55 protein-coding genes and 1 tRNA gene are annotated in these 41,971 nt (G+C 44.9%); 16 read left to right on the forward strand and 40 right to left on the reverse strand.

Annotated features, from left to right (window positions below; translation table 11 throughout):
- Window positions 1–1,301 precede the first annotated feature (1,301 nt).
- The 20 genes from ACESLK_RS15105 to ACESLK_RS15200 form a co-directional block, all read right to left on the reverse strand.
- On the reverse strand, window positions 1,302–1,523 hold the full coding sequence (locus ACESLK_RS15105) for a hypothetical protein (RefSeq protein ID WP_483862618.1): 222 nt from the start codon (window positions 1,521–1,523) through the stop codon (window positions 1,302–1,304).
- 37 nt (window positions 1,524–1,560) lie between these two features.
- Complete coding sequence (locus ACESLK_RS15110; protein WP_373230368.1) at window positions 1,561–1,980, reverse strand: phBC6A51 family helix-turn-helix protein; 420 nt, start codon at window positions 1,978–1,980, stop codon at window positions 1,561–1,563.
- A 70-nt stretch (window positions 1,981–2,050) separates the two neighbouring features.
- Complete coding sequence (locus ACESLK_RS15115; RefSeq protein WP_373230369.1) at window positions 2,051–3,712, reverse strand: hypothetical protein; 1,662 nt, start codon at window positions 3,710–3,712, stop codon at window positions 2,051–2,053.
- Window positions 3,712–4,116 carry a hypothetical protein gene (locus ACESLK_RS15120; RefSeq protein WP_373230370.1) on the reverse strand — a complete coding sequence of 135 codons (405 nt, stop codon included), beginning with the start codon at window positions 4,114–4,116 and terminating at the stop codon, window positions 3,712–3,714. The genes ACESLK_RS15115 and ACESLK_RS15120 overlap by 1 nt, the downstream gene beginning before the upstream one ends.
- A 24-nt stretch (window positions 4,117–4,140) precedes the next feature.
- Window positions 4,141–4,542 carry an HK97 gp10 family phage protein gene (locus ACESLK_RS15125; protein WP_373230371.1) on the reverse strand — a complete coding sequence of 134 codons (402 nt, stop codon included), beginning with the start codon at window positions 4,540–4,542 and terminating at the stop codon, window positions 4,141–4,143.
- Between the two features lie 85 nt (window positions 4,543–4,627).
- Entirely contained in the window at window positions 4,628–4,891 is a 264-nt protein-coding gene (locus tag ACESLK_RS15130) for a hypothetical protein (RefSeq protein WP_373230372.1), read from the reverse strand.
- Window positions 4,888–5,202: a hypothetical protein gene (locus ACESLK_RS15135; RefSeq protein WP_373230373.1), complete on the reverse strand. Its 315-nt coding sequence runs from the start codon at window positions 5,200–5,202 to the stop codon at window positions 4,888–4,890. Before ACESLK_RS15135 ends, ACESLK_RS15130 begins: the two co-directional genes overlap by 4 nt.
- Complete coding sequence (locus tag ACESLK_RS15140; protein ID WP_373230374.1) at window positions 5,199–5,831, reverse strand: hypothetical protein; 633 nt, start codon at window positions 5,829–5,831, stop codon at window positions 5,199–5,201. Before ACESLK_RS15140 ends, ACESLK_RS15135 begins: the two co-directional genes overlap by 4 nt.
- Window positions 5,824–6,264, reverse strand: coding sequence for a hypothetical protein (locus ACESLK_RS15145; RefSeq protein WP_373230375.1), 441 nt, complete (start codon window positions 6,262–6,264; stop codon window positions 5,824–5,826). The genes ACESLK_RS15140 and ACESLK_RS15145 overlap by 8 nt, the downstream gene beginning before the upstream one ends.
- Window positions 6,261–6,602: a cold-shock protein gene (locus ACESLK_RS15150; protein WP_373230376.1), complete on the reverse strand. Its 342-nt coding sequence runs from the start codon at window positions 6,600–6,602 to the stop codon at window positions 6,261–6,263. Before ACESLK_RS15150 ends, ACESLK_RS15145 begins: the two co-directional genes overlap by 4 nt.
- 2 nt (window positions 6,603–6,604) lie before the next feature.
- Window positions 6,605–6,814 (reverse strand): hypothetical protein, encoded by a 210-nt coding sequence (locus ACESLK_RS15155; RefSeq protein WP_373230377.1) that lies wholly within the window; start codon window positions 6,812–6,814, stop codon window positions 6,605–6,607.
- Between the two features lie 30 nt (window positions 6,815–6,844).
- On the reverse strand, window positions 6,845–7,231 hold the full coding sequence (locus ACESLK_RS15160; RefSeq protein WP_373230378.1) for a hypothetical protein: 387 nt from the start codon (window positions 7,229–7,231) through the stop codon (window positions 6,845–6,847).
- Between the two features lie 147 nt (window positions 7,232–7,378).
- The gene (locus ACESLK_RS15165; protein WP_373230379.1) at window positions 7,379–7,603 is read right to left on the reverse strand and encodes a helix-turn-helix domain-containing protein; all 225 of its coding nucleotides are present in this window, start codon (window positions 7,601–7,603) and stop codon (window positions 7,379–7,381) included.
- Window positions 7,604–7,700: 97 nt separating this feature from the next.
- On the reverse strand, window positions 7,701–8,138 hold the full coding sequence (locus ACESLK_RS15170; RefSeq protein WP_373230380.1) for a hypothetical protein: 438 nt from the start codon (window positions 8,136–8,138) through the stop codon (window positions 7,701–7,703).
- Between the two features lie 16 nt (window positions 8,139–8,154).
- Window positions 8,155–9,357 (reverse strand): DEAD/DEAH box helicase family protein, encoded by a 1,203-nt coding sequence (locus tag ACESLK_RS15175; protein ID WP_373230382.1) that lies wholly within the window; start codon window positions 9,355–9,357, stop codon window positions 8,155–8,157.
- An 817-nt stretch (window positions 9,358–10,174) separates the two neighbouring features.
- Window positions 10,175–10,351, reverse strand: coding sequence for a hypothetical protein (locus ACESLK_RS15180; RefSeq protein WP_373230383.1), 177 nt, complete (start codon window positions 10,349–10,351; stop codon window positions 10,175–10,177).
- A 135-nt stretch (window positions 10,352–10,486) separates the two neighbouring features.
- A complete protein-coding gene (locus ACESLK_RS15185) occupies window positions 10,487–10,831 on the reverse strand; it encodes a hypothetical protein (RefSeq protein WP_373230385.1) in 345 nt (114 codons plus the stop codon).
- Window positions 10,828–11,013 (reverse strand): hypothetical protein, encoded by a 186-nt coding sequence (locus ACESLK_RS15190; RefSeq protein WP_373230386.1) that lies wholly within the window; start codon window positions 11,011–11,013, stop codon window positions 10,828–10,830. The genes ACESLK_RS15185 and ACESLK_RS15190 overlap by 4 nt, the downstream gene beginning before the upstream one ends.
- Window positions 11,010–11,291 carry a hypothetical protein gene (locus ACESLK_RS15195; RefSeq protein WP_373230387.1) on the reverse strand — a complete coding sequence of 94 codons (282 nt, stop codon included), beginning with the start codon at window positions 11,289–11,291 and terminating at the stop codon, window positions 11,010–11,012. Before ACESLK_RS15195 ends, ACESLK_RS15190 begins: the two co-directional genes overlap by 4 nt.
- Window positions 11,292–11,354: 63 nt before the next feature.
- Window positions 11,355–11,603 (reverse strand): hypothetical protein, encoded by a 249-nt coding sequence (locus ACESLK_RS15200; RefSeq protein WP_373230388.1) that lies wholly within the window; start codon window positions 11,601–11,603, stop codon window positions 11,355–11,357.
- A gap of 163 nt (window positions 11,604–11,766) precedes the next feature.
- Between ACESLK_RS15200 and ACESLK_RS15205 the strand changes: the two genes are divergently transcribed.
- The 7 genes from ACESLK_RS15205 (at window position 11,767) to ACESLK_RS15235 (ending at window position 15,133) form a co-directional block, all read left to right on the forward strand.
- A complete protein-coding gene (locus tag ACESLK_RS15205) occupies window positions 11,767–12,024 on the forward strand; it encodes a helix-turn-helix domain-containing protein (protein ID WP_373230389.1) in 258 nt (85 codons plus the stop codon).
- Between the two features lie 57 nt (window positions 12,025–12,081).
- Window positions 12,082–12,357, forward strand: coding sequence for a hypothetical protein (locus tag ACESLK_RS15210; protein WP_373230391.1), 276 nt, complete (start codon window positions 12,082–12,084; stop codon window positions 12,355–12,357).
- A 133-nt stretch (window positions 12,358–12,490) separates the two neighbouring features.
- On the forward strand, window positions 12,491–13,264 hold the full coding sequence (locus ACESLK_RS15215) for a hypothetical protein (protein WP_373230392.1): 774 nt from the start codon (window positions 12,491–12,493) through the stop codon (window positions 13,262–13,264).
- A gap of 3 nt (window positions 13,265–13,267) precedes the next feature.
- Window positions 13,268–13,495, forward strand: a complete 228-nt coding sequence (locus ACESLK_RS15220) for a hypothetical protein (protein WP_373230393.1) — start codon at window positions 13,268–13,270, stop codon at window positions 13,493–13,495.
- A gap of 1 nt (window position 13,496) precedes the next feature.
- Window positions 13,497–13,748 carry a type II toxin-antitoxin system HicB family antitoxin gene (locus tag ACESLK_RS15225; protein ID WP_373230394.1) on the forward strand — a complete coding sequence of 84 codons (252 nt, stop codon included), beginning with the start codon at window positions 13,497–13,499 and terminating at the stop codon, window positions 13,746–13,748.
- Between the two features lie 31 nt (window positions 13,749–13,779).
- Window positions 13,780–13,935 carry a hypothetical protein gene (locus tag ACESLK_RS15230; protein WP_373230395.1) on the forward strand — a complete coding sequence of 52 codons (156 nt, stop codon included), beginning with the start codon at window positions 13,780–13,782 and terminating at the stop codon, window positions 13,933–13,935.
- Window positions 13,936–14,149: 214 nt separating this feature from the next.
- Window positions 14,150–15,133: a tyrosine-type recombinase/integrase gene (locus tag ACESLK_RS15235; protein WP_373230396.1), complete on the forward strand. Its 984-nt coding sequence runs from the start codon at window positions 14,150–14,152 to the stop codon at window positions 15,131–15,133.
- Between the two features lie 63 nt (window positions 15,134–15,196).
- Here the strand turns inward: ACESLK_RS15235 and ACESLK_RS15240 are convergent, their stop codons facing one another.
- The 7 genes from ACESLK_RS15240 to ACESLK_RS15270 form a co-directional block, all read right to left on the reverse strand.
- On the reverse strand, window positions 15,197–15,493 hold the full coding sequence (locus ACESLK_RS15240; protein WP_373230397.1) for a hypothetical protein: 297 nt from the start codon (window positions 15,491–15,493) through the stop codon (window positions 15,197–15,199).
- Between the two features lie 196 nt (window positions 15,494–15,689).
- Entirely contained in the window at window positions 15,690–15,791 is a 102-nt protein-coding gene (locus ACESLK_RS15245) for a putative holin-like toxin (RefSeq protein WP_373230423.1), read from the reverse strand.
- A 90-nt stretch (window positions 15,792–15,881) separates the two neighbouring features.
- Window positions 15,882–16,916: a tyrosine-type recombinase/integrase gene (locus tag ACESLK_RS15250; RefSeq protein WP_373230398.1), complete on the reverse strand. Its 1,035-nt coding sequence runs from the start codon at window positions 16,914–16,916 to the stop codon at window positions 15,882–15,884.
- 161 nt (window positions 16,917–17,077) lie between these two features.
- Window positions 17,078–17,168, reverse strand: a tRNA-Ser gene (locus tag ACESLK_RS15255).
- 67 nt (window positions 17,169–17,235) lie between these two features.
- Entirely contained in the window at window positions 17,236–17,454 is a 219-nt protein-coding gene (locus ACESLK_RS15260; protein ID WP_373230399.1) for a DUF951 domain-containing protein, read from the reverse strand.
- 40 nt (window positions 17,455–17,494) lie between these two features.
- Window positions 17,495–18,358: a mechanosensitive ion channel family protein gene (locus tag ACESLK_RS15265; RefSeq protein ID WP_373230401.1), complete on the reverse strand. Its 864-nt coding sequence runs from the start codon at window positions 18,356–18,358 to the stop codon at window positions 17,495–17,497.
- Window positions 18,359–18,378: 20 nt separating this feature from the next.
- The gene (locus ACESLK_RS15270; RefSeq protein ID WP_373230402.1) at window positions 18,379–18,624 is read right to left on the reverse strand and encodes a putative Se/S carrier protein; all 246 of its coding nucleotides are present in this window, start codon (window positions 18,622–18,624) and stop codon (window positions 18,379–18,381) included.
- A 118-nt stretch (window positions 18,625–18,742) separates the two neighbouring features.
- Here ACESLK_RS15270 and yyaC point away from each other — a divergent pair, with 118 nt between their 5' ends.
- The gene (gene yyaC, locus ACESLK_RS15275) at window positions 18,743–19,363 is read left to right on the forward strand and encodes a spore protease YyaC (RefSeq protein WP_373230403.1); all 621 of its coding nucleotides are present in this window, start codon (window positions 18,743–18,745) and stop codon (window positions 19,361–19,363) included.
- Here the strand turns inward: yyaC and ACESLK_RS15280 are convergent.
- From ACESLK_RS15280 to rpmH, 12 genes are all read right to left on the reverse strand, one after another.
- Window positions 19,338–19,829: a DUF4446 family protein gene (locus tag ACESLK_RS15280; RefSeq protein ID WP_373230404.1), complete on the reverse strand. Its 492-nt coding sequence runs from the start codon at window positions 19,827–19,829 to the stop codon at window positions 19,338–19,340. The genes yyaC and ACESLK_RS15280 overlap by 26 nt on opposite strands.
- 35 nt (window positions 19,830–19,864) lie before the next feature.
- Window positions 19,865–21,040: an aminotransferase class V-fold PLP-dependent enzyme gene (locus tag ACESLK_RS15285; RefSeq protein ID WP_373230405.1), complete on the reverse strand. Its 1,176-nt coding sequence runs from the start codon at window positions 21,038–21,040 to the stop codon at window positions 19,865–19,867.
- 92 nt (window positions 21,041–21,132) lie between these two features.
- Window positions 21,133–21,987, reverse strand: coding sequence for a ParB/RepB/Spo0J family partition protein (locus ACESLK_RS15290; RefSeq protein WP_373230407.1), 855 nt, complete (start codon window positions 21,985–21,987; stop codon window positions 21,133–21,135).
- On the reverse strand, window positions 21,968–22,741 hold the full coding sequence (locus ACESLK_RS15295; RefSeq protein ID WP_373230408.1) for a ParA family protein: 774 nt from the start codon (window positions 22,739–22,741) through the stop codon (window positions 21,968–21,970). Before ACESLK_RS15295 ends, ACESLK_RS15290 begins: the two co-directional genes overlap by 20 nt.
- Before the next feature lie 31 nt (window positions 22,742–22,772).
- Window positions 22,773–23,588, reverse strand: a complete 816-nt coding sequence (gene noc / locus ACESLK_RS15300) for a nucleoid occlusion protein (RefSeq protein WP_373230409.1) — start codon at window positions 23,586–23,588, stop codon at window positions 22,773–22,775.
- A 273-nt stretch (window positions 23,589–23,861) separates the two neighbouring features.
- Complete coding sequence (rsmG, locus tag ACESLK_RS15305) at window positions 23,862–24,617, reverse strand: 16S rRNA (guanine(527)-N(7))-methyltransferase RsmG (protein ID WP_373230424.1); 756 nt, start codon at window positions 24,615–24,617, stop codon at window positions 23,862–23,864.
- A complete protein-coding gene (gene mnmG, locus ACESLK_RS15310; RefSeq protein WP_373230410.1) occupies window positions 24,617–26,518 on the reverse strand; it encodes a tRNA uridine-5-carboxymethylaminomethyl(34) synthesis enzyme MnmG in 1,902 nt (633 codons plus the stop codon). The genes rsmG and mnmG overlap by 1 nt, the downstream gene beginning before the upstream one ends.
- Window positions 26,519–26,550: 32 nt before the next feature.
- Window positions 26,551–27,927, reverse strand: a complete 1,377-nt coding sequence (mnmE, locus tag ACESLK_RS15315) for a tRNA uridine-5-carboxymethylaminomethyl(34) synthesis GTPase MnmE (protein WP_373230425.1) — start codon at window positions 27,925–27,927, stop codon at window positions 26,551–26,553.
- Window positions 27,928–28,047: 120 nt separating this feature from the next.
- Complete coding sequence (gene jag / locus ACESLK_RS15320; protein WP_373230411.1) at window positions 28,048–28,665, reverse strand: RNA-binding cell elongation regulator Jag/EloR; 618 nt, start codon at window positions 28,663–28,665, stop codon at window positions 28,048–28,050.
- Window positions 28,662–29,480 carry a YidC/Oxa1 family membrane protein insertase gene (locus ACESLK_RS15325; protein ID WP_373230426.1) on the reverse strand — a complete coding sequence of 273 codons (819 nt, stop codon included), beginning with the start codon at window positions 29,478–29,480 and terminating at the stop codon, window positions 28,662–28,664. Before ACESLK_RS15325 ends, jag begins: the two co-directional genes overlap by 4 nt.
- Window positions 29,481–29,680: 200 nt before the next feature.
- On the reverse strand, window positions 29,681–30,103 hold the full coding sequence (gene rnpA, locus ACESLK_RS15330; protein ID WP_373230412.1) for a ribonuclease P protein component: 423 nt from the start codon (window positions 30,101–30,103) through the stop codon (window positions 29,681–29,683).
- Between the two features lie 70 nt (window positions 30,104–30,173).
- On the reverse strand, window positions 30,174–30,308 hold the full coding sequence (rpmH, locus tag ACESLK_RS15335) for a 50S ribosomal protein L34 (RefSeq protein ID WP_041061995.1): 135 nt from the start codon (window positions 30,306–30,308) through the stop codon (window positions 30,174–30,176).
- 477 nt (window positions 30,309–30,785) lie between these two features.
- On the opposite strand from rpmH, the gene dnaA reads away from it, so the two are divergent.
- From dnaA to gyrB, 6 genes are all read left to right on the forward strand, one after another.
- Window positions 30,786–32,138 carry a chromosomal replication initiator protein DnaA gene (gene dnaA, locus ACESLK_RS15340; RefSeq protein ID WP_373230413.1) on the forward strand — a complete coding sequence of 451 codons (1,353 nt, stop codon included), beginning with the start codon at window positions 30,786–30,788 and terminating at the stop codon, window positions 32,136–32,138.
- 148 nt (window positions 32,139–32,286) lie between these two features.
- Window positions 32,287–33,426 carry a DNA polymerase III subunit beta gene (gene dnaN / locus ACESLK_RS15345; protein WP_373230414.1) on the forward strand — a complete coding sequence of 380 codons (1,140 nt, stop codon included), beginning with the start codon at window positions 32,287–32,289 and terminating at the stop codon, window positions 33,424–33,426.
- Between the two features lie 10 nt (window positions 33,427–33,436).
- Window positions 33,437–33,658 (forward strand): S4 domain-containing protein YaaA, encoded by a 222-nt coding sequence (gene yaaA, locus ACESLK_RS15350; RefSeq protein ID WP_373230427.1) that lies wholly within the window; start codon window positions 33,437–33,439, stop codon window positions 33,656–33,658.
- Window positions 33,659–33,682: 24 nt separating this feature from the next.
- The gene (gene recF, locus ACESLK_RS15355; protein ID WP_373230415.1) at window positions 33,683–34,801 is read left to right on the forward strand and encodes a DNA replication/repair protein RecF; all 1,119 of its coding nucleotides are present in this window, start codon (window positions 33,683–33,685) and stop codon (window positions 34,799–34,801) included.
- 16 nt (window positions 34,802–34,817) lie between these two features.
- Window positions 34,818–35,063, forward strand: coding sequence for an extracellular matrix regulator RemB (gene remB / locus ACESLK_RS15360; RefSeq protein ID WP_373230417.1), 246 nt, complete (start codon window positions 34,818–34,820; stop codon window positions 35,061–35,063).
- Window positions 35,064–35,105: 42 nt separating this feature from the next.
- Window positions 35,106–37,022 (forward strand): DNA topoisomerase (ATP-hydrolyzing) subunit B, encoded by a 1,917-nt coding sequence (gyrB, locus tag ACESLK_RS15365; RefSeq protein ID WP_373230418.1) that lies wholly within the window; start codon window positions 35,106–35,108, stop codon window positions 37,020–37,022.
- A 59-nt stretch (window positions 37,023–37,081) separates the two neighbouring features.
- Here gyrB and ACESLK_RS15370 read toward each other — a convergent pair whose 3' ends face one another.
- Window positions 37,082–37,849, reverse strand: a complete 768-nt coding sequence (locus ACESLK_RS15370; RefSeq protein WP_373230419.1) for a YheC/YheD family protein — start codon at window positions 37,847–37,849, stop codon at window positions 37,082–37,084.
- 192 nt (window positions 37,850–38,041) lie between these two features.
- Between ACESLK_RS15370 and gyrA the strand changes: the two genes are divergently transcribed.
- The gene (gene gyrA, locus ACESLK_RS15375) at window positions 38,042–40,510 is read left to right on the forward strand and encodes a DNA gyrase subunit A (protein WP_373230420.1); all 2,469 of its coding nucleotides are present in this window, start codon (window positions 38,042–38,044) and stop codon (window positions 40,508–40,510) included.
- Window positions 40,511–40,549: 39 nt separating this feature from the next.
- Window positions 40,550–41,626: an HD-GYP domain-containing protein gene (locus ACESLK_RS15380; protein ID WP_373230421.1), complete on the forward strand. Its 1,077-nt coding sequence runs from the start codon at window positions 40,550–40,552 to the stop codon at window positions 41,624–41,626.
- The last annotated feature ends 345 nt before the right edge of the window (window positions 41,627–41,971 follow it).

The raw sequence follows: 41,971 nt of genomic DNA on the forward strand, positions 1-41,971 counted from the left end.
GTAATCATCTAGCAGTACCGTTTCGATGATTCAAAAAATAGTAAGGATTAAGTAATGGCGGAGAGAGTGGGAGTCGAACCCACGCACGCCTCGCGACGCCTAGTTGATTTCGAGTCACGTTTTTCGCCGCTTGTACCCGTAAAAACCCGCTGTATCTACGTTTGCTTACGCTCACATACCGAACTGATTCCGTTACACCTACGTTATTCGTATTATTACCTATTATATAGCGTAGATGGTGCGGAATCAATAACTACTGTTAAGACGCAAAAAAGCGCCTACAGAACGGATAAACTCCGAAGGTAAGCGCTCATTTTTTTTTGAAATATTAAAGATTCTTAATAACCCTATTGACTCTAGCATCAGTAAAATGCTATATTAGTAATAGGGGTAAGTATGTCTAGTTTTGAAGACTAGTTGTTTTAGTATCTGATGGTGAGACATCAGTACGATTCGTAAATTGGCAGACGCCGTATGTAGGACTTACGGTTTTTATCTTAGCAGACATCCATAGAGCGCGCAATAGTTAATTTTGCGGATACATAATACGATAATTGTCTGGTGATGAATAAATCGTCTAGAATTAACACAGTTTGTGATAGGAATGGCGGATTATTAATATAATTCTTACACCTCAACTTTGCATATCCTTGCCTACTAAATTAGGTAAGGAGGAACCCGAAATGGTTTGTAGCTATCCAAGAGGAACACATGTTATTCAGCACGAAAGATGCGCACACCCAGTAAAAGGACATTTCAAAAACACTCGGTATGGACGCGTTTGGTTCGGGCCACATATTAGAAGTGGCTCAACGGTATCAGAACACTGTAAATCATAGCACTTATATTAACTCGAAGGACCTAGATGAACCTGTCTAGGTCTTTTCTCATTTTACAGACCACTTATGTTCACCATGTCCCCGAGTTAAAAAATGATACGCGGAAACTCCGAACACCTAAAAAGGCCGCCTGGATGTACCCCCTTGGGGGGTCAGTGCTTTATGCAACATTATACAGGCGCGTACCTAGATGATTGGTAATCATAACGGTATAGAAGCGCGCCAACATCCGCATAACCATGCGCTTTCCCACCTATACACGCGATCGATCCGTTTATACATCGGGAATTGGTTCGTTTTTATACCCCCATTACGTATAAATATACGCCATTCCGAAAGATTTCGGAGAGGTCACGCGCCAGGAGCTCCGTGCACAGTATTCCGCGGTTTGTCCGTTTTAGTAACGGATTAATCCGCCACCCATCGCACGCCCTACGTAGCCTCTCCGCCATTTACGTGAGTCTATACGATTTCAATGCGCTGCAGTAACCATGCGACGTCCGCATTCGTGATCAGCGCGAACCTACGTTTTAGTTCACGGTGCTGCGCGTTGAGTAGCTTAGCGGTCGCCTTTCGCAGCTCTCGTCTAAAGTCCGCGCGCTTACGATAGCGATATAACGTCATACGACTTACTCCGATTGCCTGCGCCACATCACCGTAGTTATCCCGTAGGCCCGCCAGCAACTCGATCGCGCGGTAATGGCGCTCATCTAGCGGCAACCTACGAAATGGGCGTTTCTTCTGTCGCATGTGACCGCCCCTGTAATGCCATGATACGTGCCTTTAACGCCTCGACATCGGTAGTACCGCTATCTGCGGATGTGATTGACGTTTGAAGCTCGACTTTATCCGAAAGCATACCGTGCATTTGGAGCGCGAGTTTTGCCATAGCTGCGGATGAATCTCGAATTGCCATACGCGCTATAGACGAAACTAACTCCGGTAAATCATCTTGCGCATAACGGACCATCTGGCTCTTAAGCGCCGATTCGAATAGCGGTTCTCTCATCCACGCGTACAGAGTCGATTTACTAACACGACACTCTGCCGCTATCTCTTCGATAGTTGGCCGCTGAGACTTCGGTAAAGCGAGATATTGAATAGCGGTCATGTGATCCGCATTTAGTGTTTTAATTGACATATAAACGTCCCCTCTCGTTATAAAACGAAGCCGGCAACGGTGATTAGCCCGCCACTGACTCCGTACATTATTACATCGCCAATAGATGCGCTAACTTACCGGCAATCTTATCGATGTCTCCGTCATTGCGTACGTTCAAATTTTGGACCATAACAAGCGGACGAGAACCGCCACTATTACCGCCATTACCTTCACGATAAGCAGTCGCCTCGGTACGCGTAAGTACCGTTTCGCCGGCGTGTAATCTCGCTGGAAAATTATCGTATGGAACGTTGTCTAACCCGGACGCGAATCCTGGAACTAACGATGTGAATGGAAGTATGTTATTAGACTCCGGAGATACCATAGGTAATGTCTTCGGTTGGAGCAAAGCCGCTGGCGGTGTAAAATTCCAAGTATCATAGGTTTGCTTGGGAGATTTTGAAAACTTTCCCTCAAGATACGAACGACCCGTGAGCCTTGAACTTAAATTCTCCAACTTGTCCGATAACGACATATTTGGATCTTTTATATCTCCAACGGTACCCGCAACGCCTGGTGTTGCCATCACTGCCCCCGCTGCGACTAGTTTTACCGGTAAAGATCCAGGAGTCGCCATAAAGGTCATAAGTGCAGCGAGTTCCGCATTTGTTTTCGCGAATTCCTTCATCCCGTCGAGCATACCTTGTCCAACCGCTATCCCTACGCCTTTAGCTGCGTCGATTAACGGTTCCGAGGCTTTAAGCGCACCTCCGATTAGATTGATGGCATCCGTAGCAACTTTGGTAATGCTGTCTCGGCCCCCGGCGTTTAGCCACCCATTGAACGTCGCCATAATATCATCGAATATAAAGCCTACCTTAGCTCTAGGAGTCTTTAAATTTTGAAAAGCCGGATTATTAAGGAAGTGTGAGTTGATGTAATTACCCGCGCTTCGAATAGAGTCCGCTACACCCTTTGAAAACTCACCGAATACCCGAATACCGGTAGTCTTGAACCGTTGGAAATCCGTGCTCTTCAAATACTTATTAAAGTCTTCGAGCAATGGGTTAACATACGCCAGCCCCTCCGTACCCATCTCACGGAACGCTTTATTAATGGACGCTACCGATTTTTTATACTGACCGATCGTCGTCGCTGATTGTGCGTTAATAAGATCGTTCGTCGCTCCGATTCCGTCAAGGTACTTATCTAACGCTTTTAACTGTTTACTAAGCGGTAGATTTTTTATCTCATTCATCGCTTTACGCGGCAGCTCGAACCGCTCTACGAGTGAAACCGCATCGCCTCCGAAGAACTCCTTCAACGCGTATGAGGCTCCGGTTAAACCCTGCGCCGGATCGATCGCGCCGAGACGCTCAGCTAAGTTGACCATCTTCGCAATTTGCGCGGTGTCTTTAGTCGTTGGGATAAAGGACTTACCCGCCTCGAGGAAATCGTCTTGCGAAAACATTGACGCTGCTGAGCGACTCTCTATGAGATCAAAATATTCCTTCGCACTTTTGAGGTGGTTTTTACCGAACATTGCGTTAACGGTAACTTCCTTCATCTCATAATTGGCCGCGGCTTTTATCGTTTTATTAAACAAACCCGCCGCTGCTTGAGTCGAAGCATATGCCGCCCCGATAGCGCCGATCGCCACCGAGTATTTCCCGACAGTACCTATTGAACTTATTAGCGAGTTATTGACTCGCCTTAACTGACTGGACATGCCATCAATTAATCGGAGTCGTGCCGTTAAATCGAACGCCATTAGCTTCGCCTGCCTTCCGTGCGATCGCGGTAAACGAAGCTGATATAGTTATCATTCGCGCGTGCTGCCGCCGCTAATTTTCCATCAACTTTTCGCCATAACGTAGCGCTACCGGTTTCAACCGCTTCTATTATTAGCGGGATGGCACGGTTATAGTGCTGTATCCCCGCGGTAAACTTCGCAAATTCAAAGCGTTGGCGGAATCTAGGAAATCTAATGGCGTTTAGTTCTGCATGTGCCTGGTCAAATTTTCCCGCCGCTATCCGAAGGTCTAGTTTGAGCTGTGCCAGTTTGATATCCCCACGTTCTACACCTTCGACCCTTGTCTTCAGATATGCTCCGGTTAACGGTTGGATACTACCGACTATGCGACTAACTTCAGCGTACAGTTTTTCCGTTATCATTCGTATTGCCTCCTCTTTAATCAACTACCACCCGTGGCGTCTTAACTCCGTCTCGATCTCGCTTTCTATCTGCCGGACCCATTTTTCGTCATTCTGCTCGAGCGGAACCTCTAGGAACTTCTTAACGGTTCCCGCCGTCCGCAAACGCTTGCCTCCCGCGTTTTGTTCGTGGATGTAATAAGCGTAGTTAAACCGGTTGCCGCTGATAGTCTCAACAGCACTTGCTGACAACTCGCCTTCCAGATTCAATCCCCCGCGACGTTTTATATCGCTAGCGTGAATCGATCGTCTCAACGTCGAACTTTTTATCGGAGCTACGTCAACAGCTTCAGCTTTCCACTCATCCAGCGCGTCGTGCATCCCTCGCTTAGCACCCTTGAGTAACACCTCAGGCATGGCTTGAATAGCTCTACGAAATCTTCTCATATCAATATCGAAATTATTCGCTATTGGTCTTCCCTCCGCATCAAAAAGACGCCCCATATCGGAGCGCCCTTCGTATATATTTCGTTTAGCTGAATAGCGCCAGCACGCGCGTCTTGTGCCGAACATACGCTGCGGCATCCTCCGGACGTTTACTCGCGTATGCTTTCTGATATAGACCGGCCAATACGTCCATATTCGGTCTATGCGAGGATACGTCCACGCGAACAGTTACACCGTCCGTGCCTACGTATTCCCAATACGGTGCGTTCATATCGATTCCGGCTGTCCTATTTACAACTACCTCGTCGCCGTCGATGACCGTAACTACTCCGTTATTTAATGTTCTCATTTATTTGCACTCTCCTCTTGTTCTTGTAATTTAGTCTTGATTGCCACGTAGCTCACGCGGTCTTCAATGCGCCCTGACTTGCGCGCCTTCTCCGCCGCTTCCTTAATTTCATCTTCCGTAATCTTCTCGTCACCCTCCGCAGGCACCGGTAACAACGAACGAACCGCCGAATAGAGTGCGCGGTGTTCGATTTTACCCGACCTACGCGCTGCTTCCGCCATTCGTTTGACGTCATCGCGTGTTAACTCCGTGCCGTCTGTAACTTTCTGCGACATCTCCTTAACGATTTGCGCTATTTGGCTCTGATTCATTTCGACTTACCTCCGCTCGAAATGCGGTTTACTCCAACCGGTAGCTGGCGCCGTGTACTTGTATACGATAGGTCGTCATCCGTGATGCGTGGTAAATCAATGAGTGTTGCGATTTCACGAGCATATAGGTAACCGTCTGCTTGACGGTCTTGGCTTGCGTTCTCTCTAACCACTCGGTACAGGTCTGAATAATCATCTATAAGGTCGTAATAATCGAGTACTGAGTTTAGGTAAGCCTCACGTGCCGCAGCCATACGGTCGGCGATCGGTCGGAGTTCTTTTTCTCTGACTTGATCACGATATGGACCGTTCCATTCTTTTGTTAAATCCCGTACTGAGATGCGGCCCTCCCCGCTTGCAGTTCGAGCGTAATCATTCGCCTGTCGGGACTCCGCTTCCGCCGACGTGAGCGCACGCACCGCCTCTTCGATACTCGCCCGGATTCGCTCCTTATCCGCGGAAAGGTCTTTACCAGTGGAAAACTCTTGTCTAAGTAAAGCTTCCTGCTCGGCCTTTAAGTCGGCAAGGCGAGTTCCTGCGTCTTTAACTTTTTGCTCGTACCGCGTTCTAATCTCCGAAAATCTAGCGTCCTGCGCGTCGTACTTTTCTCGTAGTTCGAACTTAATCACGCGTAAACACTCCCTTTATAAATTGAATAAGCCGCCGCATAAACGACGGACGATGCGTTTCTGTTTCTTCGTGTGACTCTGAATCTTGCGCGGGCTTGTCCGGAAACCAAAGCTCGCGAGTCATCGCGAACACTGGACTCTCCGGAAGTAGGTTCGCGTAAACGTCCCGCAACTCCGCCTTAGTCTCGTAATGAACGTTGATTCCGGCAGCCGGTAAGAACGCCTTAAATGCATCCTCACTGTCCGTAAACAAGTCGACGGATTGGACTTCGTGGATACGCATTAATTCCGCGATTGTGTGTCGCAGGATAACGTTATCCGTTACGGGCTTTAACACCATATCCGCATGTTGACCGCGCTCATCGTAATAGTTAGCGGCCATAAACGGAAGCCCCTCGACCTCCGCGATGACTAATCGTACGACCGGCCTCATCGCATAAACCTCGCATTAACCGCGCTTGTCTTTCCTGTCTGGATATTTCTCGACAATTCGAACGACACACGAGCTCCCCGCCAAACTTCCACACCTTCAGCGAACGCAGATGCGTGGATAAAATATTCCGTATCGTCCTCCGCTTGTATGAACCCGAAGCCTCGCGCCTCGTTATATTTCGTAATCCGGCCGAGCAGCCTGTTCGGATCTTCCGGTTCTTCTGGTACTGGCTCTGCTTTTTTACGCGGTGACATGCCGAGGTTCGGACCGATCAGCGCGTTTATTTCGTCCATCTCCGGTCCTTTAAGACCATCCCATACGCTGTTAAATTTATTCATTTTTATATCCCCCGTTTTTGCTTCGTTTTAGATACAAGAAATGGCGCCTTTATCCGTATTAACCGATCCGACACGGAATCTCCGAAGATAATTTCATTTCGAGTACCGTCGCGTGTATCCGTCACTGTTACTCGCTTTTTATGGCCGTTGTCAAACGGTTCGATCGCGGTTACGACAATTGGATTGACGAACGTTCGCGGCTTAAACTTCATCGGCCGGCACCGCCTTCCTCTTATCGTGCGTTACTCATCGCATCCCACTTCGCTGTACTGTACAAACGTTGACTGCGTCATGGTGTAATCGTCAGGCCACGCACCCGCCCGCATCCCCTCGTTTATTACGAAGTAGACGGCGCCCCTAATTTCCGGTTTGGTGACGCCCCAATTCAATGTAGGCGAGAATGCACGGCAGAATAGCGTCGATATGCGTTCGACTAACGCCCAAAATTTCGCCGGTTCCATATTTGCAATGTGAGAGGGTGCGTTCGCTTCGCGCTCGATGAATTCGATAACACTATTCAATGTCATTTCGCGTTCGAAACTGTCGATTACGTAAAGTGCGAGTTTCAGTGGCCGCTTGTCTTCGCGATAAGTAATAAGTGTAAATCCGTCTTCCTCCGTTACTGTCATTACAACCGTTCCCTTATGCGGATCGCTGACCGTCTACGCCCGTCTTCGGATTTTTACCGGTCGTGTAGCCCAAGCATTTTGAGTCCGCTCGTAAGACACGCAAAATAAGCCGGACTCCATTCATCCGACTAATTACGTTTTCGCCTATTAAACCGTGAGCTTACTGATTAAACTCGATCGGCGTAACGCTTCGATTAACGAGTCATCGACCCCGTAGCGCTGCGCAATTTTTAGTTTTACGACATCCGATACAGCTCGTTTGTTCGATTCAATCATACAAAGGTACCCCGCCGTCAAACCGAGCTGCGCGGCCATGCTATTCTGGCTTAATTCGTGATAGACGCGGATCGCGCGAACCGTTTCTCCTTTCACTAATGTAGACCCCCTTATAAAATGTTAACAACTGAACCTAAAAATAAGGCCGGGACTGGTCTCTTTCTACCTTCCCTATATGTATTTTTGTCGCCAGCTAATACTCTACTCTTCTTATTGGTTTCCGCTTTCCTCCAAAGCGCTCACAACGCTGGCGAGCTGCTAATATTTGATTTATCTTATCCGGATCTTTCGGGCTATCGTAGCTCCACGCGTGATACAGCATCGCCCTTTCGTTTATCCAGAACGGATATTCAAACCAATCATAGTAGAGTATTTTCTTCTTCGGTTTGGCTGACCAGTCTTTCCCGCGTTGTATGTGCCTCTGCCACGTTTTTACCGCTCGTTTGCACGATTCCCCGCATGTTTTAGCGTTTCCCGGTCGCGTTTGATCGCGGAAGTGGTAACCGCAGCAAGAGCAACATTTAACCCGTGGGTCGTCCGGACGCTTTCGTAGGACAATGGCGGCTTGTTCGCGATTGAGGCCGTTTACGAGTGATCGTGCGTATTCGATCGCGCCTTCTCCCGGCTCCATATGGCGCCCCCTCCGTTTAGATTTCGTAACGACTCCACGCTAGCAAGAGCGAACGCATACGGCTCGACGGTAAGTACAGACTGATCGGCTGACCATTTCGGATGCGCGAACGCCATATCCATTGAAGGAGGTCGCTGACTGCGAGCGTGTCCTCATCTACCGTTATTCCGTATTTAGCGAAGAACATCCGCTCTTCCGGATTTGCGAAACGGTTATATGCGTAAACAAGCGCCCATGTAGCAGCAAAATCATTCGTACCGCGGCAATTTACCGGAGCAAACGCGCTGTCGTAGTCCTTGACTTTGAATGCACTTTTCTTCGTCGTCCACAACGCATCAGATACTCGCGCCTTCTGTACGTTCATTAAATAATTGCGGGATGCCCGTTGAAGCGTCCTCCGATCCTCTAGCGTAGTGGACTTCGCAAACCAATTTGACGACATCGCTTTATCCCTTTTCCCGACTTCATTAAGTGATCCGTCGTAAATGTCGATCATCGAATACAGTTCCGCGCGTCCTTCCGCTTTTTCATCGTGCTCTACGAGCCGGAGCGCACCGTCTGACGCCCGACCGACCGCCTTTACTTCGTATTCCAGACTGTGCATATCAAAGTAACAACGCTGCTGCTGCGCCTTAAACAAATACGTTAAGCAATACACCTTCGAGAATGCACGGAACGCCTCTGCCGGAAATGCCCGTATGAACATCTTTCCGCTTAGATGGAATAGTGTTCCCGCCTTCGCGTATGCCTTGATATCAATGAATCGGCCGTCGTAGTCATCGTTTAACCATTTGACGCGCCCATCCGATTCAAATTCGATATTGCCCGCCTTAACTAGCGTCTCGATATCCGTTTCCTTGACGTCCGCTATCTCGATAACCGACATAGCTTCGTCGAGTATCAGCGTATAATTCCCGTCACGTACGTACGCTAAGAACTCCGGATCAGCCGCGCGGAATAGAGAGTGTGTTGTGCAAATGTTGGCGCGGTCCTGTAGCCACTCCTTAGCAACGTGCATCTTACGGCCGTTATACTTGTCGAGGTTCGTACTATGGAAACCGCGAGCGGGACACGCCTCCTTTATCCGGTCAACCTCCGTATTAATCGGCGTAACATAGATAAACCGCTCGGACGCGTTTCGATCTTCGTTCATATGTTGGATCGCCCATGTGGACTTTCCGCTGCCCATTACACTATCAACAACTGTTATTTTTTGCACGCGAGTCCTCCTGTAAATATTTAGTAGTCATACGTGCTACGGTTATCTTTGCGTGTTTACTACGGATGCTTACGCATCCTCTTTACGCGAGTTATATACGATTAATAGATATAGTCACGTTCGAGGCGTGGTTTTCGCCTTGGACGTATGAATTGGATGAGTGCACTTCTCGGACAAGAAGCCCTCTTGCCGGAGAAAACCGCTCCGTCAATTCACCATCCGCGAGTTAAACCATTTCGCGAATGAATATATGTTACCTACGCTAGGGAATCGCGCTCCCTAAATCGCTTAAGAAACGTTGTAGTGGCGCGGGTTTTCGGCGTTTCTCCGTAAGAGAAGAATAAGACGTAATTTAATCGGACCACATATGGAAACGGATATCATAGCGGATTAATCGGAATTAAAGGGGAAACGCACGGTACAGCCGCCAGCGCCTTCGTAAGTACCAAACGATAAGATTCATATGACCGCACCCTCTCCGCTCACTATTACTACCCGTTGGCTCTCTGCAAAGTGGGACATACGTAGATAATCGTTGGTTACCGGTGTGTTCGCACACTCTCTCGGAAAATAAATCCGCTTATTACGTTAACCGTATAGCGGAAGCCCGTCCGCACACTATCGTAAAACAATAAACGAAACGTATGTTCTATTTCCGCGTATTACCGTTTATAAACAGAAGAAAAGCGCCCGACCAACGGTTTCGAGCCCGCAGTTGAGCGCCCATCCTTCCCCGTAAGTGTACGCGCCAAGACGGCTGCCACACCGCCGGGACGTTATCGTCCCCATAGACTCACGTTTACATCGAAGTCGCAAGTTATCCGCGAAGTGACTTCTGTACAGCATTTGAAACAATCGTAACAATATCGCTCTTGACCGGGTGGTAAAACTTCGAAACAACTCGATACGGAGCGTTTGCCGCCGCTTTACCCGTAACAAGCCCGTCAATTCGCCGCCAAACGAATCGACGGAATGAAGCAGCCCGCATAGCCATCCCGGACGGTTACAGCCGCCCAGGTACGGACTCAAACAAACGCGAATAACCGCCTTAATAACGATTATCCGCGACGTAGAGGTTTCGGTTCCCTACGTTTCGACCGGTTATCATCCGGCACTTATTCAAGCGGAATCATTCAGCGAGCTCGAGCTCAATAACGCTATCACTCGGAAGTAATACGTTAACGAGGAACCTCCAGCCGTTCATCTCCGACAGTCGCGCATATATCTCGCTTATAACAATGTCGCCGCGTTCGACGCCCGTTGCCAGCTTCGCGCCGGGCACGCTATCAGACGGAATATATAGCGTTTTACGACCATCGACGCGGCGGACCGGCTGCACCCATAAATCGCCGGAGCTATCTATGTACATAACGTGGCGGTCGTCAACTAAATAGCCGATTTCCATTACGTAAGCCGTACCGGTCATGTCCCCGGTGTCATCGTAAGGGCCGTGAATCAACGCTACTTTTTTCATACTGGTGCGCCCCTCTCCGTTTCTATCCGATCATTTAACGCAAGCTTATACGCGAATAAGCGACCGGGACGTGAAGGCGGCGGAATTTTAACGGAACGATTACGAATGATATCGAAGCGAGCCGCGTTGTAACGATTGACTGCGCGTAGATAGAACGCCATGTGACGGATAAGTTTGTTCACGCTGCCGTCGCCTCCTTCCGCTTAAGCACGAACCCAAGCTGCGTCAATTTTTCGATAGAAATTACGAGCTTGCCGACGTATACGCCTTTTCTGACGCCTGTTATCGATCGGAACGTAGCCGCACGTTTGGTAACCTCATCGCGGCGGACATTAACCGGTGAAGATACGAGTTTTAACGTAAACCTGCCGCTTGTAACATCGTAGTAAAACGCGACAATTACGTCCGGCTTAAACTCACCGGTGGAGAAGTCAAACTCGCGGATGTGGTAACGTCTCATCGCGCGATCATGCCGCGAAGCAGCTCCGATAACAACATTCCGCAAAAACGGACCATCATACGTCTACGCAGTGATAAGTTCACGTTCGTTCACCTCCGAATGGGAAGCAGTTATTCGCGGATGATGTCCGTTGACTAGAAAACCGAGCTTAGCGGCTTGTAGCTCGTTGATATCCCATTGACCGAGTACAGCTCGTGGCGGCGTCCCTACGATGCGGGACATGACGGCGGGAAGAACGGCGATACGTTGGTTGAGCGCGGGAAGAGTTACGATAAAATTACCGGTGACGTGACGGACGTAGCGAATGTTCATAAAATGAAACCTCCTGTAGTAGTATTACGTACTGAGTATTACTTGTTGAGTCATACTATAATACTTCAGGAGTAGTACGTCAATAGTAATGTTCAAAAAGTTTTACGCGTGCCGTTTTTATGCGTTATAATCATGGTAGGTAATACATAGAGGAGCGTTAGAAATGACGGATAATATGCGGATACGTTTTAACCTCGGGAAAACGCTAGATGAGTTGGGTATTACGCGGAATAAGATTGCGGTCGAATCGAAAACGCGGCCAGCTACGGTACTCGATTTAGTAAGCGGGGATACTAAAAGAATCGAAATTGATACATTGATTAATTTACTCGATGCGTTAAATACAGAAGCTCGCGCAAGAGGCATAACAAGAACGGTTAAAATTGACGATATTATAGAGTACATACCAGATAACATCTAAGAGAACCGCTAACGGCAACGCGCCTGTTTTGCGGTTTTTATTTTGGGAGGCTGAATTATGCAAGGCTACCGAGTTAGAATGTTCGATAAGTTCGATTTAACGGAGGACGAGCGGTCATTCGTTGAAAACGTGGATGCTGGTGGCTCTGCACGTATGAGCAGCGCAGAAGTTCATGCTATATTGGCGGATTTTTATCACGCTAAGCAAATTGAACAGTCAGCGAAATCCAACGATCGTTCCTCGCGTATTATGACTTGGCTCACAGTGGCAATCGTTACATTTACCGCAGTTCAAGGAGTTTCCGCGTTACTACAATATTTGGCGTCAATTTAGCGCCCCACTCCGCCCCGCACCGTTAACCCTCGGCGGAACCTAGCGCGCGTAAAACGTGTGTGCAAAACACGGTAAATACAATACGTAGGTCGGGCGATTTCTGCTCGGCTTTTATTTTATTGAAAGGAATTTGATGGAAAATATCGAATTTATGATAAATACACATGTATTTTTATGGGGGAAGTTTATGGGATGGTTTAACGACCCGATCGCGTTCAGAATCATATCTCTGTTAGTAACTGCAATTATTTTTCCAATTATTATTATGATAATTAGATTGACTGGAAGAAAAAGCATATTAGAGAAAATGGAGCACGATTCAAGCATAGACAGAGTCAATTTCTCAATATACGGTACAATAACAATGATTATTATTACCTTTTCTATTTCCTACTTTACGGAACTATTCGGTATTATTAATTATCTAATTTTTAGTATATATTTAACATCCGCTTTGCTGACAAGTGTCATTTTCCCTCGAAGCAATGCTATGTACGTTATTCATCAATATGTAGGTATTATTTTTCTTTTTAATACTGCCCTATTTGTTGGAGATGCAGTTTTTACAGCTACTCCTAAAAACGAACCAATTCCGTTGCTCATTTTCTGGCTACTCTTCTCTTACCTTATCTATTTCCTCTCCACCGAGACACACAAAAAGTTAAACAGAATAATCCCTCGAAAGAAAAACAATAAGAAGATATTGATTACATTAATAAATGGGAAGTTAGTCTTCGGTAATCTTAAAGGCATTACTCGAAAAGGAGATTACATTATCAAAATCAGTAAAAATGACGGAGTATCCTCAATTGATATTCCTTATGTAATACTGTCCTGGCCGTTAGAGCTAACCATTAACAGAAGCCAAATATTAAGTATAGCTGTTTCTGAATCAAAGGAGATGTAAACGTTGGCTAACGATCATTATCGCAAGCTTGGCGCAGCTTTCCTTATCGCATCCGGATTCATTCACGCGATCGAACGTGTAGGGACGAAAATAGCATACGGGATTGAGCGTACTGGCGGAAATCCCTCGTTCTCTGTGAGCGTGGGATTCTTCGATAATATATTCGTGCCGGCCCTTACGTTTGTTGGCGTCATCTTATTCGTATACGGATTTCCGAAAAAGGAGCTATAACATGGCGCAATATACATATCCCGCGATATTCCATACGGCATCCGACGGCATCTCCGTATCATTTCCGGATCTCCCAGGCGCTTTAACTTGCGGCTATGACCCCAAGGAAGCCCTACGTATGGCTGCGGAATGCCTTACGCTACATCTATGTGGTATGATTCGCGATGGCGATGAGATACCGGAACCAACGCCAGCCGATCGCGTGGTATTAGACGAGAACGAACACGTTGAGATTATCGTAGCCGCGCTTTAGTTCGCGCGCTAACATGGAGGTACATTGGCAAATGAAGCCGCTAGTCGCTACATTACATTTATGCACAGCCGCAATCGAGCGCCGACTTGTTGCGGTTTATGTCGATGATGACGATGAGTGCGTCGGTTGCGGGTTTGTCGAAGAAGTAACGGAAACTCACGTTAAGATACGCAGCGAAAAACGGTGACGTCGACTATTTCGTTCGCGGTGAGAGTACGTTTTATTACGATGACGAGATATAAGGAGGTGATAACGCGATGAAGCATAATCGAGAACGACCGCCGGATCGAAATTTACCCAATAAAGAGGTTACGCGGAACAACAAAATACTAACGAAGAATTAACGAAGCTCTCACGCGAATTAGCGATGGGGGCTTTTGTTATTTACAGGAGGATGTAACGTGGATAAACTAACTTTTGGTATTGCTGTAGACCTATTCATTAAAGATCGAAAGAGCGAAAATCTAAGCCCCGAAACACTTCAGTTTTACCGAGACAAGTTAAGAAAATTGCAGCAACTTTTAGATAAGCAAGGAAAATCAACTTATCCGCAGGAAATCAGCTCTAAGGAAATTAAAGAAAACGGTATTCTCTACATGATGGAAGAAGAAGAACTACAGATTAGTACAATCCATACGTATTTGAGGGGCTGGAAGGCATTTTTCAATTTTCTTGTTAGAGACGAATATTTATCGGTGAGCCCCTTCAAAAAAGTGAAAATGCCGAAATTTAGAAGAAAGATTATACAGACATTTGATGAAGATCAATTGGTTGCACTTCTTGAGCAACCAAAGAAAAACACCTTCGCAGGAGTTAGAGACTACACGTTAATTATGTTATTTTTAGAGACGGGTGTTCGCGTCCGTGAAATGTCTGAAATAAAAGTAAGTGATATTAATTGGGAAAGGAACTCGATAACAGTAAGGGGTAAAGGGGATAAAGAAAGATTTGTTTATTTTCAAGAAAAAATGAGACAGCTGTTGCTTCAATATCTTCAATTTAGATCGAACTCACATACACCAGAACTATTCATTACTACACACGACGAAGCTCCCTTATGCCGCAGGGAGATACAGCATCGATTAAACCACTACGGCAAAATGGCGGGAATAACAGGTGTTAGAGTTTCGCCGCATACCTTGAGACACACGTTTGCCCGTATGAGCGTTAAAAACAAGGCCGGACTCTTCGCGTTACAATCTATGCTTGGTCATTCAACGTTAAATCAAGTATTGACGTATGTTAACTTATTCTCCGATGAGATCAAAAACGAGCATAAAAAGTTTTCACCGTTGCAGAATTTCGGACAGGATAATAATCACGATATTAACATTCTTCCGTTTAAGCAACGCGATCGCAAGGATAATAACACTTACCTCGCGTAAACGCAGAAAAAGCCCACCGGACACGTTGCGGTATTATCCGCATACATATCCGATGGGCTTCATTTATTTTCCAACGGGTATCCCCGCAGCACGCCGCACTTCGTTCGCTAAGCGATGCACTTCCGCACGCGCTTCTTTATCCCCCGTAAGATTATACGCGGCACCTAGTAACGCGATTATTTTCTCCGCATCCTTTACGTTCAATAATAACCCGTCCGGAGACTTAACGTTTTCAGTCTTATACGCCTTTACCGCCGCAACAAACTCCGCTTTATCAACGCCGCTACCCGGACACGTTTTCGCGTTGGTCATATCGCGGTGGAAATGTACGATGTCGACTCCGCGTTTCATAAGCGTCATTACCGCGCGGCACAGTCCGAGAGAAGTGCGGAGTTGCGCGAACAAACGTTTGATTTACATATGTAAAGTATAAGATTAAAATAAAGAAAGACCGTTACTACTAATAACGGTCTAACACGGTGGACGAGACAGCGTTTATTTTCCTTACAATGGCAGCCCCTTATCTTAGCGGATTGGGCTGTTTTTCTTTATGTTGCTATTTTACTGTAAGTGCAATTATAGAAACCACCAGACCCATCAAAGAAATCAATAACACACCGAATGATATCAATAGATTAAGTTGATCCTTTGTTTTCAGTGTTTACGTCCCTTCCCCATCTCGTCCTCTATTAGTATACTACATAATTAAATACAAACGACATGTGAGGGGCAGTGAATATGTGGATAACTATTTCCGCTTCAATACGCGCCCCAGCGGACTAAACCGCTTATGCTGATCCGCGATAGATTCCTGGCTTAATTGCACATATTTCCGCGTTGTACCTATCTCCGCATGGCCCATAAGTTTTTGCAAATGGAATACGCTCATACCGTTCTCTGCCGCCATTGTCGCGAAGTTGTGACGAAGTACATGCGGTGAAACATTCCGTCCCAGCTTCGCCTTATCCGCATATTTGTCGAATGCCTTCTGCAGCGTCTTGTCGATCAGCGGATCTCCGTAATTTGTAGTGAATACGTAAGTCGATTCGAATGTACGCTCAGACTCCGTTATTAGCTGCTTAATTAGGCGCGCCGTCTCCGTCGATAGCGGTAGAACGCGGCTTTTACGATTTTTATTTTTCACGGCTGGCAACGTAATACACTTATTCCGGAAGTCTATTTCGTGCTTCTCTAACGTGCAAATTTCGTTTAAGCGCATTCCCGTATCTAGAATTACGATCATCGCGATATAGTCCCGCCATTGCGCCCATTGGCGTTGATCCGGCGCCTTTAGATAGCGATGGAGCTCGTCCTCCGTTAGCGGCTCGACCGTATCGACGTCCTGGCGCATCAGGGACACGTTCTTAGCGGGATTGCGGTCGATAACGTCTTCCTCATAGAGTACGGCGAAGAACGTCCTTAGAACACGAATACGGACGTTAACGGAGGACGGAGCCAAACCGCGCCGATCCTTGTTGTACTCCGACTTATACGGGTGCCCACCGTAATATTCTTTTTCGTTAGCACACCATAGTATGTAATCGCGCAGAATGTCCGCCGTTACGTCATTAACGGGGAAATCTGCGGGATACTGATCCGTCATCCATTCCGTAAAGTAGCGCATGTCCTTAATGTAGCCGCTAATTGTCTTCTCCTTCAGGTTTTTCGCGCGTTTAATCCGCATTACGAAAACGACCGCTTCCTCCAACGTGTACGACGGTAACCCAACTTCCGCGATCGGAACGCGCTCATTAACCGTTCTCTTACCTGTACGTTTATCCATATAAAAACCCCCTACGCGATATTTAACGTAGGAGGTTCGGGAATCATCTAGGCGCATATGAATCAACTAGCGCTTAAAAGTATGTAATTCGGTATAAAAGCGTGTGGCTTTCGCTCACATAACGTACTGAAAACGTTGATATACCGGGCTATTTCGAGTAATGGCGGAGAGAGTGGGAGTCGAACCCACGCACGCCTCGCGACGCCTAGTTGATTTCGAGTCAACCCCCTTGGACCACTTGGGTACCTCTCCGCAGCAAGAAAAATAATAACACATTTAGAGAGTGCTTGCAACTGGATTTAATTGTCTTCTCATGTTGCTATGCATCACCAGGTGATGTCTCATCTGCAGCTGATCTAAGAACCTTCTTAAGGCTTTTCTCGAATTTCATACGAGGAAGCAATATACTGTGCTTACACTTCACGCATTTAATCCGGATGTCCATTCCCATACGAATGATTTCCATCTCATTAGCGCCGCAGGGATGCTGTTTCTTCATGAGAACGATGTCACCGAGTTCAAACGTTTTCCGTTCCATTTCACGATCCCCCTACTATACATACAATAAATCGCTCTCTCTATGAGGATACATTCATTCTTCTGTTTTCGAAAGCTTTTTTCAATTCCGTGTTAATTATCCGGGTTACTTTATCAGTTGTATTCGGCTTACACTGTGCGGTTACTCGTAATGTAACTTGATTCATAGCCAGTGTCTGTATCCCTAGCAGCTCTGGGGGCTCAATAAGATTGGGATCGCTCATCCTGGTGAGCACCATACGAATCTCCTCCATTAATTCATCGACTGTACTATCGCTTGTTATCACTATATCAACAATGACCGTTAAAGGGTTAACTGAAAAGTTGGTGACTTGGTTTATCAAACCGTTAGGGATAATGTGTATCTCGCCCGTCTGGCTTTGGAGCCTTGTCGCACGCAGTCCGATCATTTCAACTGTTCCCTTAAATTCCCCTGTCTTAATGGTATCCCCGACCGCAAACTGATCTTCAAGTATGATGAAAAACCCCGTAATCACATCTTTCACCAAGCTTTGAGCACCAAATCCAATTGCCAGCCCTAACACGCCAGCACCTGCCAGAAGAGGTGTGATTTGAATGTGGAATTCTCCAAGAATGAGTAAACCCGCGATGAAATTAAGAGTATACGACGCTGTGTTTTTCAATAATCGGCCAACAGTCTGAATACGTCTTGTACGCAGCTTTAGGCGGCTAGATCTCTTCTCGCTTGTCACATGATCTATAAAACGATTTACAGCCATTAAGGCTAAGCGGCTCACAATAATGATCAGGATGATTTTTAGGAGTACCATAGAAGCCGCAGTCCACATCTGAGTATCTCTAATCAAATCCCAGAGATGATTAACGAATCGTTCCCAGAGATTAGCTTCTGGCAAGCCTTGATCTATTAGAAGATATGAACGCATTAGTATTAATCTCCTTTAACTCAACGAATCTGTTCATAGCCGCTGGACGTCTTTTCGAACAATCCCCGGATTTCAACATGTTCTGAGTGGATGATTTGTTCCACTTGAGATAACTCATCGCTTGGAAAAGCAATGGACAATGCACATCCTGCCGTAATCTCTTTAGGTGTAGGACATATATCGATCTCGATATCCGCATATTCCAGCAGCATTTCTGCACGTAAAGCTTGCTGAGTTGAATCAAATGCAATCAAGAGAGATTCCATCGGGCCATTCCTCCTGAACATAAGCCTATAAATCTAAACCTTTCTAGTCGCGCAAGTATAAATGAGCCTTCCCATCCATATACTAGTAGCATACTAGGGTAGGAGGCGAATCGGACGAATGAACGGCGCATGGGAGAAACGTCCGGGCTCCGCACCGGATTCAGCGGCGCTCTCTTTAAAGATTCCTTTTAACGAGCCAACAGTTTTAAATCGGTTATCCCAGAATCTCGAATATTACCTAGAAGCTTTACCCCAAGAGCGTCGCATTGTCATCGTCTGCGTGGGTACCGATCGTTCAACAGGTGATTCACTAGGCCCGCTTGTCGGGACAGCTTTGTCACGAGAGTATAGCTCGTTATTTGATTTGTATGGAACATTAGATGAACCGGTTCATGCCATGAACCTGGGAGATACGCTGCTGAAAATTATGAGATCCACCAGACAACCCTTTGTCATTGCTGTAGATGCCTGTCTAGGACAAGTATCTAGCGTAGGATGCATACAGGTTGGCTCTGGCCCCGTGCGCCCAGGTGCAGGTGTTAACAAGGAGCTGCCGCCTGTTGGAGACATCCATATGACCGGTATTGTGAATGTCGGAGGTTTTATGGAGTATTTCGTCTTACAAAACACTAGACTCAACCTAGTCGTTAAAATGTCGGAGATCATCGCGCAAAGCCTGCTGAAAGCCGTACATAATACCCGTAGTCAGAATGTTATCCCTTTTGCGATGCCTGATTAATAGCGATCTTCTCTTCTGGACTTAACATGTATGCAGATTGTCCTTTATCGATCGGTTTCGCATACAGGAACGTTTGTTCCCTTCCGTGAATGCCCGTGATGACAACTCCATCTTGTTCTTCATTCACGAATGCTACTGAAAAGCTAAGATCGCTTCCCGAGTCAGAAAATGCATTAAACCGATGGACGCTAACTCGTCCCTTCAAGGACGACAGGCGTTTTTCGTGCTGCTCCATTCTAGTACCTTGATTACTCTGAATATGGTCAATGGAATTCAGTCGATCATGCAGTACACGCATGATCTCTTCCATGTTTCCGACACCCGTATCTCCTATTAGCTTATTATGTGCGACTTTAAGCTTGCTAAGCTTACTCGTAACAACTGTTAGCCAGATAAACAGCACTAGGATAAGAAATCCCGACCCTGCAGCAATCGCTATTACAACTTCATCATTCCAAGCATCCATTATTTGTGTCTCCCCTATGTCTCTTGCTTCTTCTCTTATCTCCCTGAATTAAGCGTCCGGTTTATTTCACTTACAGCATTAATCATTGATACGATCTCCGATTTCTCCGTAAAATATCCGGGGCTTGCACGAACAGCACCTGTGCCGAAGGATCCTGCAGTCTCATGTCCTAGAGGCGTGCAATGGAACCCCGCCCGCACAGCAATACCGAATTGTTGATCGAGTAAGAAGGCCATCTCAGATGGATCAACACCCTTCAACAGAAAGGATACGATCGCTGTCCTCTCTTCTCCGATAGCAGGACCAAGTAACGTTATCCCCGGTATACTTTGCAGTCCCTCCATTAATTCAAACGTTAAAGCTTGCTCCTTTTCATGAATAGCCTGTATTGTCTCTTTCAGGACATAGCTCACTCCTTCAGACAATCCAGCTATTCCTACCGTGTTCTGAGTTCCAGCCTCATAGCGATCGGGCCGAACATTTGGCTGCTCTGGCGCTTCGGACTTACTGCCTGTCCCACCTTGCATAAGCGGCTCTAATTCCAAGTTTGGATGAATATATAATCCACCCGTTCCTTGCGGGCCCATCAACCCTTTATGTCCTGGAAAAGCTAACAGATCAATTCCCATCGCTTCAACATCGATAGGAAGTACTCCCGCACTTTGCGCTGCATCTACAAGCAGCTTTACACCCTTACGACGAGCTATTTCTCCAAGTGCTTCAACAGGCAGAATGGATCCTAGAAGATTGGAGCTATGTGTTACTGCAATGAGCTTTGTTTGACTTGTAATTGCTTCTTCTACTTCTTTTATATTCACCTTACCTTGTACGTCTGTTGAAACATAAGTCACTTCAATGCCGAGCTTTCGCTTCAAGGCTTCTAATGGCCGTCTCACTGAATTATGCTCTAGCGTAGTCGTGATAACATGATCACCCGGCTTTAAGAGCCCCTGTATCGCAAGGTTCAAGGCATGTGTTGTATTTAATGTAAAAGCAATATCATTCGGATTGGCGATGCGAAATAATTTAGCCAGTCTTTTGCGCGCCTCGAATAACACTCTACTAGCTTTTACCGCCATTGCATGGCTGCCCCGTCCAGGGTTTGCTGCACTCTCACGCATGTTTCGTTCCATCGCTTCCCATACGGCAGGAGGCTTCGGCCAGCTAGTCGCAGCATTATCCAAATATATGATTGATTTGTTCTCCACCACTTATTATTCACCTTCCTCACAAAACAATAGCATACCTTAGTTTAATCGTTCCATAGGAAGATTACAACTTAGGTATGCCATCTCAATTCCTCTTATGCCATTGCTTTTAGCAATTCCAGCAACCGTTCTAAATCGCTTTTCCCGAAGTAAGAAAGCTCAATTCTACCTTTGTCTTTGTTAGGTTTTATACGAACGGTAGTTTGAAATCTTTCACGCAATTCCTCTTCTATCTCTTCTAGAAAAGGGTCGCGTTTCTTTGCCTTCGTATTCACTTTACCTTTGCCTTTGCCTTTTTCCTCTGTCTTCTGAACGGCTTCCTCTAGCTCACGAACGCTCCATTCGCCAGCAACAGCTTGTTTTGCTAGCTCACGCCGTTTTGCTTCATCCTTTATACCCGCTAACGCTTTAGCATGACCCATTGATAATGTTCCACGTGAAACATAATCTTTTATTTCCTCAGGCAATGACAGTAAACGTAAAAAGTTAGCGATATGTGATCTGGACTTTCCAACCTTCAAAGATAATTCCTCTTGGGTAAGCGTGAATTGATTCATAATTGCCTGATAAGCTATCGCTACTTCAATTGAATTAAGATCCTCACGTTGAACATTTTCTATTAGAGCAATTTCCATTACTTGTTGATCATTATAAGCTCTTACGACAGCGGGTATAGTTGCATTCGCTAAAAGCTGGGATGCACGAAAACGTCTTTCCCCTGCTATTATTTCATACCCTCTTAAGGCTTGTCTAACAACAATCGGCTGAATAACACCGTGCTCACGTATTGATTCTGCGAGCTCTTTAATCGCTTCTTCCTCAAAAGTTTTACGAGGTTGATAGGGATTCGCTCGAAGCTGAGATAATGGAATCTCAACAATCTTGTCATCTTCCTTAATTGAGAGCGACGTAATCAGTGCATCTAAACCTTTACCTAGCCGCTTGCTCATACGAGATCACTTCCTTCGCCAACTCTAGATAAACTTCGGCGCCTTTGGACTTGGGATCATACGAAATAATAGATTGCCCATGCGATGGCGCTTCACTAAGACGTACGTTGCGGGGAATAACCGTCTGATAGACCTTTTGTTGAAAATACTTTTTGACCTCTTCAATGACTTGGATACCTAGGTTTGTTCTGGCATCAAACATCGTTAGAAGCACACCTTCTATTTGCAAGGTAGTATTTAGATGCTTTTGAACTAAACGGATTGAATTGAGTAGTTGGCTTAAACCTTCTAATGCATAGTACTCACACTGTATTGGAATCAACACAGAATCTGCTGCAGTCAAAGAATTTATTGTTAAGATGCCAAGGGATGGCGGACAATCAATTAATACATACTCAAAATCATTGCGCACAAGTGCCAATGCTTTTTTAAGTCTAATTTCGCGGGACATCGTTGGAACCAATTCAATTTCAGCACCAGCCAATTGAATCGTCGCCGGGATAATCTTAAGATCCGGTATGGCTGTATCCGCTATAGCCTGCTTAGGATGAACTTCATTAATTAACACATCATATATGCAATAATTAACATCCGCTTTGTTAATTCCGATACCGCTTGTAGTGTTGCCTTGGGGATCGATATCAACAATCAAGACTCTTCTTCCTAAAGAAGCGAGACATGCGCCAAGATTGACCGCTGTCGTCGTTTTGCCGACACCGCCTTTTTGATTGGCAATCGCTATAATTTTGGACAACTCTATTCACCTCAATATTTATCGCAGCTCACTAGCGCTTAGGGATTCGAATGATGATTTCAATATGATCTTCACAATCCTTTTCGCTCGCTTTAATTGGAATACCAGAGCCTGTAACCATATCAACAGACTGACGTATCGTATTTAACGCTAGTCTGACATCCTTTGTAAATGAAAATCTTTTGGTCTTTTGCGGCTTAGATACTTCCAAGTAAAAAGCAATTCGGGTTTCCGTCTGCTTAACATTGAGTTCCTTCTCAATGATCTCGCCCAACACCTTATTCTGTATTTCTTCGTTAGGTAATGAGAGTAACGCCCTGCCATGACGTTCTGAAATTTTCCGTTCAAGAAGTGCCATTTTCACTTGATCGCCTAAATTCAGCAAACGGATTTTATTGGCTATTGTCGACTGACTTTTCCCCAACCGCTGGGCCAGGCTTTCCTGTGTCAATTGATGTAGATCAATTAACTTCTGATAAGCAATCGCTTCTTCAAGCGAAGTTAGATTTTCACGTTGTAAATTCTCAATCAGAGCAACAGAAGCAGCTTGTGAATCATTCATTTCTCTTACAATGGCCGGAATATAATCCATACCCAGCTTTGTAACCGCCCGCCAGCGACGCTCACCTGCAATAATTTCGAATTTGCTATTTCGTATCCTGACGACGATAGGCTGAATAATACCATGGGTCTTAATGGTCTGACACAGTTCATCAATTCGTTCATCGTCAAAAACCGAACGAGGTTGATATGGACTAGGAACAATGTCACGAACAGGTATTTGTTTAACTTCTTCTTGATTGCTTCGGTCAGACAAACCGAGTAATCTTGAGAATGGTTCTTTCATTTCTCTCGGATCACCACATTAACTAGGATAGGTCGTATAATTGAGTCCATAGCGACGAAAAAGCGCCGCCAGTTCACGCCTAAGGCGCATATGCGGCACATTAATCTTCTAAACTTATATATTCGCTATCCAGCACGCATTCTCCTGCTTAAGAAAAAACTTTCATAGATTACTTTAACCTAATTGCGTATAAACATATAGAGTTAAAATGTTCCACGTGAAACATCGATCTCTTATAGAGAAAATGTTTCACGTGGAACATTATTAGCTTAATTATTCTATTCTATTAGACGTCGTGGATATGGGTTTCAAGAGAGGTGTTTTCAGAGGAATTCCTGATTTTCGAGGATATGCAGAAGGTGTGGGTCCCTTCTTAACGCAAATAACCAAATGACGTTCAGCGCCTTCGGAAGGTAGCGTCAATCTCACGACATCCTGAATTTTGCCATTCAATTTAATTACACTATAACGACTCTCATCCAATTCATTTGAAAGGTCAGTACCTTTCATGGCTATGAAGTGTCCCCCTGGACGAACATACGGCAAGCAAAATTCATTTAGCACAGCTAATCGCGCGACCGCTCTAGCAGTTACTACATCGTAATGGTCTCTATGTTCTCTCAATCTAGCGGCGTCCTCTGCTCGACTGTGTAAACATAATACCTTTGTAAACTCTAATTGCGACGTAACCTCGTCAAGGAAACGAATTCTTTTCGCCAAAGCATCTATAATCGTTACTTGAAGATGAGGATAAATAATAGCAAGCGGAATAGATGGAAAACCTGCTCCCGACCCTATATCCGCTAATGAACTCTGTTGGTCGAATTGTACAACGCCAGCCAGTGTAAGAGAATCGTAGAAGTGTTTCTCATACACTGCCTCTCTTTCCGTAATGCCGGTCAAATTCATCTTCTCGTTCCACTCTACAAGCAAAGTGTAGTAAGTTTCGAATTGCTCAAGCTGTCTCTCCGACAGCTGAATGTTTAACTTCTTTACTCGTTCTACAAACTGCCTCTGAATTTGATCCATCATGAACTGTGGGCCGCTGCTGTTACGCGGTTATAATGTTCTAAGTGCACAAGAAGAATGGAGAGATCAGCCGGTGTAACACCAGATATTCTTGACGCTTGACCTATAGATAAAGGTCGGATTTTTCCCAGCTTTTGCTTGGCTTCCATGGCAAGACCATATACGAGATCATAATCAATATTCTCAGGTATGCGTTTTTTTTCCATACGTTCCATACGTTCAACCTGGATCTGCTGTTTTTCTATATAACCAGTATATTTCACTTGAATTTCGACCTGCTCTTTAATATCCTCGGAAAGCTCAATTGGAGAAGGAGACAAGGCTTCTAATTGTGCATACCCCAATTCAGGACGGCGAAGTAATGTTAGTCCATCAACAGAATTCTGTAACGGAGTGGAACCATTATTCGCAAGCATCGCTTGTACGGCTTCATCCGGACGGAATTTCGTTTCTTTAAGTCGATTGATCTCTGCCTCAACTCGCTCTTTCTTCTTCATAAACCTCGCGAATCGTTCTTCATTAATTAATCCGATCTCATGACCGATTGGTGTTAGCCGTAAGTCTGCATTGTCGTGGCGCAGCAACAAACGGTATTCTGCTCTTGAGGTGAGAAGACGATACGGTTCATTCGTACCTTTCGTAACGAGGTCGTCAATCATTACTCCGATATAGCCTCTCGAGCGCTCAACTATAATCGGCTCTGCACCTTGTACCTTGCGAGCAGCATTAATTCCAGCCATGACACCCTGTCCTGCAGCTTCTTCATAACCCGATGTTCCGTTGATTTGTCCTGCAGTAAATAAACTCGGTAATACCTTTGTTTCCAAGGATGGCCATAACTGGGTAGGAACAACCGCATCATATTCAATGGCATAACCTGTCCGCATCATTTCGACTTTTTCTAATCCTGGAATAGAACGTAAAATTTCCAATTGAACGTCCTCAGGCATACTTGTAGATAAACCTTGTACATAAAATTCCTTAGTATTTCTTCCTTCTGGCTCTAAGAAAATTTGATGCTTCGGCTTGTCAGCGAAACGAACGATCTTATCTTCAATAGAAGGACAATATCTTGGACCTGTTCCTTCGATCAATCCAGAGAACATTGGAGCGCGATGCAGGTTATCATTAATAATCTGATGTGTTGTCTCCGAAGTGTAAGTTAACCAGCAAGGAAGCTGCGTTTCAGAATGTGCCATATACTCTGTCTCATAAGAAAAATATTTCGGCTTGTGATCACCCGGCTGTATTTCGGTTTTGCTAAAATCGATGGAATCCTCATGTACACGAGGGGGTGTTCCCGTCTTGAAACGAGCCAATTGGAAACCATTTCTCTTTAGTGATTCCGATAATTTCATTGCCGGCTGTTGATTATTCGGTCCACTTTCATACATTAATTCACCAAGAATAACTTTCCCTCGCAGGTAAGTGCCTGTAGTTAATACGACAGCTTTTGCTCCGTATTCTGCACCTGTCTTAGTAATGACACCACGACATACCCCATCCTCTACAATTAAATCCTCTACCAAACCTTGACGTAACGTTAAGCTTTTCTGATTCTCAATTGTTTCCTTCATCATATTCTGATATAAGATTTTATCCGCTTGTGCTCTAAGTGCATGAACCGCAGGTCCTTTGGCTGTATTAAGCATACGCATCTGAATAAAGGTTTTATCAATATTTCGACCCATTTCTCCACCTAACGCATCAATTTCACGTACTACATGACCCTTAGCAGGACCCCCTACAGACGGATTACAAGGCATGAATGCAACCATATCTAGATTAATGGTTAACAGAAGCGTCTCACAGCCCATACGCGCTGCCGCCAGAGCGGCTTCGCAGCCTGCATGACCTGCGCCAATAACAATTACATCATAATCTCCTGCACGAAAATTCATAGCGTTTCCCTCCTTACTTTCATAATTATTCATTATTTCCCTAAACAAAACTGCGAAAAAATCTGATCTAATAACGAGTCTCCAGCTGCATCACCCAGTATTTGACCTAATGATTCCCATGATGAAGCGATATCGATCTGAATTAAATCAATCGGCACTGATTCTTCTGAAGCATTAATAGCCTCTTCTAATGACTTCTTCGTCTGATACAGCAGTGTGATATGCCGTGCATTGCTTACATACGTTAAATCACCAGACTCAACCTCACCGCTGAAAAATAAGCCAGATACAGCCCTCTCCAACGATTCGATTCCGCTGCCTTCTTTAGCAGATAAATAAACGATCTGTTCTGAATTATAGTCTTGCTCAACTTCATTGATTTCTAACAGACCGGGTAAGTCGATTTTGTTAATAACAATCAAAGTTGAGCGTTCTTTAAGTTGCTTGAGCAGCTTGCGTTCATCTTCATGTAAGGGCTCGTGATGATTTAATACGAGTAGAATCAAATCTGCTTCATTTAGAGCATCATGTGACCGCTCAACTCCGATACGTTCCACGATATCGCTTGTTTCACGAATTCCTGCTGTATCAAGCAATCTAAGGGGAATGCCGGAAAGCGAAATGTTTTCTTCCACAATGTCCCGAGTCGTGCCTGGAATATCCGTTACGATAGCTTTATTCTCGCGGGCAAGGGCATTAAGCAAGGAGGATTTGCCAGCATTAGGACGACCCACAATAACTGTGACGATACCTTCTCTTAAGATCTTACCTTCATTTGCCCGATCCAACAGCCCTTCAACCTCTTTAAGGATAACACCGCAATCTTCGCGAATAACTCCAGTCGTCACCTCATCTACATCATGCTCTGGATAGTCAATATTAACCTCAACATGTGCGAGCAGCTCAATTAGCTTTTGACGCATGGGTATGATTTGCTTAGATAAATCCCCTTCCGCTTGTTTTCTCGCGACCTGGAAAGCTCGATCAGACTTCGAACGTATCAAGTCTATAACAGCTTCAGCCTGGGCTAAGTCTATACGTCCATTCAAGAAAGCACGCTTTGTGAACTCACCGGGTTCAGCTAGTCTCGCACCATTCCTTAAGATAACCTCCAGCACACTCTTGACTGCAACAATACCGCCGTGTGTACTGACCTCAACCACATCTTCAGCAGTAAAGGAGCGCGGACCCTTCATCACCGTCACGAGAACTTCATCTAATATTCTTTCATTAATCGGATCCACTATCCAGCCATATTGAACCGTATGGGATTTAGCCTCACGCAGATTATATTTGGATTTAAAGACCATTGCTACTGTATTAACTGCATCTGGTCCGCTGACTCGAACAACAGCTATACTGCCTTCACCTAAAGCTGTAGCAATCGCAGCGATTGTGTCTTCTATCATGCCTATCCCTCTCCTAACCTCATCCGGCCGCGCCGTCGAATTAGGAACGGCATACAGACGTGATATAAAAAACGCAATGACCCCCCAACGTTGCGGAAGCCATTGCGTGGTCTCATTCATTTACTTCAAAGCAATTACAATACGCCGGTTTGGTTCATCCCCTTGACTATAAGTCTTCACATTCGGATTAGTTTGTAAACGAGCGTGAATGATCTTTCTTTCCTGGGATGTCATCGGTTCTAACATGATTTCTTTACGTGTACGAATGACCCTCATAGCCATACGTTCCGACAAAGCCTCCAAGGTTTGACGGCGCCGCTCACGAAATTGCTCGGCATCAAGTACGATTCGAAGATGGTGATCCGAATGGCGATTTGCCACGATATTCACCAGGTATTGCAGAGAATCCAAAGTCTGTCCACGTCGACCAATCAGAATGCCTAAGTCTGAACCGGTAACGTTAATCCTTACCGCATCATTCTCATCAACCCGTTCAACAGAAACGGTTAGTTCCATTGCTGCCGATACTTCGCGGAGGAATTGAATTGCTTCTTCCACGCCATCCGGCAACAATTCCAACTCGACTTTCGCATCTCTGACTCCGATGAGTCCGAACAGCCCTTTGCTTGGTTGCTCTATTACCGTAACATTCACCCGATCCTCTTGTACGCCCAATTGAGCTAGTCCGTTGCGAATTGCATCTTCAATCGTTTTTCCTGATGCCAGGAGCTTTTTCATTTGCCACGGGCCTCCTTGCCCTTGCCTCTTGGTTTTGGTCCTTTGCCACTTGTCTTATTTACTTTGCCAAGTGAAATTGGAACAGCATCAACAATCGGTTTAGGGGAACGCGCATACATGAAATAGTTTTGGATAATCGTGTAAATATTACTGTAAATCCAGTAAAGCGGCAATGCTGCCGGGAAATTGAGAGCCATAACGAAGATCAATACCGGGAAGATGTACATAAGTCCCTTCATCGGTCCAACCATCGGTTGCTGCGCCGCCATCATTTTCGATTGAATATATGTCGTTAATGCTGCGATGATGGGCAGGATATAGTAAGGATCAGCTTCCCCTAGCTTTAACCAGAAGAAAGTGCTCTCTGGGATGCCCATCTCCACGTTCCCGCGAATGTTAGCATTTGTATAAATCGAGTTATACAATGCGATAAAAATCGGCATCTGAACGATGAGCGGCAAACAACCAGCTAATGGATTAACTTGATTAGTTTGGTATAGCTTCATCATCTCTTCTTGCTGCAGCTTCGGATCATCCTTGAACTTCTCACGAATTTTCTTCATTTCAGGCTGCAAGGCTTGCATCGCTTTTGTATTCTTGTATTGCTTAATCATTAATGGAAGGATGATTGTCCTTACGATAATGGTTAGTACCAGAATGGCTAATGCATATTGGCCGCCGAACCACTCAGCGAAAGTATCAAGCATTAGCGAGAAATAATAAACCACATTTCTAGTCCACCAAGAACCACTTTCCATCATTTGTTCCGTTGGTATTGCAATTGCTGCAGGCGTACAGCCTGCCAATAATGTCATCAGTGCCAGTGCACCGATAATCGTCCACCATTTGCGATTTCGCAACAAAACAGAAAACTCCCCTCTAAAAACCCGGCATGCGTAATAAAAACTCAAATTCATAACCTTAAATCTACCACCACACCATTTAACAACACATGTCCACTATACCATAAGAAGAAAGACAAAGAAAAGCAAAGGCTTGTCCTTCTGGCCCTTACTTATTTGTCTTTATTTCCGTTTCGCCGTTTAAGTGAATTTACTCGTCCTGAAGGCTTCTGTGATCCTCCCATATTCGGAATTGATCCTTTAAGCAGCGATGATTTACGCAATACATGAAGGATGCTGCTTTCCATCTCCTTATAAGGAAGAGATAATGCTGGCTTACGGACAATTAGGATTAAATCCGTATCCTCCAACAGCTTTCCTGCATTCAGACGGACAATTTCCTTCACCATTCGTCTTAATCGATTCCTTACGACAGCATTTCCAAGCTTACTACTAGCAGAAACACCCATGCGAAAAGATCCCTTCTGCGAGCGCCTTCGCCAGTAAACCACAAATTGCGAGTTGGCGAATGATCGTCCGTATCGGTAGACCACATTAAAGTCTTCTCTTTTCCGAAGGCGCAGCTTCCTATGCATCCTTACACCGCTCCATCTATCCGGAATTGATAATAATGAAAAAAAGACCACTCGAAGTGGTCTTTCACGACTATGCTGTCAATACTTTGCGACCTTTTTGACGACGAGCTTGAAGAACTTTACGACCGTTCTTCGAACTCATACGGCTCCGGAAACCGTGAACCTTCTTACGCTTGCTTACATTCGGTTTAAATGTAGGACCCATGATTCAAAACCCCCTTACTTAAAAAACTCACGTTTAAACATTAAACCACGAGATGATAAAAAAGTCAATCCAAATTAGGTTTCTCATCGATTTCACTTATACACATGTTAATAATTTTACTTTTGTTTCGGTATTAAATATAGTTTTGTCGAAGCTCCGCACATATTATCAACAATATGTAGTACTGTGCACAGTTTTCATCCACAAGTTATTGAAATTGTGGATAACACCGTGAAATTCGTTGAATTTAGAGGGTTTGTCTGCTATGCTTAGTCAAGACTTTTCCAGTGGATTTCTTCTTTTCATCCCCGACTTATTAACACCCTGTGTATAACATTGTGAACAAACCCCTATATTAGTGGACATCCCTATAAATAATTCAGGGAATTCTGTGGATAACTGGTCGAGGTATCATTTTCGACTTGTCGTTTTCCGCTTTCTTGTTGTCCTTGCATAGGTTAAAGGAGTGAAATTCCCGTGGACAACCGCAACAATGAAGTCTGGCAGCAAGTGTTGTCGGTCATCCAGACAAAGCTTAGTAAGCCAAGCTTCGACACCTGGTTTAAAGCAACAAAAGCTTCGTTTCTCGGCGACAGTGTAGTCGTCGTTACAGCACCGACAACGTTTGCGGTGGAATGGCTGGAAACAAGATATACAAAGCTGGTGTCCTCGACACTTTCTGAATATATTGGCAGAGCTGTGGATATTAAATTTACAATAGAGGAAGTGCGGCCTCCTGAACCCGCTGACCCATTTCCTTTAACACAAACAAATCGACAGCCCGCATTAGAAGAACCTATGATGCATCAATTGAATCCAAAATATACGTTCGATACTTTCGTTATCGGAGCCGCTAATCGCTTTGCTCACGCCGCTTCATTGGCTGTTGCGGAATTACCTGCCAAATCATATAATCCGTTCTTTATGTATGGAGGAGTCGGTTTAGGTAAAACCCATCTGATGCATGCGATCGGACATTATATATTGGAACATAACCCTCATATGAAGGTGCTCTATCTATCATCTGAGAAATTCACCAATGAATTCATTAATGCGATTCGCGATAATCGAGGCGAGAGCTTCCGGAATAAATATCGTAATATCGACGTCCTGCTCATTGACGATATTCAATTTTTGGCTGGTAAAGAAGGAACCCAAGAGGAATTTTTCCATACTTTTAATGCTCTGCATGAAGAACACAAGCAAATCGTCATTTCAAGCGATCGGCCTCCTAAAGAAATTCCAACGCTTGAAGAACGGCTTCGTTCCCGTTTCGAATGGGGATTAATCACCGATATTCAGCCGCCGGATTTGGAAACAAGGATCGCTATTCTACGCAAAAAGGCAAAAGCCGAAAATCTTGATATTCCTAATGAAGCAATGATGTATATCGCTAACATGATTGATACCAATATTCGTGAGCTCGAGGGTGCTCTGATCCGGATTGTGGCCTATTCCTCTCTTACTAATCAGGACATTTCGGCGCATTTGGCAGCTGAAGCATTAAAGGATATTTTGCCTACCGGGCGTAATCGCCTTATAACCATGCAAGACATTCAACAGCGAGTTGGAGAATATTACGGGTTAAAGCTTGAGGATTTCAAAGCGCGTAAAAGAACGAAGGCTATAGCTTTCCCAAGGCAAATCGCAATGTACCTGTCCCGTGAGTTAACGGACTATTCTCTGCCTAAGATTGGAGATGCTTTCGGCGGACGGGATCATACGACGGTCATTCACGCGCATGAGAAAATCTCTTCGCAGCTAAAAGTAGATCAAGATCTCTACAAAATTATCCACAGTTTGACGGAAAAAATCAAAAATTTAACGTAAAAAAAGACAAACGCCTATGCACAAAGCGTCCACATGTGGATAGGCGTTATTTTCGAGCTTTTTCGGGGTTATCCACATATTCACTGCCCCTACTACGACTTTTAAAGATTTAAACATGTTACAATATACAAAATGATGAGGTGAACCCATGAAACTGACGATATCGCGCAACGAGTTAAATGACGCCATTCAACACGTCTCCAAAGCAGTTGCGTCTAGAACTACAATTCCGATTCTTAGCGGAATTAAAGTAGATGCCAGCTTTAACGGAGTTACGCTAACGGCAAGCGACACAGACATCTCTATTCAGAGCTTTATACCGCTAGAAACACCTAATAAAACAATCGGAACCGTCGAAAGAACGGGAAGCGTTGTGCTCACAGCTAAATTTTTCGTGGAAATCATAAAAAAACTGCCCCATGAGGAAGTTCATATTGAAGTAGGCGAACGTTTCCAGACGTTAATTACATCAGGTGCAACAGAAATTCAATTGGTCGGTTTAGATCCAGAGGAATTCCCCGTACTGCCAACGGTTCAAGAGGATCAAGTTGTATCTGTGCCGGGAGATCTGTTAAGAGATATGATCCGACAAACTGTATTCGCCGTTACCACCAATGAATCGACACCGATTCTGACAGGTGTTTTGTGGAATTTACAAGATGGAATTTACAAATTCGTTGCAACGGATCGACATCGATTAGCCAGCCGTACCGCAACGGTCGAATTATACGATGTACGGTTTTCCAATATCGTCATATCAGGCAAAACGCTGAATGAATTGGCGAAAATCGTACCCGATCAGAATGTGATGGTAGATATTGTAGTGGCGGATAATCAAGTGTTATTTAAGCTTGGCAATGTTCTGTTCTACTCTAGAATGCTTGACGGAACTTATCCTGATACCTCTAAGATTATTCCGCAAAGCTTCAAAACAGAACTAATCTTGAATACAAAAGCGTTAAGCGAATCCATTGACCGCGCTTATTTGTTATCACGTGAGGAAAAAACGAATATTGTACGCCTTGTAACGACAGACAATGGGGGAATTGAAATCTCTTCCAGCTCCTCTGAATTAGGGAAAGTAACGGAACAGCTGGCTGTAACGGAAATACGCGGAGAACCGCTCAAAATCGCGTTTAATTCTAAATATATGCTTGATGTGTTGAAGGTTATCGACAGCGAGGAGCTGTTCATTGGATTCAATGGTGCGATGAGTCCAATCATCATAAGACCGAACGATCATGAGAATAGCTTGCATCTGATTCTTCCTTATCGGACGACGAATTGAGGCTGAGATGATGAAAAATATCGGGATATCAACGGAATATATTACGCTCGGGCAGTTTCTGAAGCTTGCAGAATGTATCGGCACAGGCGGAGAAGTTAAACATTTTCTGCAGGAAAAAAAGGTGCTGGTAAATTCGGAACCGGATAATCGCAGAGGTCGTAAGCTAAGAGTTGGAGATCAAATTGAGGTTGAAGGCTGTGGGTTATTCACCATAAGTATCCGTCCCTCTTAACGACTCCCCGGAAAGGGAATTCCTATGCAGTTAAATTCGTTGGAGCTTCAAGGCTATCGGAATTATGATTCCTTGAAGCTATCGACCGAAGGCGGCGTGAATATCTTTATCGGGCCTAATGCCCAAGGGAAAACAAATTTGATCGAAGCTATTCATGTTTTGTCCTTAACGAAGTCTCATCGGACTTCAAAGGACAAGGAATTGATCGGGTGGAATCAGTCCTCGGCATTGATTAGGGCGCATATGCAAAGAAAATACGGCGATGTTAGCCTGGAATTATTACTCTCTGCACAGGGAAAGAAAGCGAAAATTAACGGGTTGGAGCAGCGAAAGCTTAGCAGCTTCGTAGGAACGCTTAATGTGGTGCTATTCGCACCAGAGGATTTGGATATCGTCAAAGGAGCACCGGGAGTACGCCGCCGTTTCATGGATATGGAAATCGGTCAGGTGCATCCTGGTTATTTGTACGATATGCAACAGTATCAGAGAATTTTGCAGCAAAGAAACAATTATTTGAAATCAACGGATTCCAGTAGAGCATCGCCTGAGATGCTAGACGTATGGAATGAACAACTCGTGACCTCTGGTGTTAAAATGATGAAAAAAAGGAAAAACTTTATATTACAGCTGCAAAAATGGGCAGAAAAAATTCATGCAGGCATTACCGGAGGAAATGAACTCTTCACCGTTTCTTATCGTCCTTCATTTGGCAGCACAGCTGAAATGGATAACCAAGATGATTCTTCTTTATTTGGACAATTTATGTTAAAGTTATCACAAAGCAAAGAACAGGAATTCAGGCGGGGAATGACGCTTACCGGCCCGCATCGAGATGATTTAGAATTCGCGATTAATGGCAAAGATGTTCAATCCTTTGGATCCCAGGGACAACAACGAACCGCTGCATTGTCATTAAAGCTAGCGGAACTAGAGCTTATGCATGAAGAAATCGGAGAGTACCCGTTGTTATTACTAGACGATGTTCTCTCGGAGCTCGATCAAACGAGGCAAACTCAACTTATTGAGACGTTTCAGAGTCGAGTGCAGACTTTTATTACAACGACAGGTTTGGAAAGCGTCAACATGAGCCGCTTGAAGGATGCATCCATTTTTCATGTGAGGAATGGCCAATTGCTGCGTTAATGTAAGGAGGAACTCCGTGTATATTCATCTGGGCGGGGAAAAAATCATTCGAACGTCGCAGCTTGTGGCTATCTTTGATATTTCCATCGAGCAATCTTCTAAGCTGTCTCGGCAATTTGTCGTGCATGCGCAGAAGAATAAAGAAGTGGAAACCATTGGCGAAGAGGATCATAAATCTATCGTTGTTACAGAAAACAAGGTTTATTACTCACCCATCTCTACGTCCACACTTAAGAAAAGGGCGCATTATTTGGATGGGTAAGGTTGAATTAAGATCGGCTACGTAAAGAAGGCGGTGGAAGGTTTGTCCGTTAATTCACAGCAAAATATTTATGATGAAAGTCAGATTCAGGTACTAGAAGGATTAGAAGCGGTACGCAAACGTCCCGGTATGTATATTGGATCAACCAGCAGCAAAGGTCTCCATCATTTGGTATGGGAAGTCGTCGATAACAGTATTGACGAAGCGATGGGCGGATATTGCGATCGGATTGACGTTGTTGTACATCAAGATAATAGCGTAACTGTTTCGGATAACGGACGGGGAATTCCGGTCGGAGAGAATGTAAAGCTAAAGAAATCCACGCTAGAAGTCGTTATGACGGTATTACACGCCGGCGGTAAATTTGGCGGAGAAGGTTATAAAGTTTCAGGCGGCTTGCATGGCGTTGGCGTATCCGTTGTGAATGCCTTGTCAGAGCAAGTTATCGTTACGGTTAAACGTGAAGGTCATATTCATCAGCAAGAATATCATCGCGGCGTGCCGCAAAACGATATTAAAATTATCGGAGATTCGGAAGAGCACGGAACACAGGTCCGATTCAAGCCAGATCCTGAAATTTTTACCGAAACGATTGAATTTGATTATGATACCCTTGTTGGCCGTATTCGCGAATTAGCCTTCTTGAACAAAGGGATTGAGATTAATCTTAGTGACGATAGAACAGGAATGAGCGATAAATTCAGATATGATGGCGGTATTGTGGAATTCGTACAATATTTGAATCGTACTCGAGCCCCTCTTCATGAGCAGCCTATTTACGTGGAGGGTGTTAAAGACCATATTCAAGTTGAGGTTGCCCTGCAATACAACGAAGGTTATACGGAAAATATTTATTCATTCGCTAATAATATTAATACCCATGAGGGTGGAACACATGAGTCCGGATTTAAGAGCGCATTAACGAGAATCATTAACGAATATTCCCGTAAGATGGGATTTGTCAAAGAAAACGAATCGAACTTAACAGGTGATGATGTTCGAGAAGGCTTAACGGCGATCATCTCGGTTAAAATTCCGGAGCCGCAGTTCGAGGGACAAACGAAGACTAAGCTGGGTAACAGCGAAGTTCGCGGTTTGGTAGAATCTTTGTTCAGCGAGAAATTACAGCAATTTCTTGATGAGAACCCTGCGGTCTCCCGTAAAGTGATGGAAAAATCGCTTCAAGCATCAAGAGCAAGGGAAGCTGCACGTAAAGCAAGAGAGTTAACACGGCGCAAGAGCGCACTAGAGGTTAGCTCCCTGCCAGGTAAACTCGCCGACTGCTCATCCAAGGATGCTTCAATTAGCGAAATCTACATCGTAGAAGGAGACTCCGCGGGAGGTTCCGCTAAGCAAGGACGGGATCGTCATTTCCAAGCGATATTGCCGCTCCGCGGTAAAATTCTTAACGTTGAGAAATCGCGGCTGGATAAAATTTTATCCAACTTGGAGATCAGAGCGATAATAACGGCGCTTGGTACAGGGATAAGCGATGATTTCGATATCCTGAAGGCACGTTATCATAAGATCGTTATCATGACGGATGCCGACGTTGACGGTGCGCATATCCGTACTTTACTGCTGACCTTCTTCTACCGCTACATGCGTAAGTTGATTGAGGAAGGCTATATCTATATCGCACAGCCGCCGTTATTCAAGATTGAACGTAATAAAGTAGCTAAATATGCTATGAATGAGAAGCAACGGGATGAGATTGTTGCGGAATTCGGGGAAGGCGCAAAGCTAAATATCCAACGTTACAAGGGCTTGGGTGAAATGAACGCCGTCCAGCTATGGGAAACCACGATGGATCCGGATACCCGTACGATGCTTCAAGTCAAAATAGATGACGCTATGAAAGCTGATCTTATGTTTGACACCTTGATGGGTGATAACGTAGAACCGCGCCGGGAATTTATTCAGCAATACGCGAAGTACGTTAAGAATTTGGATGTATAAGAGAGTTGACAAGAAGAAGCAGGGGGTATCTCTAGATGGATGGAGATACCCCCTGCGGATTACCTTTTCCGTTTACGGAACCGTCCGTACGCAATGGCATAGGAATAGATACGGCGGAAAATGGTGCGATCAGGGAGCTTTTTGAATAAGAAAGGGTCAGGTAAGGTGTTTACTTCGAGTATCCAAGGCTTAAGATTACGGTCAACGGCCACATCTATCCCGATCTCCTTGATCCGTGGGAACTTTACCTCCATCGTCTTGGCAATGTTGACTCCTAAGTCGCGAAGCTTAGATTGGTAGCTTTCTGTATGCTGGGGCGACAGAGAATCCTTAAGTAGTTTCGTAACAGGCATAGGCGTACCGCCTGCGTGATAATTCGTGATGATTTTGCGAGGATGACCGAGTCGTCCAATCATTCCGGTTGCTTCCCAATGTAAACGAGGATTTTTCTGCACCATGACTCTCAGGTCATATCTTCGCCCGGAATATTCCAACAAATGAATCCCTTGCTGACATAAATAAGCTTTTTTCTTCTTTATCTGAAGCAGCTTTAGATACATGGCATCGAAGGTAGCGAATGAATATTTATGTTCCCCAGATTGAAAAAAGTAAGGACGAGCAGCTCCGGAGTTTTTCTCTATTCGGATGACTCCGTTACCGAATGTGCCATAAATGGGTTTAACATAAATCATTTCATATTGCTGCAGCATCTGTTCGACTGTAGCGCGTTTGAAGATTCGAGTCTTGGGCACGTATTCTTTTAGTAGGGGATCAGCGAGTAGAACATCGGTTTTAGCCCATTTACTACGGACACGTTGGATCGGCATACGGGTTCACCCAACCTTTCCCTTCAGCATTATGATATAATAATTTTGGCTACATCTTTTTTAATCTATGATGGAAATCGCCTTGCGGTGTATATTCCCAAGGCATTCTTATAACACATCTGATCGCATTCATGACGGTCGAACGCTGCACAAGTGCAGCTGCTTTAACCGCATTGTATAAGGAGGATCTTCATGTCTGAGGAACAACGCTCTCACGTCCTTGACCGCGATATCGGGGTCGAGATGCGGGAATCGTTCATGGATTACGCAATGAGCATTATTGTCAGCCGAGCTTTACCGGATGTCCGCGATGGACTGAAACCTGTGCATAGACGTATTCTGTACGCTATGTCCGAGCTTGGCATGGCACCGGACAAGCCGTATAAGAAGTCGGCGAGGATCGTCGGCGAAGTTATCGGTAAATATCATCCGCATGGCGACTCCTCCATCTACGAAGCAATGGTTCGAATGGCTCAGGATTTCTCGTTGCGTTACATGCTTGTAGACGGTCATGGAAATTTCGGTTCCGTTGATGGTGATATGGCTGCAGCTATGCGATACACAGAAGCTAGATTGTCTAAGATCGCCATGGAAATGCTGAGAGACATCAACAAGGAAACGATCGACTATATTCCCAATTATGACGGTGAAGAAGTCGAGCCTGTCGTATTGCCTGCTAGGTATCCTAACTTGCTCGTTAATGGAAATACTGGTATTGCCGTAGGTATGGCAACCAATATCCCTCCCCATAATCTTAGGGAGGTTATCGAAGGTACTCAAGCTCTGATTAGAGATCCGGAATTGACGCCTTATGATCTAATGGAGTATATCAAAGGCCCTGACTTTCCTACGTCTGGATTGATTCTTGGCCGCGTGGGGATTCGTCAGGCCTATGCGACGGGTCGCGGATCTGTTACGATGCGGGCAAGAGCGACGATTGAAGAAGTGAACGGCAAGGCGCGTATAATCGTTCACGAAATTCCTTATCAAGTGAACAAAGCAAGACTTGTTGAGAAGATTGCCGAGCTTGTTCGAGAGAAGAAAATAGACGGCATTACCGATTTGCGTGATGAATCCGACCGTAATGGTATGCGAATTGTTATTGAACTGCGCCGCGATGTTACGCCTACCGTTGTGCTCAATAACTTGTACAAGCAAACCCAGATGCAGACAAGCTTTGGAATTAATATGTTAGCGCTTGTTAATAAAGAGCCTAAGACTCTTAATTTGCGGGATGTTCTGTACCACTACATTCAGCATCAGATCGAGATTATTCGTCGCCGTACGGAATACGATCTCAAAAAAGCAGAAGCTCGTGCGCATATCCTGGAAGGCTTGCGTATTGCTCTTGATCATCTGGACGAGGTTATTACGCTTATTCGTTCATCCAGAACAACAGATGAAGCCCGTGAAGGCTTAATCACGCGTTTTGGTTTTTCCAATGATCAGGCACAAGCGATTCTGGATATGCGTCTTCAACGCCTTACCGGCTTGGAACGTGAGAAGATTGAGCAGGAATATAATGAATTACAAGTGAAGATCGCCGAATTTAAGGCAATTCTTGGAAATGAACAACTGGTGAACGATATCATTTACGAAGAATTAGAGGAAATCAAACAGAAATTCGGCGACGAACGACGTACGGAAATTACCGTAAGCGATGACGAAATTTTGGATGAAGATCTCATTCCACGTGATGATGTTGTTATTACGATGACGCATTCCGGTTATATTAAACGGCTTCCAGTATCCACTTACCGCAGCCAGAAGAGAGGCGGAAGAGGTGTTATGGGGATGGGAACGAAGGACGAGGATTTCATAGAAACTCTATTCGTCTCTAATACCCATCACTATTTATTGTTCTTTACGAACAAGGGTCGTGTATTCCGGTTAAAAGCCTACGAAATTCCGGATTTAAGCCGGACAGCTCGGGGAACGCCGGTCATTAACCTCATACAGATAGATCAAGGGGAAACCATTAACGCTGTTATTCCTGTCGAGGCATTCGAACCTAATCAGTTCCTATTCTTCGCAACTCGTAACGGTGTAGTTAAGAAGACACCACTTGATGATTACTCTAATATACGCAAAGTTGGCTTAATTGCGATCTCCTTACGCGAAGACGACGACTTGATTGGCGTGAAGCTGACTGATGGAGAACGTGAGATCGTCATGGGAACTAGTCAAGGAATGTCGATCCGCTTCTCTGAACAGGATGTCAGAGCGATGGGACGTTCGGCGACCGGCGTTATGGGTATCCGGTTAGATCCAAACGATAAGGTTATCGACATGGATGTTGTTGCACCAGACAAAGAGGTTCTGATCGTAACTGCCAAAGGCTACGGCAAACGTACTCCTATGACGGAATATCGTATTCAAACGCGTGGCGGCAAAGGTATCAAAACTTTGAACGTAACGGAGAAAAATGGAGCCATCGTTGGATTGAAGGTTGTTAATGATGATGAAGATTTGATGATCATGACATCCTCCGGAACTCTCATTCGTATCAGCATGTCTGGTATCAATACAATGGGACGAATAACTCAAGGCGTTAAGTTGATTAACATTCGCGACGAAGATTCCGTAGCCACAGTTGCCCGTGCACCGCGCAGTGAAGATACTGACCCAGAGGAAATAGAAGGAGAGCAAGAGGAAATCTAATCTTAAGCTTTCTACGACCACTTTTTGGAGGGATGCAGCATGCCGATTATTCCGACAACTCAAGTAAAGGCTGGAGATCGATTAGAAACTGATGTTCAGACTGCACTCGGAAGCGTGCTGCTGCAGGAAGGTCGAGCGATTTCGGAGAGGGACGTAGAAATCTTAACGGCCTTCTTAATCCCTACAATAGATATAAGTCGTGCTGGATTGGAAGAAGCGGTTCCTGCCGCTGCCGCTGAAGAAATGGCTGCGAAAGCTGAAGTGAAGCTTACAACGCTACAGCAAGAGTTTCTTAACATGGAGAAGCTTCTCAAGCGTACAATGTCTATGATGAGCTCGGGATTAAAGCTTCCTGTATTGGATGTTCGTAATGGACTGAACTCACTTCTAGAGCAGATAAACGAATACAATGTATTGACCTTTCATAACCCCACGCCAGTCGGTCCGCTTGATGTCTTAGTGCGAAACAGCGTATTGAGTGCCATGACGTCCTATCAATTGGCGAAGTGGAACAAGTTTCCTGAGAAGGATTGGCTGCCTATTGCAATGGCCGGCTTGCTGCACGATATCGGGAATGTAAAAGTAGATCAAGCCATCCTAAATAAGCCATCTTATCTTACTTCAGATGAGATGCAAGAGATAAGACAGCATACCTACTACGGCTTTAAGATGCTGGAAGGCAGTACTTCATTGAATCAGGGTGTATGGCTTGCAGCTCTCCAGCATCACGAGCGCATTGACGGCAGTGGTTACCCAATGAAGGTTAAAGGGGATAAGATACATCCCTTTGCTAAGATTGTGGCGATATCCGACATGTACCATGCGATGACATCGAATCGGAATTACCGTAAGGCAGAGTCTCCTTATCTCGTCTTGGAGGAGCTGCATGCCGGATCCTTCGGCAAATTGGACCCCATCTACGTTCAGACCTTTATTGAAAGAACAACCCAGTTCCACAATGGGGTGTTCATTAAACTGAACGATAACCGTATTGGGGAAATCGTATTCTCAGATCGAAACAATCCGACACGTCCGATGGTATCGATTAAAGGAGAAATTGTGAATCTAGCTCAACAACGCCAGCTTTACATTTGCGAGGTATTCTCTACGAAATAAGCGGAGCTTCCCTATAAGAAGACCGGAATGATAGGCATAAGCCTGTCGTCCGGTCTTCTTTATATCTTAAATATGGATAACGAACAGCGTAATGGGCTTATATGGTAACGGATAGAGGGTATAAAAAAGCAAAAAATAATAGTTGCATCTATTTGCCCAACGTGATATATTATTTAAGCCGCTTCAAGAGGGCACACGATAAACAAGCGATTGGTTATCACAAATTGTTCTTTGAAAACTGAACATTGAGCGTAAGAAAATGAACAAAACGTCGGAAGATGACTTCGGTTATCGGAAGGCAAACCAGTTGTAAAGATTGAGCCTTCGGGTTCTTCGGTATAGCGA

The sequence above is a fragment of the Cohnella sp. genome (genome assembly GCF_041640265.1).
Lineage (GTDB): Bacteria > Bacillota > Bacilli > Paenibacillales > Paenibacillaceae > Cohnella.

Excerpts from the sequence above, each read along its gene's own strand:
- yaaA (WP_373230427.1), top strand. The coding sequence starts at position 33,437 with ATGAAAAATATCGGGATATCAACGGAATATATTACGCTCGGGCAGTTT.
- ACESLK_RS15250 (WP_373230398.1), bottom strand. The coding sequence starts at position 16,916 with ATGGATAAACGTACAGGTAAGAGAACGGTTAATGAGCGCGTTCCGATC.
- mnmG (WP_373230410.1), bottom strand. The coding sequence starts at position 26,518 with ATGAATTTTCGTGCAGGAGATTATGATGTAATTGTTATTGGCGCAGGT.
- ACESLK_RS15325 (WP_373230426.1), bottom strand. The coding sequence starts at position 29,480 with ATGACATTATTGGCAGGCTGTACGCCTGCAGCAATTGCAATACCAACG.
- ACESLK_RS15160 (WP_373230378.1), bottom strand. The coding sequence starts at position 7,231 with ATGACAGTAACGGAGGAAGACGGATTTACACTTATTACTTATCGCGAA.
- ACESLK_RS15230 (WP_373230395.1), top strand. The coding sequence starts at position 13,780 with ATGAAGCCGCTAGTCGCTACATTACATTTATGCACAGCCGCAATCGAG.
- ACESLK_RS15200 (WP_373230388.1), bottom strand. The coding sequence starts at position 11,603 with ATGAACATTCGCTACGTCCGTCACGTCACCGGTAATTTTATCGTAACT.
- mnmE (WP_373230425.1), bottom strand. The coding sequence starts at position 27,927 with ATGATAGAAGACACAATCGCTGCGATTGCTACAGCTTTAGGTGAAGGC.
- dnaN (WP_373230414.1), top strand. The coding sequence starts at position 32,287 with ATGAAACTGACGATATCGCGCAACGAGTTAAATGACGCCATTCAACAC.
- ACESLK_RS15120 (WP_373230370.1), bottom strand. The coding sequence starts at position 4,116 with ATGATAACGGAAAAACTGTACGCTGAAGTTAGTCGCATAGTCGGTAGT.
- noc (WP_373230409.1), bottom strand. The coding sequence starts at position 23,588 with ATGAAAGAACCATTCTCAAGATTACTCGGTTTGTCTGACCGAAGCAAT.
- ACESLK_RS15115 (WP_373230369.1), bottom strand. The coding sequence starts at position 3,712 with ATGGCGTTCGATTTAACGGCACGACTCCGATTAATTGATGGCATGTCC.
- rsmG (WP_373230424.1), bottom strand. The coding sequence starts at position 24,617 with ATGGATCAAATTCAGAGGCAGTTTGTAGAACGAGTAAAGAAGTTAAAC.
- ACESLK_RS15155 (WP_373230377.1), bottom strand. The coding sequence starts at position 6,814 with ATGAAGTTTAAGCCGCGAACGTTCGTCAATCCAATTGTCGTAACCGCG.
- ACESLK_RS15380 (WP_373230421.1), top strand. The coding sequence starts at position 40,550 with ATGCCGATTATTCCGACAACTCAAGTAAAGGCTGGAGATCGATTAGAA.
- gyrA (WP_373230420.1), top strand. The coding sequence starts at position 38,042 with ATGTCTGAGGAACAACGCTCTCACGTCCTTGACCGCGATATCGGGGTC.
- rnpA (WP_373230412.1), bottom strand. The coding sequence starts at position 30,103 with ATGCATAGGAAGCTGCGCCTTCGGAAAAGAGAAGACTTTAATGTGGTC.
- recF (WP_373230415.1), top strand. The coding sequence starts at position 33,683 with ATGCAGTTAAATTCGTTGGAGCTTCAAGGCTATCGGAATTATGATTCC.
- ACESLK_RS15130 (WP_373230372.1), bottom strand. The coding sequence starts at position 4,891 with ATGAGAACATTAAATAACGGAGTAGTTACGGTCATCGACGGCGACGAG.
- ACESLK_RS15110 (WP_373230368.1), bottom strand. The coding sequence starts at position 1,980 with ATGTCAATTAAAACACTAAATGCGGATCACATGACCGCTATTCAATAT.
- ACESLK_RS15145 (WP_373230375.1), bottom strand. The coding sequence starts at position 6,264 with ATGAGGCCGGTCGTACGATTAGTCATCGCGGAGGTCGAGGGGCTTCCG.
- ACESLK_RS15370 (WP_373230419.1), bottom strand. The coding sequence starts at position 37,849 with ATGCCGATCCAACGTGTCCGTAGTAAATGGGCTAAAACCGATGTTCTA.
- ACESLK_RS15240 (WP_373230397.1), bottom strand. The coding sequence starts at position 15,493 with ATGACGCTTATGAAACGCGGAGTCGACATCGTACATTTCCACCGCGAT.
- ACESLK_RS15215 (WP_373230392.1), top strand. The coding sequence starts at position 12,491 with ATGGAAAATATCGAATTTATGATAAATACACATGTATTTTTATGGGGG.
- ACESLK_RS15290 (WP_373230407.1), bottom strand. The coding sequence starts at position 21,987 with ATGAGCAAGCGGCTAGGTAAAGGTTTAGATGCACTGATTACGTCGCTC.
- ACESLK_RS15150 (WP_373230376.1), bottom strand. The coding sequence starts at position 6,602 with ATGAATAAATTTAACAGCGTATGGGATGGTCTTAAAGGACCGGAGATG.
- ACESLK_RS15195 (WP_373230387.1), bottom strand. The coding sequence starts at position 11,291 with ATGAGACGTTACCACATCCGCGAGTTTGACTTCTCCACCGGTGAGTTT.
- ACESLK_RS15180 (WP_373230383.1), bottom strand. The coding sequence starts at position 10,351 with ATGGCTATGCGGGCTGCTTCATTCCGTCGATTCGTTTGGCGGCGAATT.
- ACESLK_RS15260 (WP_373230399.1), bottom strand. The coding sequence starts at position 17,454 with ATGGAACGGAAAACGTTTGAACTCGGTGACATCGTTCTCATGAAGAAA.
- ACESLK_RS15135 (WP_373230373.1), bottom strand. The coding sequence starts at position 5,202 with ATGAATCAGAGCCAAATAGCGCAAATCGTTAAGGAGATGTCGCAGAAA.
- rpmH (WP_041061995.1), bottom strand. The coding sequence starts at position 30,308 with ATGGGTCCTACATTTAAACCGAATGTAAGCAAGCGTAAGAAGGTTCAC.
- yyaC (WP_373230403.1), top strand. The coding sequence starts at position 18,743 with ATGAACGGCGCATGGGAGAAACGTCCGGGCTCCGCACCGGATTCAGCG.
- ACESLK_RS15225 (WP_373230394.1), top strand. The coding sequence starts at position 13,497 with ATGGCGCAATATACATATCCCGCGATATTCCATACGGCATCCGACGGC.
- ACESLK_RS15185 (WP_373230385.1), bottom strand. The coding sequence starts at position 10,831 with ATGAAAAAAGTAGCGTTGATTCACGGCCCTTACGATGACACCGGGGAC.
- ACESLK_RS15210 (WP_373230391.1), top strand. The coding sequence starts at position 12,082 with ATGCAAGGCTACCGAGTTAGAATGTTCGATAAGTTCGATTTAACGGAG.
- ACESLK_RS15170 (WP_373230380.1), bottom strand. The coding sequence starts at position 8,138 with ATGGAGCCGGGAGAAGGCGCGATCGAATACGCACGATCACTCGTAAAC.
- ACESLK_RS15270 (WP_373230402.1), bottom strand. The coding sequence starts at position 18,624 with ATGGAATCTCTCTTGATTGCATTTGATTCAACTCAGCAAGCTTTACGT.
- ACESLK_RS15125 (WP_373230371.1), bottom strand. The coding sequence starts at position 4,542 with ATGAGAAGATTTCGTAGAGCTATTCAAGCCATGCCTGAGGTGTTACTC.
- ACESLK_RS15205 (WP_373230389.1), top strand. The coding sequence starts at position 11,767 with ATGACGGATAATATGCGGATACGTTTTAACCTCGGGAAAACGCTAGAT.
- ACESLK_RS15280 (WP_373230404.1), bottom strand. The coding sequence starts at position 19,829 with ATGGATGCTTGGAATGATGAAGTTGTAATAGCGATTGCTGCAGGGTCG.
- jag (WP_373230411.1), bottom strand. The coding sequence starts at position 28,665 with ATGAAAAAGCTCCTGGCATCAGGAAAAACGATTGAAGATGCAATTCGC.
- ACESLK_RS15265 (WP_373230401.1), bottom strand. The coding sequence starts at position 18,358 with ATGCGTTCATATCTTCTAATAGATCAAGGCTTGCCAGAAGCTAATCTC.